The sequence below is a fragment of the Pelotomaculum propionicicum genome (genome assembly GCF_004369225.1).
Lineage (GTDB): Bacteria > Bacillota > Desulfotomaculia > Desulfotomaculales > Pelotomaculaceae > Pelotomaculum_B > Pelotomaculum_B propionicicum.
On record NZ_QFFZ01000018.1, the window covers coordinates 1 to 57,671 of the forward strand.

Annotated in this window: 52 protein-coding genes and 2 riboswitches (1 of these 54 running past the window's edge); of the genes, 14 read left to right on the forward strand and 38 right to left on the reverse strand. The window is 46.6% G+C overall.

Annotation, left to right across the window (positions count from 1 at the left end; translation table 11 throughout):
- Positions 1-207 precede the first annotated feature (207 nt).
- The 6 genes from Pmgp_RS09470 to Pmgp_RS09495 all read left to right on the forward strand — a co-directional run bounded on the left by Pmgp_RS09470 (position 208) and on the right by Pmgp_RS09495 (position 5,120).
- Complete coding sequence (locus tag Pmgp_RS09470) at positions 208-1,044, forward strand: DegV family protein (protein ID WP_134213746.1); 837 nt, start codon at positions 208-210, stop codon at positions 1,042-1,044.
- A gap of 245 nt (positions 1,045-1,289) precedes the next feature.
- On the forward strand, positions 1,290-3,317 hold the full coding sequence (locus tag Pmgp_RS09475; RefSeq protein ID WP_192902867.1) for a PAS domain S-box protein: 2,028 nt from the start codon (positions 1,290-1,292) through the stop codon (positions 3,315-3,317).
- A gap of 308 nt (positions 3,318-3,625) precedes the next feature.
- Positions 3,626-3,910: a zinc-ribbon domain containing protein gene (locus Pmgp_RS09480; protein ID WP_134213748.1), complete on the forward strand. Its 285-nt coding sequence runs from the start codon at positions 3,626-3,628 to the stop codon at positions 3,908-3,910.
- A 133-nt stretch (positions 3,911-4,043) separates the two neighbouring features.
- On the forward strand, positions 4,044-4,283 hold the full coding sequence (locus Pmgp_RS09485) for a hypothetical protein (protein ID WP_134213749.1): 240 nt from the start codon (positions 4,044-4,046) through the stop codon (positions 4,281-4,283).
- 150 nt (positions 4,284-4,433) lie between these two features.
- Positions 4,434-4,718: a hypothetical protein gene (locus tag Pmgp_RS09490; protein WP_134213750.1), complete on the forward strand. Its 285-nt coding sequence runs from the start codon at positions 4,434-4,436 to the stop codon at positions 4,716-4,718.
- Positions 4,719-4,739: 21 nt separating this feature from the next.
- Positions 4,740-5,120 (forward strand): hypothetical protein, encoded by a 381-nt coding sequence (locus Pmgp_RS09495; protein WP_134213751.1) that lies wholly within the window; start codon positions 4,740-4,742, stop codon positions 5,118-5,120.
- Positions 5,121-5,135: 15 nt separating this feature from the next.
- On the opposite strand, the gene Pmgp_RS20280 is transcribed toward Pmgp_RS09495, so the two are convergent.
- Together Pmgp_RS20280 and Pmgp_RS20575 are read right to left on the reverse strand one after the other, a co-directional pair.
- Entirely contained in the window at positions 5,136-6,053 is a 918-nt protein-coding gene (locus tag Pmgp_RS20280; RefSeq protein ID WP_243119794.1) for a peptidylprolyl isomerase, read from the reverse strand.
- Between the two features lie 179 nt (positions 6,054-6,232).
- Positions 6,233-6,358 (reverse strand): hypothetical protein, encoded by a 126-nt coding sequence (locus tag Pmgp_RS20575; RefSeq protein WP_282432895.1) that lies wholly within the window; start codon positions 6,356-6,358, stop codon positions 6,233-6,235.
- A gap of 125 nt (positions 6,359-6,483) precedes the next feature.
- On the opposite strand from Pmgp_RS20575, the gene Pmgp_RS09505 reads away from it, so the two are divergent.
- Positions 6,484-6,693 carry a DUF5652 family protein gene (locus Pmgp_RS09505; protein WP_134213752.1) on the forward strand — a complete coding sequence of 70 codons (210 nt, stop codon included), beginning with the start codon at positions 6,484-6,486 and terminating at the stop codon, positions 6,691-6,693.
- 311 nt (positions 6,694-7,004) lie between these two features.
- Here the strand turns inward: Pmgp_RS09505 and Pmgp_RS09510 are convergent, their stop codons facing one another.
- Positions 7,005-8,603 carry a thiamine pyrophosphate-binding protein gene (locus Pmgp_RS09510; protein ID WP_192902868.1) on the reverse strand — a complete coding sequence of 533 codons (1,599 nt, stop codon included), beginning with the start codon at positions 8,601-8,603 and terminating at the stop codon, positions 7,005-7,007.
- Between the two features lie 252 nt (positions 8,604-8,855).
- Between Pmgp_RS09510 and Pmgp_RS09515 the strand changes: the two genes are divergently transcribed.
- Together Pmgp_RS09515 and Pmgp_RS09520 are read left to right on the forward strand one after the other, a co-directional pair.
- Positions 8,856-11,117, forward strand: coding sequence for a transglycosylase domain-containing protein (locus Pmgp_RS09515; RefSeq protein ID WP_243119795.1), 2,262 nt, complete (start codon positions 8,856-8,858; stop codon positions 11,115-11,117).
- 176 nt (positions 11,118-11,293) lie between these two features.
- Complete coding sequence (locus tag Pmgp_RS09520; RefSeq protein WP_134213755.1) at positions 11,294-11,605, forward strand: carbohydrate-binding protein; 312 nt, start codon at positions 11,294-11,296, stop codon at positions 11,603-11,605.
- Between the two features lie 32 nt (positions 11,606-11,637).
- Here the strand turns inward: Pmgp_RS09520 and Pmgp_RS09525 are convergent, their stop codons facing one another.
- From Pmgp_RS09525 to Pmgp_RS09555, 7 genes are all read right to left on the reverse strand, one after another.
- The gene (locus tag Pmgp_RS09525; RefSeq protein ID WP_134213756.1) at positions 11,638-13,995 is read right to left on the reverse strand and encodes an endonuclease MutS2; all 2,358 of its coding nucleotides are present in this window, start codon (positions 13,993-13,995) and stop codon (positions 11,638-11,640) included.
- 113 nt (positions 13,996-14,108) lie between these two features.
- Positions 14,109-14,489 (reverse strand): YkvA family protein, encoded by a 381-nt coding sequence (locus Pmgp_RS09530; protein ID WP_134213757.1) that lies wholly within the window; start codon positions 14,487-14,489, stop codon positions 14,109-14,111.
- Between the two features lie 16 nt (positions 14,490-14,505).
- The gene (locus tag Pmgp_RS09535) at positions 14,506-17,037 is read right to left on the reverse strand and encodes a U32 family peptidase (RefSeq protein WP_134213758.1); all 2,532 of its coding nucleotides are present in this window, start codon (positions 17,035-17,037) and stop codon (positions 14,506-14,508) included.
- 8 nt (positions 17,038-17,045) lie between these two features.
- Positions 17,046-18,002, reverse strand: coding sequence for an NGG1p interacting factor NIF3 (locus tag Pmgp_RS09540; protein WP_134213759.1), 957 nt, complete (start codon positions 18,000-18,002; stop codon positions 17,046-17,048).
- Positions 18,003-18,213: 211 nt separating this feature from the next.
- Complete coding sequence (locus tag Pmgp_RS09545; protein ID WP_243119796.1) at positions 18,214-18,828, reverse strand: DNA-3-methyladenine glycosylase; 615 nt, start codon at positions 18,826-18,828, stop codon at positions 18,214-18,216.
- A 17-nt stretch (positions 18,829-18,845) separates the two neighbouring features.
- Positions 18,846-20,549, reverse strand: a complete 1,704-nt coding sequence (gene polX / locus Pmgp_RS09550) for a DNA polymerase/3'-5' exonuclease PolX (protein WP_134213760.1) — start codon at positions 20,547-20,549, stop codon at positions 18,846-18,848.
- A gap of 111 nt (positions 20,550-20,660) precedes the next feature.
- Positions 20,661-20,936 carry a cell division protein ZapA gene (locus Pmgp_RS09555; RefSeq protein ID WP_134213761.1) on the reverse strand — a complete coding sequence of 92 codons (276 nt, stop codon included), beginning with the start codon at positions 20,934-20,936 and terminating at the stop codon, positions 20,661-20,663.
- Positions 20,937-21,108: 172 nt separating this feature from the next.
- Between Pmgp_RS09555 and Pmgp_RS09560 the strand changes: the two genes are divergently transcribed.
- Together Pmgp_RS09560 and Pmgp_RS09565 are read left to right on the forward strand one after the other, a co-directional pair.
- Positions 21,109-21,885 (forward strand): slipin family protein, encoded by a 777-nt coding sequence (locus Pmgp_RS09560; RefSeq protein WP_134213762.1) that lies wholly within the window; start codon positions 21,109-21,111, stop codon positions 21,883-21,885.
- Between the two features lie 239 nt (positions 21,886-22,124).
- On the forward strand, positions 22,125-23,369 hold the full coding sequence (locus Pmgp_RS09565; RefSeq protein ID WP_134213763.1) for an IS4 family transposase: 1,245 nt from the start codon (positions 22,125-22,127) through the stop codon (positions 23,367-23,369).
- Positions 23,370-23,692: 323 nt separating this feature from the next.
- Here Pmgp_RS09565 and Pmgp_RS09570 read toward each other — a convergent pair whose 3' ends face one another.
- The 3 genes from Pmgp_RS09570 to Pmgp_RS09580 form a co-directional block, all read right to left on the reverse strand.
- Entirely contained in the window at positions 23,693-23,929 is a 237-nt protein-coding gene (locus Pmgp_RS09570) for a P-loop NTPase family protein (protein ID WP_134213764.1), read from the reverse strand.
- Positions 23,922-24,248 carry a Mu transposase domain-containing protein gene (locus Pmgp_RS09575; RefSeq protein ID WP_134213765.1) on the reverse strand — a complete coding sequence of 109 codons (327 nt, stop codon included), beginning with the start codon at positions 24,246-24,248 and terminating at the stop codon, positions 23,922-23,924. The genes Pmgp_RS09570 and Pmgp_RS09575 overlap by 8 nt, the downstream gene beginning before the upstream one ends.
- A 195-nt stretch (positions 24,249-24,443) precedes the next feature.
- The gene (locus Pmgp_RS09580) at positions 24,444-25,298 is read right to left on the reverse strand and encodes a DUF1616 domain-containing protein (protein WP_134213766.1); all 855 of its coding nucleotides are present in this window, start codon (positions 25,296-25,298) and stop codon (positions 24,444-24,446) included.
- Positions 25,299-25,519: 221 nt separating this feature from the next.
- Positions 25,520-25,605: riboswitch (cyclic di-GMP riboswitch) on the forward strand.
- A gap of 96 nt (positions 25,606-25,701) precedes the next feature.
- A riboswitch (cyclic di-GMP riboswitch) is annotated at positions 25,702-25,788 on the forward strand.
- A gap of 98 nt (positions 25,789-25,886) precedes the next feature.
- On the opposite strand from Pmgp_RS09580, the gene Pmgp_RS09585 reads away from it, so the two are divergent.
- Both Pmgp_RS09585 and Pmgp_RS09590 read left to right on the forward strand, forming a co-directional pair.
- Positions 25,887-28,010, forward strand: coding sequence for an Ig-like domain-containing protein (locus Pmgp_RS09585; protein ID WP_134213767.1), 2,124 nt, complete (start codon positions 25,887-25,889; stop codon positions 28,008-28,010).
- 164 nt (positions 28,011-28,174) lie between these two features.
- Entirely contained in the window at positions 28,175-29,380 is a 1,206-nt protein-coding gene (locus Pmgp_RS09590; RefSeq protein WP_134213768.1) for a glycosyl hydrolase family 28-related protein, read from the forward strand.
- Positions 29,381-29,396: 16 nt separating this feature from the next.
- Here Pmgp_RS09590 and Pmgp_RS09595 read toward each other — a convergent pair whose 3' ends face one another.
- The 17 genes from Pmgp_RS09595 to Pmgp_RS09675 all read right to left on the reverse strand — a co-directional run bounded on the left by Pmgp_RS09595 (position 29,397) and on the right by Pmgp_RS09675 (position 48,995).
- Entirely contained in the window at positions 29,397-31,529 is a 2,133-nt protein-coding gene (locus Pmgp_RS09595; protein WP_134213769.1) for a stalk domain-containing protein, read from the reverse strand.
- A gap of 37 nt (positions 31,530-31,566) precedes the next feature.
- On the reverse strand, positions 31,567-33,351 hold the full coding sequence (locus Pmgp_RS09600) for a polysaccharide deacetylase family protein (RefSeq protein ID WP_134213770.1): 1,785 nt from the start codon (positions 33,349-33,351) through the stop codon (positions 31,567-31,569).
- 36 nt (positions 33,352-33,387) lie between these two features.
- Positions 33,388-35,154: a hypothetical protein gene (locus Pmgp_RS09605; protein ID WP_134213771.1), complete on the reverse strand. Its 1,767-nt coding sequence runs from the start codon at positions 35,152-35,154 to the stop codon at positions 33,388-33,390.
- Positions 35,155-35,163: 9 nt separating this feature from the next.
- The gene (locus Pmgp_RS09610) at positions 35,164-36,192 is read right to left on the reverse strand and encodes an NAD-dependent epimerase/dehydratase family protein (RefSeq protein ID WP_134213772.1); all 1,029 of its coding nucleotides are present in this window, start codon (positions 36,190-36,192) and stop codon (positions 35,164-35,166) included.
- Positions 36,193-36,248: 56 nt separating this feature from the next.
- Complete coding sequence (locus Pmgp_RS09615; protein ID WP_192902870.1) at positions 36,249-37,598, reverse strand: lipopolysaccharide biosynthesis protein; 1,350 nt, start codon at positions 37,596-37,598, stop codon at positions 36,249-36,251.
- 44 nt (positions 37,599-37,642) lie between these two features.
- On the reverse strand, positions 37,643-38,920 hold the full coding sequence (locus tag Pmgp_RS09620; RefSeq protein ID WP_134213774.1) for a polysaccharide deacetylase family protein: 1,278 nt from the start codon (positions 38,918-38,920) through the stop codon (positions 37,643-37,645).
- Positions 38,904-39,575: a hypothetical protein gene (locus tag Pmgp_RS09625; protein WP_134213775.1), complete on the reverse strand. Its 672-nt coding sequence runs from the start codon at positions 39,573-39,575 to the stop codon at positions 38,904-38,906. Before Pmgp_RS09625 ends, Pmgp_RS09620 begins: the two co-directional genes overlap by 17 nt.
- A gap of 39 nt (positions 39,576-39,614) precedes the next feature.
- Positions 39,615-40,268, reverse strand: a complete 654-nt coding sequence (locus tag Pmgp_RS09630) for a hypothetical protein (RefSeq protein WP_134213776.1) — start codon at positions 40,266-40,268, stop codon at positions 39,615-39,617.
- A gap of 31 nt (positions 40,269-40,299) precedes the next feature.
- Complete coding sequence (locus tag Pmgp_RS09635; protein WP_134213777.1) at positions 40,300-41,445, reverse strand: glycosyltransferase family 4 protein; 1,146 nt, start codon at positions 41,443-41,445, stop codon at positions 40,300-40,302.
- A 2-nt stretch (positions 41,446-41,447) separates the two neighbouring features.
- Positions 41,448-42,557, reverse strand: coding sequence for a DegT/DnrJ/EryC1/StrS family aminotransferase (locus Pmgp_RS09640; RefSeq protein WP_192902871.1), 1,110 nt, complete (start codon positions 42,555-42,557; stop codon positions 41,448-41,450).
- A 20-nt stretch (positions 42,558-42,577) separates the two neighbouring features.
- Complete coding sequence (locus Pmgp_RS09645; RefSeq protein WP_134213779.1) at positions 42,578-42,979, reverse strand: cupin domain-containing protein; 402 nt, start codon at positions 42,977-42,979, stop codon at positions 42,578-42,580.
- A gap of 1 nt (position 42,980) precedes the next feature.
- Complete coding sequence (gene gmd, locus Pmgp_RS09650; RefSeq protein ID WP_134213780.1) at positions 42,981-44,033, reverse strand: GDP-mannose 4,6-dehydratase; 1,053 nt, start codon at positions 44,031-44,033, stop codon at positions 42,981-42,983.
- Complete coding sequence (locus Pmgp_RS09655) at positions 44,030-45,154, reverse strand: glycosyltransferase family 4 protein (RefSeq protein WP_134213781.1); 1,125 nt, start codon at positions 45,152-45,154, stop codon at positions 44,030-44,032. The genes gmd and Pmgp_RS09655 overlap by 4 nt, the downstream gene beginning before the upstream one ends.
- Entirely contained in the window at positions 45,123-45,848 is a 726-nt protein-coding gene (locus tag Pmgp_RS09660; protein ID WP_134213782.1) for a glycosyltransferase family 2 protein, read from the reverse strand. Before Pmgp_RS09660 ends, Pmgp_RS09655 begins: the two co-directional genes overlap by 32 nt.
- Positions 45,849-46,033: 185 nt before the next feature.
- The gene (locus Pmgp_RS09665; RefSeq protein WP_134213783.1) at positions 46,034-47,419 is read right to left on the reverse strand and encodes a nucleotide sugar dehydrogenase; all 1,386 of its coding nucleotides are present in this window, start codon (positions 47,417-47,419) and stop codon (positions 46,034-46,036) included.
- A gap of 169 nt (positions 47,420-47,588) precedes the next feature.
- Positions 47,589-48,506, reverse strand: coding sequence for a DivIVA domain-containing protein (locus tag Pmgp_RS09670; RefSeq protein WP_134213784.1), 918 nt, complete (start codon positions 48,504-48,506; stop codon positions 47,589-47,591).
- Positions 48,507-48,545: 39 nt separating this feature from the next.
- Positions 48,546-48,995, reverse strand: coding sequence for a DivIVA domain-containing protein (locus Pmgp_RS09675; protein ID WP_134213785.1), 450 nt, complete (start codon positions 48,993-48,995; stop codon positions 48,546-48,548).
- 396 nt (positions 48,996-49,391) lie between these two features.
- Between Pmgp_RS09675 and Pmgp_RS20870 the strand changes: the two genes are divergently transcribed.
- A complete protein-coding gene (locus tag Pmgp_RS20870; RefSeq protein WP_427910027.1) occupies positions 49,392-49,853 on the forward strand; it encodes a leucine-rich repeat protein in 462 nt (153 codons plus the stop codon).
- A 266-nt stretch (positions 49,854-50,119) separates the two neighbouring features.
- Here the strand turns inward: Pmgp_RS20870 and pheT are convergent, their stop codons facing one another.
- From pheT to thrS, 8 genes are all read right to left on the reverse strand, one after another.
- Positions 50,120-52,540 carry a phenylalanine--tRNA ligase subunit beta gene (pheT, locus tag Pmgp_RS09685; RefSeq protein ID WP_134213787.1) on the reverse strand — a complete coding sequence of 807 codons (2,421 nt, stop codon included), beginning with the start codon at positions 52,538-52,540 and terminating at the stop codon, positions 50,120-50,122.
- Positions 52,541-52,759: 219 nt separating this feature from the next.
- The gene (gene pheS, locus Pmgp_RS09690; RefSeq protein WP_134213788.1) at positions 52,760-53,782 is read right to left on the reverse strand and encodes a phenylalanine--tRNA ligase subunit alpha; all 1,023 of its coding nucleotides are present in this window, start codon (positions 53,780-53,782) and stop codon (positions 52,760-52,762) included.
- A gap of 375 nt (positions 53,783-54,157) precedes the next feature.
- Positions 54,158-54,250: a YqzL family protein gene (locus Pmgp_RS09695; protein ID WP_134213789.1), complete on the reverse strand. Its 93-nt coding sequence runs from the start codon at positions 54,248-54,250 to the stop codon at positions 54,158-54,160.
- 133 nt (positions 54,251-54,383) lie between these two features.
- Positions 54,384-55,181: a TrmH family RNA methyltransferase gene (locus tag Pmgp_RS09700; protein ID WP_134213790.1), complete on the reverse strand. Its 798-nt coding sequence runs from the start codon at positions 55,179-55,181 to the stop codon at positions 54,384-54,386.
- Between the two features lie 68 nt (positions 55,182-55,249).
- Positions 55,250-55,603, reverse strand: a complete 354-nt coding sequence (rplT, locus tag Pmgp_RS09705; RefSeq protein ID WP_134213791.1) for a 50S ribosomal protein L20 — start codon at positions 55,601-55,603, stop codon at positions 55,250-55,252.
- 31 nt (positions 55,604-55,634) lie between these two features.
- The gene (rpmI, locus tag Pmgp_RS09710) at positions 55,635-55,826 is read right to left on the reverse strand and encodes a 50S ribosomal protein L35 (RefSeq protein WP_134213792.1); all 192 of its coding nucleotides are present in this window, start codon (positions 55,824-55,826) and stop codon (positions 55,635-55,637) included.
- 18 nt (positions 55,827-55,844) lie between these two features.
- The gene (gene infC, locus Pmgp_RS09715; RefSeq protein WP_243119797.1) at positions 55,845-56,396 is read right to left on the reverse strand and encodes a translation initiation factor IF-3; all 552 of its coding nucleotides are present in this window, start codon (positions 56,394-56,396) and stop codon (positions 55,845-55,847) included.
- A gap of 191 nt (positions 56,397-56,587) precedes the next feature.
- A protein-coding gene (gene thrS / locus Pmgp_RS09720; RefSeq protein ID WP_134213793.1) for a threonine--tRNA ligase crosses the window boundary here: on the reverse strand, positions 56,588-57,671 show its 3' portion. 839 nt of this gene lie beyond the right edge of the window; only the last 1,084 of its 1,923 coding nucleotides appear in the window; the start codon falls outside the window, past its right edge; the stop codon is at positions 56,588-56,590.

The window sequence follows — 57,671 nt, forward strand, 5'->3', positions numbered from 1 at the left end:
AAAATTTCCCACACTATTGTCTCATATTTATTTTGTGGTGTCCAGTGCTATTTTGCGAAAAACTTTTTCTCCCCAACTCTTATAAACCTTGTCAGTTATAAATCTTTAGATTCATGCGTCAGCTCTGCATGCCACTGAGATTTTTATTGCGATTTTATTGTTTGTGCTATAAAATTTCCCCGTAAGGATTTAGAAAGGGTTGGTTAGATGGACATAAAAATAGTTACTGACAGCTCGTGCGACCTGCCTGAAGAACTGGTTGAGAAATGCGGCATTGATGTTGTTTCTCTGCATGTCACCTTTGAAAACAATGAAACCTTTACAGAGAGGGTCACCATTAGCCCGGAGCAATTCTGGGAGCGCATGGCGGGCTCCAGGGAACTTCCCAAGACATCCAGACCCACCCCGGAGGCCTTTGCCGACACTTTCAGGAAAGCACTGGCCAATTACGCCTCAGTTATATACATAGGCCTGTCATCGTCTCTCAGCGGTACATTCGAAAGTGCTCAACTGGCTGCCAAGTCAGTACCCGGAGATATACACCTGATCGACTCCCTCAGCGGTTCCTTGGGCCTCGGCATTCTAGCTATCAAGGCCCATGAATTTATTCATTCCGGTATCAACGTCCAGGCTGTTGTAAATAAGGTAATTAATTACAGGGACGGCATGACCACCCTTTTCACCATGGACTCTTTGGAAAACCTGATCAAAGGCGGCCGGGTGGGCAGGCTGCCTGGTTTTATCGGCACAGTTCTCAGTATCAGGCCTATCGGCAAGGCTGGGGACAGGGGCCAGATAGACGTGCTGGAAAAGGTGCGGGGACGCGGCAAATCTCTGCAGCGGATAGTGCAGCTAGTTGGGGAAATGGGCAGCAACCTGAAGGAAAAGATCGTGGGCATCAGCCACGTGAACTGCCTGAAGGAAGCTTTAAATTTAAAGAAAAGTATTGAGGAGAATTTCCAGCCCGGCAAAGTTATTATCAGCAAGGTGGGCAGCACCATGGGGACATACGCGGGCACAGGCGGTATTATAGTATCTTTTTAGCCGGGAGCGTCTTCCCGCCGGAAAGTGGCTAAAAGGTTACTGGCAAGGCTATTGTTTCAGATAGCCTTGCTTTTTGTGTAAAGAACCGGAGAGATTATTTTTTATCTATTATAAAAATATCTTTAATAGTATAACAAAATATTTTTTACATAATTGTTATAATTCGACATTATTTCCGAAGGAGAATTTTCTATATGTGTCAAAATTACCTCATACTTGCAACTGCAGGTCATGGAGGGGTAACATTGAAATATGAAGAAGCGAAATTCGCCGGCAAACTCTCTGTAATAGGCCACAGGCCGGAAAACTATAACTTATTACAGATGAAAGACGGGTTAAACCCGTGCAGCAATTATATCGAGAGAATTATTAAAGAGTGCGCCGCCGGGCTGAAATCAGCCAACGACGAATTCCAACGGGAAATCAACAAACTGAAACAGGCCGAAACGCTGTTCCAAACCTTATCCAGTTCCTCCCCGGTAGGGGTTTACATCGTCCAGGACGGTAAGTTTCAATTTGTCAACCCGCAGTTTCAGGAATTCACAGGGTACCGGGAGGAAGAGTTGTTAGGCAGGAACACTTCAATGGTTGTCCTGCCTGAAGACAGGGGACTGGCCAGGAAAAACGCCGTCGATATGTTAAAGGGAAGACATACCTGTCCGTATGAGTTTAGAAGCCTGACCAAAAGCGGCCAGACCAAGTGGATTTTGGAGCAGGTTGCCTCTATACAGTTTCTGGGCAAAAGGGCTGTTTTGGGCAACTGCATGGACATAACCAGCCGCAAGCAGGCGGAAGATAAAATACGGACAGCCCACCAGCGGCTTCAGGATATAATTGAATTTCTCCCCGACGCCACCTTTGTGCTGGACCAGGACAGAAAGGTAATCGCCTGGAACAGGGCAATAGAGGAAATGACCGGAGTACAAAAGGAGCACATCCTTGGCAGGGGTAACTATGCTTATTCTGCTGCTTTTTACGGGAAGCCCAGGCAGATCCTGGTTGACCTTATTTTTGAGGATGGCCAGGACAGCCAGCGGTTATATAAGTTCTATGAAAAAAGAGGAACTACCATTGTTGGCGAGTCTTATCTGCCTTCTTTGCGGGGTAAAGAGGTGATCCTGTGGGGTACGGCCTCTCCTCTCTTTGATGAGGAAGGCAACCGGGTAGGCGCCATTGAGTCCATCCGCGATATTACCGACCGCAAACGGGCGGAAAAGATGCTGCTTGAGTCAGAAAAAAGATACCGCAATTTGGTGGAAAATATTAACGACATTATCTTCTCTTTGGACACCTGTTACCGCATAACCTATATCAGCAACGTATTTGAAAAAAAGCTGCTTTTCAGTATTGAAGAAGTGATGGGGCAACCTCTATCAAGCTTTGTTCACCCTGAGGACATGCCCGGCTTGTTAAACAGCCTGGAGAGCGCTAAAAACGGGCAATTGGAGCGAAGTGAATTCCGCTTAATCGGCAAGGACGGGTCAGTCTACCACTTTCGGGCCTCCAGCCGGCCGCTGCTGGAAAACGAGCAGTTAACAGGCTTAACCGGAGTAATGGTGGATATCACCAGGAGCAAGCAGTTTGAAAGAGAGATGTACCGCATGGACCAGATGAACCTTATAGGGGAAATGGCCGCCGGTATAGCTCACGAAATAAGGAACCCGATGACCACGGTAAAAGGTTTCCTGCAGTTGTTCAAGACCCGTGAGAAATACGCTCAGGAAAGGGAATACTTTGAGCTGATGGTATCTGAGCTGGACAGGGCTAATTCCATTATAACCGAGTTCCTTTCCCTGGCTAAAAACAAGGCGGTGAAACTCAGGCCGCAAAACCTGAACGAGATTGTCCGGGCCATGCACCCGTTAATAACAGCCGACGCTAACGTGGCGGATAAATTTACTGCCATTGAACTTGGTGATATCCCGGAAATACTCTTGGACGAAAGAGAAATCCGCCAGTTGATCCTTAATCTTGTGCGCAACGGGCTTGAGGCCATGTCGCCTGGTGGTAGGCTGACCATAAAAACCTATCTGAACAATGGTGACGTAGTTTTACTAATACAGGACCAGGGCAGCGGGATTGAGCCCGATGTACTGGCGAAGCTGGGGACTCCGTTCATGTCCACCAAAGACAACGGGACTGGCCTTGGGCTGGCTGTGTGCTATAGCATAGCAGCCAGGCACAACGCCAAAATAGATGTTAAGACAGGTCCCGGCGGCACAACCTTTTTTGTTAGTTTCAGCGTACAGGCGCCGGCCAGCCAAGTACTTTAATTCATATGATACCTAACTATGATAATTATTACCTCTTGTAATAATTAACAAAACAAATTATTATATATATTAAAGAATATTAGTATTTCATAGGATCGGTTTTACCTCCTTTTACCCGGCTGAGCCGGGTAGTTTTTATTTACAAAACAGTAAAATTTATTTTGACTTTATATCATTCATGTGATAAAGTTAGGACGTTCTAACGGTTAGGTTATGTATTTTCCCTCTCTCAATCTCTTAAATTGGTTAGGGAATACAAATTGTAGTTCCTAAACCAAAAGAGCAAAATAATTTGAGGGAGTGTTTTAATGTACCAAGACCGTTATTTGACCTGTCGTGACTGTGGCTGTGAGTTTGTGTTCTCCGTATCGGAACAAGAATTCTTTGCAGAAAAAGGGTTTACCAATGAGCCCGGCCGCTGCCCGGAATGCCGCGCGGCCCGTAAGAACCAAAACAGGCGCAGTGGCCAGCGCCGCCAGATGTTTCCGGCTGTATGCGCCAGCTGCGGCAAAGACACTGAGGTTCCGTTCCAGCCAAGCGGCGACAGGCCCGTATACTGCAGTGACTGTTTCCGCAAAGTGCAAAACTATTAATATTACAATCCAAGGGGCAGCGAGTCTGCCCCCTTTTATTTTTCCTGCTCATTTTTGTCTGAAAATCAGCCTGGCAGGAAGGTTTTTTGAAGCTTTATATCGAAAGACACTTCAAAAGAAAGGAAGTGTTGAAATGCTGCCGCGTCAGAAGGCGAGACTCCAGGAGCAACTGTTGTTATGGGGATACCCGCCCCATATTGTAGAAAACATGGAGGTTTGGAGCCTTTTGAGCCATTATAACTATGAGCTCAAAAAAAGAGAGCAGCAAATGCTGGCCGAGCAGGACAGTGAATACGAAACCACCACCTTGGAAACTGAAGTTGAGAAGCCCAAGCAGCAGTATAAAGGGGTTAAAGTCCCTTACCGCTGGTAATTGCCGGGTGTTAATGATTATGTCCAAAAGAAAGGCCGCGTGCCTTTTTTTATTTTTAAACCTTGCCGTCACAATACATACTACTTGTCCTGCCGCCTTTTCCGGAAGTATAATTTACAAAACAATACTTTTTGAATAAAGGAGCTGCCAATGGGACCAAAAAGAGAAACACTGGCCAAAATGCTGTCAGGCAAAAGCCACGCGCACGTCTGCATCTACATTGAAAGCGGGGCTGCGGCAGAGCCGGCCTGTCCAAGCAAAGTCGCCATAAAAATTCGGGATGACCTGTTGATGATTAACGATATGATACCGATCCCGATTGATGACAGGTACATTGCCTGCCTGGAGGATGATTTTGCGGAAATTGTTTTTATTGACCCGGACCATCAGATTGTTCATGTAAAAATCCTGACCGATTTTTCCGGGCTGGAGTGATTACCTGGGAGGAGGGATTTTTTGTCCTTAAAAGTTAGCTGGATGAAGGCAGCTTCCTGCACAGACAAGGAAACCCCCTGCAAGACCAGGCTGCGTATAACTGCTGTCAACGAAGGCAATACTCCCACCGTAATAGCGGGCATGGGTATCAGATACCCCCGGAGGTCCGGCCTGCCCAGCAGGATAATTATACCCGTGGATCAGGTGCTCGCCCCGTCTGAAGAAGCAAGCGTTTATTTTGAAATAGAACATTTTCAAGGGTTTTACCGTTATGACGCCGTATTCGCCCAGGACGGGGACGGTAAAACATACTACCCGGAGACCAGCCTTGTAAAAAGAATCGGCCGTTTTTTCTGCTGGCACTTCAGCCGCGCTCCCTATGACGAAAAAAAACCGCGCTAGGCGCGGTATTTTCGGTTATTTTATTGATACTATCTTATCCCCTTTTTCAATCTTATCCACTACCTCCAGCCCTTCCACAACCTTGCCGAATACGGAATAGTTGCCGTCAAGCCAGGATGCGTCCTTCTTGAGTATATAAAACTGTGAGCCGGCCGTGTCCGGGGCGTTGGAGCGGGCCATGGCCAGCGAGCCGCGCAGGTTCTTCAAAGTGAGTGACACCTCCAGCGGTATCGTCCAGCCGGGACCGCCACTGCCGTTACCTTTAGGGTCACCGCCCTGGATCACCCAGTCCTCCACCCGGTGGAAAGTCAGTCCGTCATAAAACTTGTCCTTGATCAGCTTCTCAAAGTTGCCAACAGTGATGGGCAGCATTTTGGGATATACTTCCACAACTACATTCCCTTTAGTTGTTTCAATAGTATACTGCACAGTATCGGGAACGGGTGTTTCCGGAGCGGCTTTCTCGTCCACGTCAACCCTGTTGTTAACGCCCCCGGCCGCAGGCGTGAAGTTCACCTGCGCACCCACAACCTCACTCATAAACCTCAGCGGCACCATAGTCCTGTTGTTGATCAGTTCCGGCGGCGCGATACTTATCAGCCTGGAGTTGCCCTGATCCTGCACCAGTGCGATTGACTCCCCTACAGACAGAAAAATAGAAATCTGGTCCTTCGTAACCACTATCAATTGTTTTTCCTGGTCCCACTTTACCTCACAGCCAAAAAACTCACTGACAAACCTGAGCGGCACATAAGTCCTGCCGGTTGCGGCGTCGATCAAAGGCAGCTGGTCGGGGAACTCAATCTGGGACCCGTTCACATACATGTCCACGTTATAGTTGGCTTTGTTCACGTCAATAGCGGCCCCAGCCGGCGCGACGATGTAAAAAGCGGCAAGCAATAATACCAAAGTTGCAAGCATTAACTTTTTCATCAACATAACCCCCTCTCCCCTTTTATTCGATAAAATTATTAACTTACCTCCCGTGGCGGTTATCAACTCCATTAAATTCAAACCCTTTTTTGGGTAAAATATCAATAAAAAAAAGTCCCCGCGCTATTGCCTGCAAGGACTATTTTTCATGGGAGCATGATAGTTTTAGTTTTTCTACTTTAGTCGTTTTTACGGTTGGCGGGCAGGTCTTCCCGGTCACCATACAGCCACTCAGACGGGTAATATGCCATTTCAAACCCGGGCAGTGGCTTAGGATGCCGTACCTGAACAGTTTTTTCTTCCATAGTAATCACCTCGGGAGTATTATCATCCGTTGGCTGCAGATTTAAACCTTAAGGTTAAAATTTACTTATGTTTAAAAATATTTGAGGTATGATAATGACAAAAATATATCTAGGAGGCCAAATAAATGAACGCGGCAGCTGAGTTTTTACAAAGCAACCCCTTGTTGTTTGCCATCGTGGTCGTGTGGAGCATTATTTGGAAAGCCATAGCGCTTTGGAACGCCGCCCGGAACAACCAGCTGGCATGGTATATAGTACTGATCATTGTCAACACAGTAGGCATACTTGAGATAATTTACCTTCTGTTCTATCGCAAAAAAAGATCGAGGTTCTAAAACGGCAGTGAGACAAGGGGACGATTCTGACTAGGCAATCGGAAGTTTTGCGCCAAATGCCACTACATGATCAGTGAGAGCAATACCTGATCAACAAGAGTAAAGTCTGTTAATTATACTAAGTGGCGCAAAATTTTTGATTGCCTGAGAAGATGGAAGTCGCAGAACTTTGTGATGGTTAAGTGAGAAGATATAAATAAAGTTTTTGTTACAGAATGTTCTACATTCAACTTGCGATTTCGTTCTTCTCTTGTCTCACTTGACTTTGGTGAGACAAGAACCGTCCCCTTGTCTCACCTTGTCTCAAACCATTATTTTACTTCCGGGAGATTCACTGCCGCGCAGATTACCTCAACCAGCGCCGGCCTACCCATTTCAAGCGCTTTCCTGACTGTCTCCTGGATCTGCGCCGGTTCCTCCACGCGAAAACCTTCAGCGCCGCACGCCCTGGCAAACCGGACAAAATCGGGTGTAGTCAGATCACAGCCCAGCGGAGTCAGACCCTGGGCGATCATTTTATTCTTTTCGATGCTGTAGACCTGGTTTCTTACCACTATCACCACAATAGGCAGCTTATAACGCACACAGGTAAGCAGTTCGCTCATGGACACCAGCATCCCGCCGTCACCCACCAGCGCGACAACAGCTTTATCCGGGCAGGCAAACTTGGCGCCGATGGCCGAAGGCAGGCTGCAGCCGATACTGCGCCACATGCTGGAAAGCAGGATCTCCTGTTTCTCCCCCAGGAAACCACGGTCGAACCAGTGCGTAAACTCTCCGATATCAAGCGCAACAACAGCGTTCTCAGGAATAACTTCGTTAAGCGCGGTCATCAGCCTTAAAGGATGGATGGGGACGGCGTTGTTTTCCTGTTCTTTAACCAAGTCCTGCTTGTTTTTTTGCGCCTCTCCTTTAACTCTGGCGAGCCAGTCCTGGTTTATACTGTAATTCTCCAGGTCATGCTCGATCACAGATAAAAGCAGCGCCAGCTCCCCGGTAGCTGAGGCAAAAGTATTAATGCTCAGTTCTTCGGGGCGTTCCGCCAGCTGCACCACTTTGGCCGTGGCCGGGAAGAACCCCTGCTCGTAGGCCGCGCTGCCCAGGAGAATGATACAGTCGGCCTCCTGGACAAGCGGCGGCAGGTAGGCTTCTCCTATACCTCCCAGGTTCATTTTGAAACGGCCTCTTACTGTGCCTTTGGCGTCCTGCGCGTTAAACACCCCCGCCCCCAGCATGTGGGCCAGGGAATGCACCTGGTACACAGCGTCTTCCGCTATTTTACCCACTACAATCAGCGGCCTTTGTGAACTTTTGATGGCGGCAACAATGTTTTCGCTGCTGCCCGAAAATACCAGCGGTTTTTTAAACTCAATAATTTCAGCCGGTACTGTCTCAGCGTCAGCTGGTTGCAGAAAAATGTCGCGGGGAATGGAGATATGTGAGACTGTAAAATCTATGTAAGAATTTCGTGCCGCGCTCACCATCAGGTCAAGTACAGCTGAAGGTTCAGTAAGCATTGAGGTGAAACTGGAGAAATTCCTGAATAATAGCTGCTGGTCAAAGTATTGTTTGGTCCTGAGGCCGTTTTTTTTGGTTTCCACCTGGCCGGTTACAGCCAGTACGGGGCTTTGGTCAAAATAGGCGCCGGCCAGGCCGTTGAGCAGGCTGACCGCGCCAGGGCCGGCGGAAGCGGCGCAGACAGCCAGCCTGCCGGTGAGTTTGGCTTCGTATGAAGCCATAAAAGCGGCGTTTGCTTCATGCGTCACGGAAATAAAGCTTATCTTATCCTGGCGGGCCACCGCGTCAAGCAAAGGCAGAATGGCGTCACCGGAGACACCGTAAATTCTTTCCACACCCCACTGGGACAGTTGGGCCAACATTAAATCTGCAACGTTACCGCTAACTTTCAAATCATTCATCCTTTCTTAAAGAGAAATCAAATAAAAGCCAATCTTGTTGACTCATATACTATTCTTTCAAGATGTATCAATATTATCCTGCGTAAGGCACTTTTTACATGCCATTATTCGACATTAAAGCCGAACCGTAAGTTCATAAAAAACAGTCTAATAAAGACAGGTCCAAACGGACAATTAGAAATCATCTGGGAAATGGCTGCTAGATATGTTATAATTCTTTTAACTTCAAGGAGGGAACACTGGTTGTCTCAAAAAAGGAGAAGAAGAAAGTTAAACTATAAACGCCTGGCCATTCTTATTGCGATACTTTTGGTGTTAATCATCGGCGGTACCGGAGTGGGACTGGTCTTTGCCAGCATCAAGGACATGCCTGCGATTAGTCAGGAAGCGCTCGAATCAGGAGCCTCAACCATGATTTATGACATGGACGGGAACCTTGTCACCCAGATCGGCATCAGAAACAGCGTCCCGGTTGACCTTAAGAAAGTGCCCCCTCAACTCAAGAACGCCTTTTTAGCCATAGAGGACCCCCGCTTTTACCAGCACCACGGTATCAGCCTGAGGGGCATTGCGCGGGCGGCCTGGACGGACCTGACTTCCGGGTCGCTCCGGGAAGGCGGCAGCACCATCACCCAGCAGCTGGTCAGGATATCATTCTTGAGTGCGGAGAAGACTTACAAAAGAAAAATCCAGGAGATTATCATGGCCTTTCAGGTTGAAAGGCGGTACACCAAAGACGAGATTCTGGAAATGTACCTCAACAATGTTTACCTCGGTGAGGGAGCTTACGGCATTCAGGCTGCCGCGCAGACCTATTTCGGGAAAAATATTTATGACCAGAACCTTACCCTGGAAGAGATAGCCCTGCTGGCGGGCCTGCCCCAGGCGCCCAGCGCCTACTCCCCCTTCCTTGACCCCAAAGCCGCTAAAGCCAGGCGCAACGACGTCCTGGACAGCATGGTGAAATATAACTATATCAGCGCCAGCGAAGCAGAAGCTGCCAAAGCAAAAGAAATTAAGCTGGAAACTAAAGAGCTTGCCTGGCGGCAGTACCCTTACCCATATTTTTTGGACTATATCACAGACCAGTTGACTGAGAAATATGGTGAGGCCGCGGTTTTCAAAGGCGGCCTCAAAGTTTACACCACACTTGATACCAAAATACAGCAGATCGCTGAAACCGCCATGGGCAGAAACGCCAATTTCCCGTCTTCCAAGGCGGACGAGAACGGCGCCTTACAGCCGGAGGGCGCAGTCGTGGTGCTCGACCCGCACACAGGCTATATTAAAGCCCTGGTAGGCGGGCGTGAGCATACACAAAAAAGGCAGTGGAACAGGGCCACCCAGACCGCCCGCCAGCCCGGCTCAGCTTTTAAGCCCATCGCCGCTTACGGGCCGGCTATTGAATATGCCGGGATGGGGCCGGCCTCGGTGGTGGATGATATCCCGACCAGCTACGAGTCTTACCAGCCGCACAACGTTGACGGAAGGTACCGCGGCCTGATTACCCTGCGCACAGCCCTGACCAACTCGGTCAACATCGTGGCGGTTAAGGTATTGATGGACTATGTCGGCCTGGCCAACTCCATTAAATTCGCATCCAACCTCGGCATTACGCTGGACCCGGCAAACCACGGCGCCAGCATGGCTCTGGGCGGCCTGCATACCGGGGTGACGCCGCTCCAAATGGCCTGCGCTTACGGCGCCTTCGACAACCAGGGCGTCTACATTGAGCCGACTGTAATAATAAAGGTTGAAAAGCAGGACGGAGTGATTCTGGAACAGCATGTGCCCAAACAGCATGTAGCGATGAAGCCTACCACCGCTTTCCTGATCACAGACATGCTGCGCTCGGTCGTGTCAAGCGGCACCGGGACCGGCGCCCAGATCAGCAGGCCCGCCGCCGGGAAAACCGGCACCACCGACGAGGGGAAAGACCTCTGGTTTGTAGGCTATACTCCTGAACTGGTGGCCGCGGTCTGGATGGGCTACGACCAGCCCACCGCGATGCCGCAAGCTTATGGAGGCACTTATCCCACCAGGGTATGGCAGGAAATAATGAGCAGGGCGCTCAGTGACACACCCGTCACCAGCTTTCCCACACCCGCGGGTATAGTCAGCGCGACAGTAGACGGCAAGTCAGGCCTGCTGCCCGGCCCGAACACACCCACTGACAGCCTGGTCACCGACTACTTTGCGTCAGGCACTGTCCCATCAGGCACGGACAACGTGCACAACTTTATCGAAGTCTGCGCGGCCAGCGGCCAGCTGCCGACCCAATACTGCCCTGACCGGGTGATTAAGCCGCTGATCAAACTGCCCTACGCGGTGCCGCCTTCGGTAGAAGACTTTGCCCTCAGGGCCCCCACCGAATCCTGCACATTGCACGCGCCCGGCGGGACCCAGCCCGGCAAGCCCGGCGCCGGCTCAACAACCACCCCGGGTAAAACGGGTACCAAGACCGACACTGGTGTTATTAAAACCGATACCGGCAAAAAGAATTAGCAAAGCTGATCCAGATAAAACAAGAGACGGCTGTGAAACCAGTAATACATGGTCCCAGCCGTCTTTTTTATTCAGGTAGCTTATGGTTATGTTCAACCATTATTAGACATTCATAGTTATTCAGTTTCTGATAAAAACTATTTGGTAAGATATTTAATTTTAAGGAGGCGCACTTTATGTATCACCATGGCTGGTCTGACCATCTACGCGGCGTAAACGTAAAATCACTAACCCCGGACGGAAGTGACGTTACAATTATTTATGACGGTCTATTGAGCAAGAGCGGTGCTTCCCAGGTCTACCTCCACTCCGGTTTCGGCAACCCCATGCAGTGGAAAATAGTTGAAGACTACCGTATGCAGCGCACGCCGGAAGGCTGGAAGAAAACACTGAATATGGAGGACGGGCACCTCACCTTCTGCTTCCATGACAGCGCCGGCAACTGGGATAACAACAACGGCAACAACTGGACCTATAAGCTGGTCTGAAAAAGCAGAAACCGGGCTCGTCCCGGTTTTTTTTACGCCAACTCAACCACGGTCACACCATATCCTCCCTCACCTTGTTCACCCAGGCGGAAGGACTTGACCCGGTGGTGGCCCTTTAAAAGCTTTTGGACAGCCGCTCTCAGTGAGCCTGTCCCTTTGCCGTGGATCAGGTAAACCCTGTGCAAACCAGCCAGATAAGCGTCATCGAGGTATTTTTCCACCAGGGCTGTGGCCTCCCCGGCATACTGCCCCCTCAGGTCAAGCTCGGAGGATATCTCACGGGCTTTGCCAAACAGCACACCCGCCACCTCACTCTGTCCGGCGGCCGGCTTTGTTTTTTCAGTCCTGCGCAAATCACGTAAAGGGACGCTGATTTTAAGAATTCCCACCTGGACCTGCACTTCGCCTCCAGGTGCGGGGGCGGCAAGGACATAGCCCTTCTGGTTGAATTTGGGCAGGAATACTTCTTCACCAGGGACAAGTTCAGAGGGGACTTCTCCCGCTGCAACCTTTTCAGGCACAGCCCGGCTGACCTTCTGGCCGAGTTTGCCCAGCTTTTCTCTGGCGTCCTGGATGGCGCTCTCCCTGGCGCGGGTCGTTTCCTCATGCAGTTTCTCCCGGAGTTCCTTGACCGCGGCCTCCGCCTCCAGCCGGGCGTTTCTGACCAGTACGCGCGCTTCCTCCGCCGCTTTCGCTAAAATGGACTCCCGCCTGGCGGCCAGGTCCGACTCTTTCTTTTGCAGCATTTCCCTAAGCAGCCTGGCCTCTTCAGTAAGCCTGGCGGCCTCAGCCCGTTCGGCCTGCGCCTCCTGCCGCTCCTTTTCCAAATCACGCATCAGTTCCTCATACTGCACCTGCTCCACAGTTAAGAACTCCCTGGCCCTGTTGACCAGTTGCGCCGGCAAACCCAGCCTGCCCGCAATTTCAAAAGCGTTGCTGCGTCCGGGCTTGCCTATCAAAAGGCGGTAAGTGGGCCGCAGTGTCACCGCGTCAAACTCCACACTGGCATTCTCCACCCGCTCGTGGGCGTAAGCAAAATTTTTCAGCTCGCTGTAATGGGTGGTGGCAATGGTTTTAACCCCGCTCGCGTGCAGTTTTTCCAGGATCGACTGGGCCAGTGCCGCTCCTTCGGTCGGGTCTGTCCCCGCCCCCAGCTCGTCCAACAGCACCAGGCTGTCCTTGCCGGCCCTGCCGACGATATCCACGATATTGGTCATATGTGAGGAAAAAGTACTGAGGGACTGCTCAATGCTCTGCTCGTCCCCGATATCGGCGAAGACCCGCCTGAACACACCCAGCTTTGAGCCTTCCCCCGCCGGTATGTGCAGGCCGGACTGGGCCATTAAAACATGCAGGCCGGCAGTCTTTAAGACTACGGTTTTGCCGCCGGTATTCGGCCCGGTGACCACCAGGGTGTCAAATTCTTCGCCTATACGAATGTTTACGGGCACAACTTCTCCCTTTAACAGGGGGTGCCTGCCCTGCCGGATATCCAACACAGCCTCCCCTTCCAGGACAGGCGCCCAGGCCTGCAGGGCGTGGCTGTACCTGGCCCTGGCCATGATAAAATCCAGTTCCCCCAGGGTAAGCAGGGAAGTGCTGATGGGATCAAGGTTTTGCGCCACGCCGGCGGAAAGTTCGGCCAGAATCCTCTGGACTTCCTGCTTTTCCGCCACGATCAGGCGACGCAGCTCGTTATTCCTTTCCACCACCGCCATCGGCTCGACAAAGAGTGTGGCGCCGCTGGAGGATTGATCGTGGACAATACCAGGCACCTGAGCCCTGTACTCTATTTTAACCGGCACCACATAACGGCCTTCCCGCATGGTGACCAGCGGGTCCTGCAGATACTTCTGGTAATTAGGCGAGCGAATCAGGTGCTCCAGGTGATCTTTAATTTGCAGCTGGGAATTGACTATTTTTCTGCGTATCTGGGACAACTCCGGGGAAGCGTTGTCCGCCACCTCACCGCCGGGCAAAATTGCTTTTTTTATCTTCTGCTCCAGCTCCGGCAGGGCCGCCAGAAAAAAAGCCAGCTCATTCAGCAGAGGGTAAACTGCCGCTCTTTCCAGCAGAAAATTTTTGATCACCCTGCCTGCCGTAAGCGTGTCAGCCACGGCAATAAGGTCCTCAGGCTCCAGCACAGCCCCGTGGCCCGCTCTTTGCAGCTGAACCCTGATATCCTTCCAGCCGCCCATTTCAGCGGTAGGCTCCAGCCTTAAAAGCTTCCGGCCTTCACTTGTCTCGTCCTGCCACCTTAAAATCGCGTTAAGGTCGTCCACAGGCTCAAGCTCCATGACCTTCTCTTTGCCCAGCGCCGAATAAGCGAAGGACGCCAAATTTTCCTGCACCTTATGAAACTCTAAACGTCTAAGCGTTTTCTTATCCATAAACTAACCTTTCAATTCAGTCGTCGGACGTCGGTATATCCTGCATTTCTTTGGGGCCTATGGCCTTACCGGATTTATCCGAACAAAGCCCTCTCGGGGAATCGCCGCCTTTGCTAGTTGGGAATTTTTTTTAGCAGTATGTCCACCGTTTTTTGAGGCAGAAAGAACAGGGCGGCCTCCACGGCGTTTTGCAGAGAATTAAAAACATCCATGCTGCCTTCCCAATACTTTTTGATAATCTCCGGGCCGGCGGAATTAAGCAGCCTCTGCAGGGCGATAGCTACTAAATAAGCATCATCGACTTGCCCCAGAAAAGGGATCACGTCCGGGATCAGGTCGACAGGAGAAAAAATGTAAACGATAGCCGCCCCGAGCACCGCCTTGTCTGTGGTTGACACAGCCGGGTCTTTGACCAGGTTGTACATCAGCTTAACAAAAGCCGGAATCAGATTTACGAAATCCAACAGCAACGATTTAGCTTTTTCTTTATCCATTGTATTTCACCTCCTATTATATAACACCTCTGTAGAAATGCCCCTTGGTAAAGCCCTGCGGGCTGTTTTTGGCTAAAACACTCTTTAATTCTGCCAGGTCTGCCTCATCTCCCGCCAGGTATTGATCCAGCGCGGTTCTGTAAACGCGTACAACATCGCGGATATATCCCGCGCGCTCACGCCTGGCCTCCACCCGCAGCACGGCGGCGCCGGCGCCTGCCAGCGCTCCGGTGTCTTCAATGAGGCACAAGTCGCGGGAGTTAAATATGTGCATGCGGCAAAACTGGTCAAATTCTACCGGGAACACCACTCCCTTGCGGTCTTTAAGGCCGCAGCTCAGCCCCCTGCAGGGACTGGAGCAGCCTGGCGGCCCGCTGCCCAGCAGGCTGCCCGCCGCACAGTACTCTGAAACCATCAGGGGCAGCGCCCCGTGCACGATTACCTCAGCCGGCACCGGCAGAAAAGGTATGAGGCGGCTGATTTGTTCCAGAGTCAGCTCGGGAGATAAGGCCACCCGGCTGATTCCGGCTCCGGCGAGAAAGGACGCCGCTGCGCGGTTAAATATATTAAGCGGGAAATCAGCCAAAACCGGCCCGCCTGTAATCTCTGTAACTTTTCTGATCAAACCCGGGCTGGTTACCATCACCCCGCCCAGGTGACATTTTGAGACCTTTTCCAGGAGACGGCAGTAGTCATCCATGTCCCGGTCCTGGATAACGCGGGGCGAGGCAAGGACGAAACTCACACCCACCCGCGCGCAAAAATCACTTCCCTTAAAAATTTCATCTATTGAAAAACGGTCCCTGGAACGGTACTGCTCCATTCCGAAGCAGACTTCACCCGCACCGGCCGTAACCGCTGCTTTAAGGCATTCAAAGTCTGTCACAGTCACACTCAGCGACGGCTGCCCGGCTGCCTTCGGTTTTGCCGCTGTTTCAACTGCAAGAGACTCGGACAGGCGCCTGCTGAAAATATGTTCCGGCACCGGCTCCTGCCTGACAGCAGCAGTCCTTTTATTGGCCAGTGCGGCCAGGGCTTTCCTGCGGGCCTCATTTATTTCACTGACAGGAACCATTAACTGGCCATCCAGGCGGCATTTAAGCCCCAGCATCTCGAATGGGGTATTTCCCAGGCGGGATAGCTGCTTTTCCAGGTAAGCGAAAGTAAGGGGCCGGTTTAAGGCCGCCCGGGCCGGGATCTCTGTTTGGGCTGCCGCGGCAAAGCCGGCGTCGTCCTCAACTTCAACCAGCAGCGGCTGCCCCTGCTTGGCGGTCACCGTGAAAACAACAGGTATTTTCTTCTGTCTCCTGGAGGAAGTGAAGCTGGCCCTGGCCCGCTCCATCAAAGCGGCGTCATGGGTCTTGAAGACCCGGTCGCCGGGGAAGACCCGGCCCGGCACGTCCAGTTGAACTACCGTCCCCGCCGGCGCCAGTTCCACCGGCTTGCCCGCTATGTACATCCTGCTTACTTCCCCGGCGGACCGCCCGCCCTCGGTAACCCAGACCTCAATTCCGTCCCCCGCCCGCAGCGGCTCCTCCAGTACTATTTCCACCAGGCCGCTCTCCCGGTTAAATCTTTTGACCCTGCCCAGAAAAACGCCCCTGTTGTTCGGGCGCTTGTAACTCATCAGATCCCGGCCGGGCCTGCCGTAAAAATAACCGGTTGTGAAACCCCGGTTAAAGATCTGGGCCAGTTCCCTGGCCTCTTCAGGCGTCACGGCATAATCGCCGCTCTCCAAAGCCCGGTCGATCAACTCCCGGTAAACCCTGACCACAGTGGCCACATATTCCGGCCTTTTCATTCTTCCTTCTATTTTAAATGATGAAATGCCGGCCCGGATCAGGCCGGGCACATGCTCGCTTAAATTCAGGTCTCGCGGGCTTAAAAGGTAGCTGCCCACCTGCCGCGGCTCGGCCAGCGGCTTGCCCTGCCGGTCAACCAGCACATACTGGAGCCGGCAGGGTTGAGCACAGCGGCCTCTGTTGCCGCTGCGCCCCCCGATCAGGCTGGACATTAAGCACTGCCCGGAGTAACAAACGCACAGGGCCCCGTGCATAAAAACCTCTATGGCCAGGCCGGAGCGCCGGATAATGTTCTCAACAGCAGTCAGTGCAAGCTCCCTGGCCAGCACAACCCTGGCTATGCCCGCTTCCTTTAAGAAAAGAACTGTGGGCAGGTTGTGGACTGTCATCTGAGTACTGGCATGCAGCGGCAGCTCGGGCACAACCTGCCTGGCCAGCTTCACCAGTCCCAGGTCCTGCACTATGGCGGCGTCAGCCCCGGCCTGCTGCAGAAAATACAGAAACCTGGCGGCTTCCGGCAGCTCTCTGTCATCCAGCAGGATGTTTACTGTGACATATACTTTGACACCCCGGATATGGGCGTACTCCACCGCCCGGGCTAATTCCACATTGTCAAAATTCCCGGCTGACTGCCTGGCGTTAAAACTTTTTCCACCCAGGTAGACAGCGTCAGCCCCGTTCTCAACAGCCGCCACCAGCGACTCCCAACTGCCGGCCGGGGCAAGCAATTCCGGCTTTCGGGCCATTATCGCAGCTACTCCTTCCGCTCGTGCCTCAACAGTCCCGCGCAGGGGATAATCTCCACGCCGCGCCGCGCCAGTTCGTCAAGAAAAAGGTTTAAGCCCAGCGAGTCGCTGGCCATATGACCGGCGATGATCACATTGATATGGTTCTTTTCCGCTTCCTTGCGGTGCTTTTCTCCAATATGCATCACAATCAGCGTGCCCACACCGGCAGTTACCAGCCTGGCGTAGGCGTCTTCCGAGCCGCTGGTGCCGCCGGTCATGTCCACCATTACCTTGCCGGCCCTTCTTTCCTTACTCCCCAGCACGATGGTCGGCCCGGCGTTATACTGCACCGCTTCGGCGTATTCCGGGATCTCTTTTAATGTTTTTATTACATCACCCAACGTCTCAGGCTTCCTTTCGTCCATCATGCTCTGAATAAAATCATTTACCAGGTTGTCGGCGGGCGTGTGCACGCACATGATGGGAATGCCCAGGAGCCGCGCGGCGTCCACCGCCCGGTTGTGGTTTAAAGGCATCAGGGCCCACTTGACCTCACTGATCCGCGAGGCCATGATCCCTTCAGCCACGTTGATCGGAACACCAAACTTGGCCAACACGTCCTCCTGCAGACGCATGACCTGGTAGAGCGCGGACATGGCCTTGCCTTCCGGGTGGTGGGCCATGATCAGGTCGATTTTCCGGCCGCGCTGCGAAATCCTGTCCGCCAGGAGCACCTCACCGGTTTCCATGTCCACTCCGGCCAACACCCTGGCAACCTCCTGTTCAGGATCTCCAAAGAGCACCCTGGTATCACCGTAAGGGTTGAACAACCGGTCCTGGTCGTATTCCTTCTTTTCATCTTCCTTCATTTCGTTATAGGACTTATTTTCTTTTTCCAATAGTTTTTGCACCGCTTCAGGCGAGCGCGGGTCCTTGCTGATGCCCTTTTCTATAGCCAGCTGGTATATCTCCTTTATTTTCATTGCTAAGCCCCTTTCCACGTAATAAGTATGTTTTTCGGTATGTTGTGCGATTGTCTAAAAAGATGTAGGTTCGGATTTACCCGAACTCTCCAGTGGGGACATTCCTCGTCAGTAAAAGGAATACCTGAAATTGAGGAGTGTCCCCTGACCTTAGCCGACTAAAGTCGCACCTACAATTTCTCATTTCTCACTTCTCACGTCCCACTTCCCACTACTTGCGGGAGATGTAGGGGTTGCCCTGGAGGTAGAAGCGCAGCGGGAGCTGGCCGCCCTCCTTGATGCCGATGCGGGTGGTGGTGACGATCCTTTCGCGGGGGCTGCCGCCCTCGCATACATACAGAGTGCCCCCGGTTAGGTCGGCGCCGTTGTGCTGGCGGGTGATACCCATGGCCTGTACCAGTTTGGCCGGGCCGCCGCACAATTCCGCCATTCTCTCCCGCCCCCGCCTGGCGCGCATCAGCGGCAGCCCCGCCAGTGGTTCAAGCGCGCGGACCAGCACGGCTTCCCCCACTCCTTCGGCGGCGGTGACCGCGTTGAAGCAGTAATACATCCCGTAAATAAAATAAACATAAGCATGGCCCGGCGGGCCGAACATAACCCTGTTGCGGGGGGTCATGCCGCGTGAGGCGTGGCAGGCGGGATCGCCCTGCAGGTACGCCTCAGTCTCCACGATCCGGCCGGCGCAAATCCCTTCAGGCCGGTCGCTGACCAGGATGTTGCCCAGCAGTTCCCTGGCCACAGTCACAGTGTCCCTGGCATAAAAAGAGCGGGGCAGGACCTTTTTCCCGCCGTCGAGAATTTTTTGCAGCGGCAGTTCTTCCGGCAAACCCTAAAACACCTGCTTTACCTGTTCCTTAAGAATTTAACCAGTTTTTCCACCGGCATGGTATTGACCACATCATCCGGCTCGAGCCAGGCCCGCCGCGCCACTGAAACACCGTAGACCATTTCCTCCATTCTTTTCAGGTCGTGGGCGTCGGTGTTCACAGCCATCTTTATCCCCAACTCCCTGGCCCTGGCGGCGTTCTGGTCGTTTAAATCCAGGCGGTCCGGTGAAGAATTTATCTCTAATATAGTACCACAGCTGGCAGCCGCTTCCAACACCCTCTCCACGTCAACGGCGTACGCTTCCCGGTGGGCGATCAGCCTGCCGGTCAGGTGCCCGATAATATCAACATTTTTATTCTCCACAGCTGATATAATCCGGGCGGTCATGGTTTCCCGGTCCTGCTTGAAAGCGCTGTGCACGGAGGCCACCACCAGGTCCGCCTCCTTCAGAATCTCATCAGGGCAGTCCAGGCCGCCTTTGGGCAGGATATCAACCTCGATCCCGGTAAGCAATTGGATATCGTCCATTTTCTCGTTGAGCGACCTGATCTGCCGGTGCTGCTCTTTGAGCCTCTCCAGAGAGAGCCCCCTGGCTATTTTAAGCGACTGGGAGTGGTCTGTCAGGGCGATATATTCGTAACCCTTTTCCCTGGCGCGGGCAGCCACCTGCTCGATGGTGCAGACCCCGTCGCTCCAGGTGGTGTGCATGTGCAGGTCGCCTTTGATATCACCCAGCTCCACCAGGCGCGGCAGCCTGTCTGCCAGAGCAGCCTCCACCTCACCCCGGTCCTCCCTCAGCTCGGGAGGTATAAACGGCAAACCCAGCCGGGCATAAATCTCCCGCTCGTTACTGAAAAACTCACTTGACGGCAGAGCTGACGGGTCAAAATTAATCCCGGCCGCCGCCGGCAAGGACGCCAGCCGCTGGAGGTGCGCACGGCTGCCGGTGTTTAAGAATAAGGCCAGGGCAAACTGGTTTTCCGGCACCACCTGCAGGTCCACCTCTATACCCCAATGGACCTGCAGGCGGACCCTGTTCTCGTTAACTTCAAGCACTTCTGATACCAGAGGGCAGCCCGCTGCCGCCTCAATCACCCGGCGAGGGTCCGCTGCCGCCACCACCAGGTCGACGTCGCCGGCTGACTCCCGCCAGCGGCGCACGCTCCCCCCGGCGTCGACCCCGGCCACACCCGGCAGCTTCTTTATAAATGAAGTGAATTCTCCGGCCAAATCCCTGGCTGTAACCAGCAACACGCGTTCGCGCCTGTCTTCCCGCATCTCAATATATTTGATTATGTCCTTTTCAACTTTGCCGCCCATGCCGGGCAGCCCCCTCACCCGGCCCTGTTTCGCCGCACCCAACAGTTCGTCAAGGCTGGAAATCCCCAGGCTTGACAGGAGCAGGCCGGCCCTTTTGGGGCCAATGCCGGGCAGGGACATGATCTCCAGGATACCAGGGGGGATCTCTTTTAAAAGCTCCTCCATTTTTTTCAGGCGGCCGGTGGCAAGAAGCTCCTCGATTTTGGCGGCGATGTTCTTGCCGATGCCGGGTATTTTGGCCAGCCCCCCTCTCCGCCGGATCTCTTCCAGCGGCTCGTCCAGGCCGGCCAGGATCTTGCAGGCGTTCCTGTAAGCGCGGATCTTAAAAAAATCCTCCCCTTTGAACTCCAGTAAATCTGCCAGCTCATGAAAAACCCAGGCCACTTCCTCGTTTTTCATCCCAGTTAACAGCCCCTTAAACTAATATTCCCCGAAATACTGGGGAGTAGTTAATCTCTGAATAGAACATAACCATAAACCATACACACTAAAGAACTCATGAACTTTCATTCATGAGTTCTTTTTGCTATCCTTTTTTTCGGGCTCCAGCATTCTGATCAGGTTTTCATGTTCTTCCTGCAGCTTTTTCAACTCGTCCGCAATGTTCAAGGCGGCCAGTACCGCTGTCTGGGACTTTGACAACCGGGTGTTGCGGTCAGCCAGCTGTTTCATTTTACGGTTGACGAACTGGGCCAGCGCTATCAACTCTTCCCTGGTGCCATCCCCTTTCAGGGTGTAGTATTCACCAAAGATCTCAACCTCCACCCGTACTAACTGCTCATCCATAAAAACCCTCCAGGTTTAAAGAGTGTAATTACATTTCGTCATTTTTCTTATTTTTCCTGCGCTGGAACCAAAAATTTCTTTAGTCACGGTAAAATACCAGCGCCGTGTGCAGGATTTCCCGACCCCTTCAAAGAATCTGAGCAACAAAATATTAAAAAGAGAGGTGCTTAGCATGCTGGATTTTCTTAGCTCTTCAAGCTTGTTCTTGTTTCTGCTGCTTGTACTTATTATCATTGCCCTGCCTACATCTCTCAGAGTCATCAACCAGTACCAGCGGGCTGTCTTGCTGCGCTTCGGGCGTTTTATCAAAGTTTTGGAACCAGGCCTCAGGTTTATCCTCCCCTTCGGCATCGACCGCACCCTTTATGTCGATTTGCGGGTAGCTACCATTGACGTTTCGGGACAGGATATCATCACCAAAGACAACGTGCCTGTTTCCATCAACGCTGTTGTTTACTTTCAGGTCTCCAACCCGGAAATGGCGGTCTTGAACGTGGAAAACTTCCGCCAGGCGACCACGCTTTTGGCGCAGACCCTGCTGCGCTCCGTCCTAGGCTCTCACGAACTGGACGACATGCTGTCTGAAAGAGAAAAACTCAGCAAAGTGTTAAAAGAGGAGTTGGACAAATCAACCGAGTCCTGGGGAGTCCGGGTGGTTACCGTTGAAATTAAATCGGTCGACCTGCCGGAGGGTATGAAGCGGGCTATGGCCAAACAGGCTGAAGCGGAGCGGGAGCGCCGGGCCAAGGTGATATCCGCCGAAGGCGAATACCAGGCCTCCCAGAGGATTTTTGAAGCGGCCTCGGTGATCAGCCAGAACTCTTCCGGCCTGATGCTGCGTATGCTGCAGACACTCACCGAAATCTCGGTGGAAAAGAACAGCACCATCATCTTCCCGCTGCCTATGGAGATCATGGAGTTTTTTAAAGGCAGAGCGGAGCATAAATAAAGTCTTAAAGAAATCTCTGCAAAAATAAGTCTACTCCACTATCACATAAACAAATCAGGATCACTAGCGTTGCATTTAAAAACCACTCAAAAGTCAAAGCTTAAATATGCTCAAAATCGTTAATATTTATTTAAATTAAGTTAATTACCATAAATATCATGGCTTTTCATTAAAAAACTCCTTATAATAGAGTTATAGCAGGTAGTCCTGTCCATAGTCTCTAAAATAAGGAGCAAACCATGGATAAGGATACCACTAAATCCACATTTAATGAAGTACTAAATCAATTTCCTTATGAAAAATTTTGTTCAATGATTAAAGAATTCGGTGCAGACAGGTACATCAAGAAATTATTTACAATCAAAATGCTTTATCTCATGTTCATTGCTCAGATCAGCCAAACTGAATCAATAAGAGAGTTGGCTGGCAATGTAAAAAATAATATTGACCTGCAAGATGCTCTAAAGCTTGACTCAATCAGTGCTTCCCAGTTATCCAGGCGCCTTAAAGAAACCAGCAGTTCATTCTGGGGATCCGTGTTTACCGACGTAGCAAAAGTTGTAATACAAAAAACTACCAACCATTTAAGCTCTACCCCTAATGTAGACCGTGTCCATATAATTGATGCCAGTACCGTCACCCTTTGCCTTAACAGTTATTTATGGGCCGATTATCGCAAAACAAAAGCAGGTGTGAAACTTCATCAATGCCTGGTGTATCAAAACGGTTACTCTTATCCGGAAAAAGCCATTCTTACCACTGCCAAAAAATCGGATAAATCACAGTTGGATGAATTGCTTACAACAGACCCCAACGCACTTTACGTATTTGACCGTGGCTATGTGGACTATAAAAAATGGGATGATTATTGCGATGCCGGCATACGTTTTGTCACCCGGATAAAGGACAATTTTATTACTAATGTCATTGATAATAAACCGGTGGACGGCACTAATATGACGGAAAGCACAGTAATACTCGGTGACCCTAAAACAACAATCATGCGGCATCAATTAAGACTTATCCACACTGTGGATACCACGGGCACGCCGGTGGTTATTCTGACCAATGACTTTAAGATGAGCGCCCTTGAGATTTCTGAGATCTATCGCAGCAGGTGGAAAATCGAACTGTTTTTTAAATGGATAAAGCAACATTTAAAAGTAAAGAAATTCTATGGCCGAAGTGCCAACGCTGTATACAGCCAGATCTGGCTGGCGCTAATCACCTACTGCTTATTGCTGTTGACTAAGGTTAATTTAAAGACAAAAAAATCTTTGCTGGATATCAAGAGGCTGTTAAAAGATAACTTATTCAAACCCTTTAACGTTTTTCTTGATCTTTTAAAAAGGAATACCACCAAGACATCCCGTGACAGGAAAAAGAAAGATTACAACCGGGAATTTGAACAGTTATTAAAGCAAATTGAGTCCGGAACCAGCAATTTTCTAGATACCTTTGATGTACAGCTGAACTATTTGTAGAAATACGCTAAAAGACATATACGCTAAAATGTGGATACAGGATTACCTTTATAGTGTCGCTGCTGTTTTGAACTATTTAGAAATTAACCTTGGTCAGAATATTCTGTTAAGTATCATATTGGAACATATGTTTCCCCGGTTTTGGGTCTTGACTTTTTAAATCTAGTTTTATGCAACACTACTGCGCGGCACTCCTATTTTGAGTTTTTTTACTCGAGTTTTCCGGCTCGAAAGATGAAAAATGAGCTGGAAATTTCAAGCTTAAAGGACTTTACTGGGTTTTTCCTTCCAGACAACATATCATCCAACTCGTAGTGAAGATCTTAATTAGGAAATCCTCGAAGAGGAAGTCCGATGTGACGAAAAGTATGTCCTCCGAAATTGCCAGCTTGATACCAACGAGGTTGCCCTGTGGTACGGGGCAGCTTGTCCAGAAAATCGGAGTATGACACCTCGTTCTTGCTCGCTTCCTGGAGCAGCATTTCGAGTTGCTGGCCGGTACGGTTCAGTTTTAACAGCTTGAGGTTTTCCTGAATTCTGAGGAGCTGCGGGTTATCCAACGAGAGCACCTCCTTTGGTCAGCAAGGCGTAGACATCCAGACTTCTGACCTCGACCTCGGGCAGAGAAACTGTCTTCTTTGTGACATCATTTTTATTTGACAAGCCCCGGTAGTGCTCCATGTTCATAACCACTTGGTGCTTCCTTTCTGCCTTGCGGTGGGTGGCAATAAGCACGCCTTGATGGTAGATAGATATCAGGTCACCACGCTCCTGCAGCTCCACAGTCTGATGCACATACCTCCAGGGCACCGAGTAACGGTTGGATGCATAGGAAACTAGGCAGTCGGTGGCCACCCTGCGCATCTGCCATACTTGCAAAACATATGGCGACCTGCTGGTATGGGGCCGGAGATTTTCCCGCTGGAAGCGCGCCGCCGGCTGCTCGTGGGTAGTGCCGTGGAGCCGCTGGAGATTATGGAGTTTTTTTAGGCTAAAACTACAGAAATCATACGGATCTACACTACAGGACAGGAAAGAATAAAGTCTGATTATACAATAGACAACAAGAAAAGTTTATTTATGGACAGTTATCCAGAGATGTAAAGAACGATAGGGTTCAAGATCACCTTCCCGGAAAAGCAAAAACTCAACTTTCAAATTTTCATACGGCTGTTGGGCAGAGAATTTTACATTATCTTCCCACTTTTGATCATTTTCCAGGGTAATAGGCCCAATATTTGATTTTATGTAATCGCCCATTTTTACCTGGATGTAATAATCTACTGTACGGTGTTCATGATTTATAATACCCGTTAGGACATACTCTTCTTCCATAACAGCAAGTGATTGTGGATAGTTTTCAGCTTTTCCATTTTTCCCTAACATATAAAAGTCTGTATAATCTTCACCTGTATTAGGATTAGAAAAAACATAAAAAGTGAAACCGACGGTAAAGAGTAAGGCAAGTATCAAGAATCCTGAGAGCACTCTTTCAACTAAAGAAATCTTGCTTAATACATGCAAATTTAGAACAGGAATGTATCTTTCTGTTTGGGGCAGCATATGTCTCCTGTATATTGCCAGGCATGATGCCAACAATATAAAAACAACCAGGGTAAAAAAAGTCGAATTGACACTTATACCCCAACGAGTGTAATTAAGTCCAAATCCTAGTAATGTAACAACAACTATACTCAATCCACTACCAATAACTAATCGTACAAATAATCCCAAATCCTCTTTTTGCGGAAAAAGTATTATTGTTAATGTATAACCAGGAAAGAAAAGTATAAAAGGTAATCCCAGCAATATTCTGAGATTGCGTACCCACCCATACTCCCCTAAGTAAATAAAAAAAGCAAAAATAATTGATACTATAATAACAAGTTGCAATTCATATTTAAAAATCAAAATTTTGTTAAGCGACATTTGTGGTAATAATATCCTCCCTTAAAGAAATCCTTTAACTAGATTTCGCCGCAATCATATGGTTACCTTCACTATATATTCTCATCCATGAAATAGTTTTAGAATTTAGCAATAAATAAATAATTTATATTTCATAAATCAGGACTAAAGTCACAGAAAAAACGGGACTTTAGTCTCATTTTCAAAATAAAAATATTAGTTAAAATAATATCAAATAAGCTCGTGAATAAAGGCAAACTCACCGAAAGGTGGGGACGCAAAGCCTACAGGCCTAAAGCTGTAAAGCAACGGTGGCTGGGTTGCCGGAGTAAATACTTTTAAAGTAACTCTATAGTTGCTTTAAACTATCTTACAAGCAACCTGCCTCAAAGGCAGGTTTATTATTTTACAAATGCATATCGATTCTTGTCAAGGGCAAACTCACCGAAAGGTGGGGACGCAAAGCCTACAGGCCTAAAGCTGTAAAAGCTATGGCGGCTGGGTTGCCTGGAGTTGTTTGTCTTGTTTCTGTTGGGACAAAAGGCAACCTGCTCAAAAGGCGGGTTTTTTTAATCCGCTAAAAAATGCATTTTTTAGGAGGTTTGCCTTATGTTCAACAACCAACGTTTAAAAAGCAGATTGTGCTGGCTGGTCCTCAACCTAACGCTTATTTCATCGTTTTTAGCCTGGATGCCTGTAAAAAATTCTGCTGCAGCGGCTGACAGAACGCCGCCGTACGTTTTAAGCACATCCCCGGCTTCCGGCGCGTATAACGTCCCAATCGGCAACAATATTACTATAAAATTTAGTGAAAAAATACTGCCGGGCCCCCTGGCTACTTATAATAGTATCAGTGTAACGGATGCCGGCGGCAATCCAGTAGCCTTCGTGAAGAATATAAGCAGTAGCTCACTTATAATAGACCCGGTTAATTTTCTCGGCTCTAGCTCTTACTATAGCATAACAATACCGGCCGGCGCGCTTAAAGATAGCAACGGCAACAGAATGCGGGCGAAATATAGTTTTGGATTTACTACAGCCGCACCTGTAACGGATGTTACGCCTATGACAAGTATTACATCAGTGACAAACACTACACCTGCGACAGATACTACACCGCCTGTGACAAACACTACACCTGTGACTGATACCACAACTCCTGCAACAAGCGCTACGCCTACGACAGGTACCACAACTCCTGCAACAAATACTACACCTGCGACAGACACCACAACCCCCGCACCTGTAGCGCTTACTGTCAGCGGCAGTGACCCATCAAATGGCTCCACAGACATAAGCCTGGATAAAACAATAAGTATAAATTTCAGTGAGACAATTAGCAAGGGGACAAATTATAGCAACATCCGGATTCAGGATGCCGGCGGCAATCTGGTAACTACTACAAACAGCATTAACGGAGCCGTACTTACCTTGGACCCGCTGAACAACTTAAATAGCAGCGCAACCTACCGGGTAACCATTCCGGCTGGAGCAGTTAATAATCAAAACGGCAGCAGTCTGGTTACTGATTATACTTTCAGCTTTACCACCATCAATACAACAAACTTGGCTTCTGACCCGTCAGCAGTGGATGTAAAATCTTTTGGGGCTAAAGGAGACGGCGCAACCGATGATTCACAAGCTATCCAAAATGCCATTAACAGCCTACCCACTGGAGGTACAATACTTTTCCCGGATGGAACATATTTAATCCCCGCATCTGAAATAAAAATTAAAATACCCAACATCACGTTAACTGGCAGCGGCAATTCCATTATTAAAATACCAAACGGCAATTTCTATATTGTTAATAATAATGTTACAATAAATAATTTAAAATTTATTGATTGCAACAGACAAGTATTGCATTTTGAAAGCGCCAGCAATATTACGGTAAGCAACTGTTATTTCGAAAATATCGGCTCTGATTTCCTTATAGGTAAAATATCCAACTATCACTCTCCACCTGTTCACCTGTCCCAATGCACAGGTGCAAAAATAAATAAAAACAAATTTTATAACATTAAGTCTGACAACGTTATCAGAGTTGATGGTCCTGGCAATGAGTTCACCATCAGTGAAAATGAAATAGATACCACCAGTTATAAGGGTATTATGATTGGTTATGAATCTAATAATTATAGTGGCTCTATAGATAAAAACACATTAAGAAACATTGGCCTTACCACTCCTGGAGACGGTGTAGGCACAGTCGCGATTTACATCGGCTCACCAAGTTATAGTCTCAGCGTAACGAACAATTATATAGATACTACCGTTGAGAACGGCATTGAGGGCGTAGCGGGGCTTATAGCAAATAACACCATAAAGAACGTTGGCGCCATATATCGTTCCGGAATCACGACAACATCCAATTACGGGATATCTCCTTACGCTACACAACTTGTCACCAATAATACTATCGAGAACAGCAGAAGGTCCGGAATCAAATGCTGGACACAGAGCCTAGATGTATCAAATACAGTTTGGACGGGAAATAAGATTTCAGATTGCGGCCGGGATGAGAGCAATGTAGGTATCTACCTTAGCGTAAACGGTGTGCCTGTTAGCAACGTTGAGATTAAAAACAACACAGTGACAACCACGCAAAATTCTAACACGGGTATATACCTGAGAGTATCAAACGGGAATAATATCCAGGTTAATAACAATATTTCTCCTGTACTGGTAGATTCCATTTGCACAGGTGTAATTGCCACAAATAACGTCTAAGATTTGGACTGGCTAGTAACTCTTCTGGTTAACTTCAACCTGCCTCACAAAGGCAGGTTTATTTATTGTTCAAACTGGTAAGATATGTAACATAATTCAATATGGGAGAATATTTTACATAAGGAATCCTGGTTTAAATCTTGCATTTTAGGTGGAGTAACAAAATGAGCAAAAATATTATAGCCAAAAAACCGTCAACAATCAATGTTAAATCCTTTGGCGCCAAAGGGAATGGGGTGACTGATGACTCACAATCTATCCAAAAAGCAATTAACAGTCTAATCAAAGGCGGAACTATTCTATTCCCGGATGGAACCTATTTAATCCTAACGGCTGAAATAAGAATAAAAACTCCGAATGTCTCTTTAATCGGAAGCAATAACTCAATTATAAAACTACCCAACGGTAACTTTTATATAACCAATAATAATATATCTGTAAGCAATATTAAATTTATTGACTGTAACAGACAGGTTTTACATTTTGAAAACTCCAGCAACGTGCTCGTAAACAACTGCTATTTCGAAAACATCGGCTCCGATTTCCTAATAGGCAAAATATCCAACTATCATTCCCCACCTGTCCATCTGTCTCAATGTACAGGAGTGGTCATTAGCAAAAATAAATTTTTCAATATAAAATCTGATAATGTAATTAGAATTGATGGTCCAGGCAATGAATTCGTCATAAGTCAAAATGATATAGATACTACTAGTTTCAAAGGAATAACCGTCGGCACTGAAACAAGCATAAGAAAAGGATCTATTGAGAAAAACACTTTGAAAAATATCGGCCTTACCACCCCTGGCAACGGTACCGGGACAGTCGCTATATATATTGGTTCACCAAGCTACGATCTCAGCGTATCCAATAATTATATAGATACTACTGTGGAAAACGGTATTGAGGGAGTCGCTGGTATTATATCCAACAATACAATTAAAAACGTCGGCGCCATATACCATGCAGGGATTACCACAGTTTCAAATTATGGTATATCACCATACGCGACAAAACTTGTTTCTAATAATACTATAGAAAATAGTAAAGGGCCTGGCATCAAATGCTGGACGCAGACCCTTGATGTTTCAAATACTGTTTGGTCGGGAAATAGTGTTCTGAATTGCGGCCGGAATGAGTTGAATATTGGGATTTACTATAGCGTAAACGGTGTGCCGGTTAGTAATGTGGATATTCAAAACAATATTGTAAAAACCACGCAATCCTCCAATAACGGCATCTATCTCAGAGTAGCGGACGGAAGTAATATAAAGGTTAGCGGCAATTTATCTCCGATATATGTTGATCCCATATGTAAAGGAGTAATTATAGCCGCGGACAATGAATATATTATAGGTTACCCGACTTAATAAAAGAAGAGGTCTTTTATTCTCCTTGCAAATATTTTTTCTCCGCCGCTCTCCAGTCAGGTTCAGGGTACATATTTTCAGGGAACATCTCGGAATATGTCACGACTGGTATACCCATATCATGGAGAAAATCACAGACCTCTCGTAGCCTGACTTCGCTGCAGTCAACACCATCTAGAGTATGCGCATATAGAGCCACATTCTCATGGTTGTTAACAGCCCAGGCGATTTGGGCTTTTATTTTTTCCATTGAATTATCTAAAGTGATTGCAACCGTCGAGAACAGCGGCTTGATTTCCCCTTGTGTTGTTATATTTTTGGCAGTCGCCCTGCAGCCTGAGTAAACCTCATGCGCGGCCGCTACCATATCACCAAGCCAAAGAGAAGATCCGCCGGGATATGCGAAAAAGCGAATGTCTCCCAGGCCATCTCTCTGTAATATTTCTTTTGACTTAATTAATTCAGAGAAAAGGCTTTGCCTGTCAACACTGTGGCTGTGGCTGTGGCTGCCTATTTCATGTCCGGCCAGCGCCAGTTTCTTATACACCGGCAACAAATCAGAATATGTTTTATGCTCACCATTGTTATACCCGCCAGTTACTATGTTAAAGCATCCTTTGTAACCATATTCGGTCAAAATGTCCCCGATTTTGCCCCAGGTTGAATAACCATCATCAAAGGAAAAGCATACTTTCCCGCCGTCTTTTATCGGAATCAGGCTCAAATCATCAAAATCAACCGTAAGAGGACCGGGCAGCTCACCTGTCTGCGCCGCATCTACTCTTAAACTAATATACTTCACGCGGCTCATAGTCCTTGCCAGCATGCTTTCATTATTGGCGGAGGGGACACCGATAAGGCGTACCCATACTGTGCTATTGCGGCTGTACATTGCGGTTAACATAAAATCCTGAGCAGGATAGCCTTTTTCTCCGTGAAAACCCAGTTTAACCGCATCCAATACAGTAGAAAGATCTTTATCTGAGGTCAGTCCCTCAATCCTCATCCAGAAACTGAACATCTTATAGCGCAGGTCAAGACTCTGTTCCGTATCACTCAGCTTGTCAAACTCAACTCCGCCTTGTTGACCTTTATTAACCGCAATCTTAATATAGCTTGCATCATGACAGGGGTTGGCTGTTTCTATCGACCAGGTGGTATTGGCCTGATTAATTGTTGTGAAACCGCTGGAATCAGCGCTTAAAAACTCAATTAGAACATATTCATCTTTTGGCATGTTATAGAAGCGTAGATTGCGGACAACAGCGTCGCTTTCCCGCAGCCTTGCCTCAAGTGTGCGGAAATTGTCGATATAACATTCTACCAAACCGCCTTTTACCTTAACAAAATCAACCGCATACTGGTTTCCTGCCGTACTTTTCTGTCTGTTTCCATTGAGGACTCCTTCCCCGTGGATCTTAATATTGGTGTTTCCATTTACCTGGTCGGTATTCTTAAAAATCGAGCAGTCAGCATCCAGTTTATTCTGGTTTATGATTGCACCTCTTGATATTTCAATCTCTGTATTCGATTGAACTGCTACTCCGGCAGATGAGTCCTTATTGTATGTTCCCGGCAGTATAAGGCACTTACCCCCTGCCGCAGCTGCCACTGCCGCCTGAATTTGAACTTGGTCATTGGCTCCGCTGCAAATATGGGTGGCTGATTTTTTCAAATCTTCAGGAGTATCACTGGCGGCCAAAACAATATCTGCCGCTGTTGTAATATTTACAGTGTTTTTTTCAGCTTCCCATTTTACACTATAACCCAAACATTCGCTTACAAAACGCACAGGGACCATAGTTCTGCCATCTGTAATAAACGGGGGAACATCAAGGGCAATTTCCTGGTTATTCTTAAAAGCAACCTTTGAACCAATGGTTAAGGATACTGAAATGTCCCCCTTCTTTGCAAGTATAGTTTGGTTTTCACTATTCCAACTGACATCGGCACCCAGGGCTTCAAAAATGCATCTCATAGGAACAAGCACCCTTCCCTGCTCAATGAGAGGAGGGACATCAGAGCTAATTTTTTCATTGTTAACTAATATACTGATTGGTTCCAATGCAAAAGAAGTGTTAATAAAACAAAAAGATAGTGTTACAGCTAAAATCAGGACGGTAAAAAACCTAATTGTACATTTTTTCATTTTATCACTCCTCGTATAATCTGTATTGTTTTTAACATTATACAAGATGTTTTTTCTTTGCTGATCTCCAGTCCGGTTCAGGGTAATCACCCTCCGGAAACATTTCGGAATATGTCACAACTGGTATACCTAAATCATAGAGAAAGTCACAGACTTCTCTCAGCCTGGCTTCACTGCAGTCTACTCCATCAAGGGTATGGGCGTAGAGAGCCACATTTTCATGGTTGTTGATTGCCCATGCTATCTGTGTATTTATTTTTTCTGTTGAATTATCTAACGTTATCGCGATTGTCGAAAAAAGAGGCTTAATGTCTCCCTGGGTAGTGATGTTTTTAGCGGTTGACCTGCAACCTGAGTAAACTTCGTGCGCAGCCGCTGTCATATCGCCAAGCCAGAGGGAAGGGCCGCCGGGATAAGAGAAAAACCGGATATCGCCAAGACCATCCCTTTGCAGTATTTCCTTCGAAGTAATCAATTCGTAGTAAAGATTCTTCCTGTTTACCCTGTGACTGTGGCCGTGACTGCCGATTTCATGACCCTCTATCGCCAATTTTTTATACATTGGCAATAAATCAGAATAAGTTTTACCTTCATCATTGACTAGGCCGGTTGAAACATTAAAGCAACCTCTATACCCATATTCTGATAGAATGTCCCCGACAGTAGCCCAGGTTGAATATCCATCATCAAAGGAAAAGCAGACTTTTCCGCCATCTTTTATAGGAATCAGGCTCAAATCGTCAAAATCAACTGTAAGGGGTCCGGGGATATTACCGATATGTGTGGTGTCTAATCTTAAGCTTAGATATTTGATACGACTCATAGTCCTGGCCATCAGGCTTTCACTGTTGACAGACGGCACACCGATAAGGCGTACCCAGACGGCACTATTGCGGCTGTACATTGCAGTCAAAATAAAATCGGGAGCAGGATAGCCTTTTTCACCATGAAAACCAAGTTTCACCGCATCCAGGACAGCAGACAGATCATTATCCAAGGTCAGTCCCTCAATCCTCATCCAGAAACTGAACATCTTATAGCGCAGGTCCAGATTAATGCCTTCATTGCTCCATTTATTTGATTGGACCCCGCCAATTTGACCTTTATTAAGAGAAACCTTTAAGTAACTCGGGCTACGGCACGGGTTGGCTGTCTCAATAGACCATCTAGTATGGGACGGATTAAATAGTTCTAAACTACCGGACTCAGCATCAGTAAACCGCAGAAGAGATTCCTCATCTTTAGGCATGTTAGTAAATCTGAGATTCCTGACTACAGCGTAGCTTTCTCTGAGCCTGGCCTCAAGTGTACGGAAATTGTCAATATAACATTCCACCAAACCGTCTTTCACCTTAACAAAATCAACCGCATAATGCTTCCCTGCCGTGCTCTTATGCCTGTTTCCGTTGAGGACTCCTTCCCCGTGGATCTTAATGTTGGTGTTTCCATTTATCTGGTCGGAATTAATAAAAATCGAGCAGTCATCATCCAGTTTGTTCTGGTTTATAATTGCTCCACTGGCAATTTCAATTTCCGTGTTGGAGCGTACCGCTATGCCAGTGGACGAGTCCTTATTATAAGTTCCCGGCAGTATCAGGCACTTCCCACCCGCAGCCGCTGACACTGCTGCTTGAATTTTAACTTCGTCCCTCACTCCTCTGCAAATATGGGTTGCTTCCCGTAACAGGTCCTTTGGAGTATCATTGGCTGCCACAACACTATACTTTTTTAACCGTGCTGAAATCTCTCTGGGCAGGCAACCCGTTAATCCAAGAGAGGCTAGACCCGCAACAGTTAGCGTAATAAACTGACGTCTATTCATATATTGTCTCCTGCAGTTAAGAATCACTTTTAGAGTTTAAGATTTGCTTACCTCAATAATTCTATTGTCGAATATTTTATTTACATTAGGGTCATTGTTAAATCTATCATAATCTTCCGCCGTGAATCTCATTAAAACATCCTGGTTTTTTGAAAATCTATATACGTCAGTATATATCCTTTTAATCTGATAAAGTGTAATAACATATTGTCCCTTATATTTATAATGCTCATTCTCATCGTCATTATAGCCGAAATGGTCAGGCACTATGTAGTGGTACCGGTTTATGTCTTTCCTCTGATTCTTCTCTGACCAGCCGTAAAAAAGATCACAAAACCTGGAAGCTATTTGCGGGTCAAGAACCGACAAAACCGGATCATTCCCTTTTTCATCAAACAACCACTGCATAGCTGTAACCTCTTCATACGGCACACCAAAATTGGTCTCATGGGTTCGCGGAGAGGGAAGCGCCCCGGTTAAGCTTATGCCCTGGATTATTGCCAGTACGACAGCAGTTGCAAGAATTCTTGCACCAGACAGTTTTCTTAAGAATATTGTGTACAGTGAAAGTGCCAGGAGGGGTATCATTATATAAGTAAAATAATTAAGTGTGGTTACTCTTTGAATAGTATGGGTAAATACGGGATTAAATATAAAAAAACCATCTATGATACCCAAGGCTACAAAAAATATTACCAGAAATTTATATTCTCTATTAAATGGTATTTTTTTCTTTCTGTCAAGCAGAATTATAATCAATGCTATAGCTATAACAATGAAGGGAAATAAATAACGTCCGTATAAAAGTACAATTGTTCTACATAATTCTGCAGGTGTTACTACTTGATTGGCTTTGGCTATGTATGAAACTCCCTTCAAAGCTACAGGTTGGATAATACGCTCAACAAAAGCATTAAAGCTCTTCCCAAAAAAATGAAGCAAAAAATAACAGTTAGTGAGCCAGGTTAAAGTGGTAACTAATAAAATAGCTAGAAAACTGCCGGTCGAGTTAAGCTTTAATCTCAAAAAACGCTTTATTAGTATGGGGATGAATAGAATACAAGCTGCAAATATCGTTATAAATGGATGTCCCAGTGGAATGCTAAGAATGAAAGGTAATATAGTTAAATTCCAGCTCGGAACATTTTTCTCTTCCAATGAGTATTTATATAAGAGAAATAAAAATAAAGGCATTAACGTATAATAACTGTAATGTGGGGCTATTGAAAAGTGCATATACCGCAAATAGTATATCAAGCAAACAGGCAATAATAGATAGATAACTACTTTTTCTTTAATAAAAAGTTTTGAGAATATGGCCGTTCCGCCTATAAAAGTAAATGAAAAAAAGGCTGGCATGGTAAAAGAAAGTATATTAGGCATAATATCCAACAAACATGATACCTGGGCATAGAAAATATGCGTAGCAGGATAAAAATCATCTGGATTAAAGTGACCTGTTCGTTTTATGTCATATACTTCACCTAAATAAGTTAAGTCATCAGCATAATTAAAAGAGAAATACCCCAGTTCATAAGGAATCATCAAAAAAATAAAATAATTCAATAATAGTATAAAAGCCCCAATTATCCTAAAGGTGGGGTAATTATTGCATAAAACGAGTATGGCACCAAGAAAAAACGTTATTACCAGGATAACCCAGAATGTTTGAGGCAGTTGATTGTATATGTTTACAAGATAACCTGCCGTAACACAATATTTTAATGTAAACAGGTTATATATCAAACAGAAAAGGCCTAAGATTGAAATTAAATACAATATTAAGGGTGCTTTTCTTCCCAATTAATCTCCTCATTTCAGATTATTGACATACCATAGCGCTGCTTCTATCAGACCGTCTTTTACTGAATGTGTTGGAACATATCCTAAAAGAACGCCTGCCTTACTTATATCCGCCAGAGAGTGCCGCACGTCACCCGGTCGGAAATCCCTGTAATAAGGCCTGGCTGCGGTCAGGTTTGGTTTTAGTTCGAGGATCCTGGCATGGATCAAATCATACAACTCATTTAAGGTTGTCCGTTCCCCAAAAGCAATATTATAAACCTGTCCAACCGCTTCTTCGGCGGTGACACACCCTGCCAAAAGGTTGGCCTGCACCACATTGTCAATATAACAAAAATCCCTGCTGGTCTCTCCGTCACCATTGATGTAAACAGGCTCTCCCCGCAAAATGCTGGCAAACCATTTGGGAATAACAGCCGCATATGCCCCCTCCGGGTCTTGCCTGCGGCCAAAAACATTAAAATAACGCAAACCGATACACTGCAATCCATAACATCTTGAAAATACGGCAGCGTACAATTCACATACATATTTGGTCAAAGCATAAGGAGATAAAGGTTTGCCGATGATATCTTCTTTCTTCGGCAAGTCAATTTGATCACCATATACTGAACTTGAAGATGCGTAAACGAACCTGTCTACCCCAGCGTCTCTTGCCGCAACCAGCATGTTCAGAAAACCATCAACATTACTTTGGTTAGTGGCAACCGGGTTCGCCAGAGAACGCGGCACCGATCCCAATGCAGCCTGATGCAGTATAATGTCAACATCTTTACAACAAAAACTGCATGTGGGTAAATCACGTATATCACCTTTTACAAAATCAAATCGCTTGGCCTGTTCCGTGCTGACAGAGTTTAAAACAGAATCAATATTACAATGATAACCTGTTGAAAAATTATCCAGCCCCACGACTCTTTGGTTCAGCCTAAGCAATTGCTCCAGCAAGCCGGAGCCAATAAAACCCGCGACTCCGGTGACCAGCCATACTCTAGGGTTAGCTAATAAATCTTGTTTAATTTTTTCAAAAGAATTCAATTTCTATACACCTCACTAAGCAGCAAGATCCTTCTCGCATTATTTATTAATTGACCTCAATGCGAACTCTCCGCCTCAACTTCAGCCTTGTGGCCAAGCTCTTTCCAAAGCGGCGCTATCACTGCGACAGCTACGATCAGGTTAGCTGTTGTGTAAGCCACCCCTAATCCAGTTAAGCCAATTTCTTTCATCAGCCAGTAACCTAGACCTATGGCAATAAAAAACAACGTGCCAGTTTGGATTAAGATCAAGTCCAGGCGGTGTTTTATCTGATTTGTGGTTAAATAGAATGCTGTGACACATCTGGGAATTACAGCCAAAGCAAGGAAACGAATTATACCGGTACCGTTTTGCGCATATTCGGAACCAAAGAATTTCAATAACCAACCACCGAGTAATATCATTAAAACTGAAGCGGGGATGGATAGAAATAAAGCGAAAAACAGAGCATTTCTGCCGTCCCGCTTAATCTTCCCGGGGTTGTGGGAACCTTCGGCGAAAAGCGATTGAGCTAAACCAGCCGGTATTATGGTTAACACTGTAGTCATCATCCAGGCTATATACAGATAAGCATTACTCTCAGAACCAAGAAAATTGAGAGCCATCAACTGGTAGATAAAACCGGTTGAGTTATTGAATAACGTAACCAGATTATTCACGAAACTAAATGGAAGTATTTTTTTTATGATTTCAAAAGACCAGGCCGGTCTGGGCACGTATCCTTCATAAACAGTGGGTATAAACCAGAACCACGCCAATAACATCCCAATGATTAAAGCAATTCCAGTGCCGGCAAAAATCCCGTAGCCCTTCAAATAATAAAAAACAAATATTGGCAAAGGTATTTTGATTATAGATGTTACAGCGTTTTTCATAAAAACATAGCGGGCTAAACGCCCGGCTACTAAAGTTTGGTCAGCCAATATGGTGATTACAGAGACCCCGGTAAAGATGATAAACGCAGACGACATCAACAAATTATCCCGCACAAAAGCTAGTACCGGAGCCCAATAAGGCAAACCAGCCAAATAAACCATTGAACCTAACATGGCTATTACTCCAGCCAGGGTAAAAGAGACATTTATAATACTCATAGCTTTTTTCCCGGCAGTTGGCAAGAAACGTATCAAACCAACTCCAAGGCCCATATTAGCTACTGAAGCCAACAAACCGGACGCTGCCAACAACGCGGATCCTATACCTATTTCAGCAGGTTGAAAGGTCCTGGTCATAATATTCCAGAAGACAAAACCCAAAAGAGATGTGCTTATATTGTTAAGCATAATATAAAAAGCGTTGTTATAAAGAGAAGATGTCATTAATTTAACTATTTTAGCAAGTAAAAAACGGGGAGCTATAACAATTGATTTTTCACTTTTTTCAATGCTTAGTTTAAGTAAACTCATTTTTTCTGCCACCATTTTCGGGTTACTTTCTATAAACTAATGATCTACTCTTTTGCCAGCGCTTCAGTGCAATTAGCGGCCCGCAGCTTTTCATACACCTGGGAAAAAGTAAGGACCTCAACCCCAGACTCGGCTACCGCGTCCACAAAAGCTTGAAAAGCTGAAGGGTCTGTGATTTCATGAAAATAATATACTTTCCATTCCTGGTTCTCATGTATTTTCTTGAGAGCTTCCTTCATAACGTCCTTGGCAGGGATATCTGTAGCGCCAATTTCAGCAAATGATGCCGGAGGGAAAGCTTCACTGCCTATCCCGCCGTCTATACCTAATGTGTGTTCTAAACACCTATTCATACCCACACCTGTCATATCATAATACTTTAAGATCATTTGATACGCGTCTTTACTAAGGTCGGAATTTGGCGCTGCGAAATATTTCGCGCTTTTGGTCCACCCTTTTTCGATGAGATATTTCTGGCTGCCCGCAAGCTCATCAGTTAACTGATCTGTAGGTATTTCAGACAGTTTATTATGCGACTTGGTGTGTGAGCCTATATCCCACCCAGACTCATACATTTCCTGTATCTGCTTCTCGTTTAATTTACCTTTGTTACCTACAGAACTGGTTATTATGAAACTGGACCCTCTAAAACCATATTTGTCCATGTACTTTTTTGCCACGGTATAATCGGTTTCTCTGCCATCATCAAATCTGAAAGTAATAATTCCGCTGTTAGACAAAGTGTCTGAGATTTGAATTTTATCAAGGTAGGCAATCTTTGACTGGTCATCCCAGGTTTTAAAACTTATAGCTATTTTTGTTATATTGGCATAATCCTTATCAGTAAACCCATTAATATACTTGGCGTCTGACTTGTTAAAAATCTTATGCCACCATATTTCACCAAATTTTTTACTGACAGATATCCGGTTCATCGAAACCTTTTCACCGGAATATAACGTGAGTTGAATCTCCTGAGGTATTTGGACCGGATCAGTACGAAACCATACTGAAATCGACTTGTTGGTTAAATCTAATGAAACGTCTTTAGCTATCTCCGCAGCTTTATACTTTAATGGTGGTGTTATCATCTTCAAAGATCCACTGCCAGATTTGAATATTTGATTATTTATTTCGGTTGTTCCAGAAACATTTCGCCATTCGTTTTCATTTTCACACTCCGAAATTAATTTCTCATCAGCATTCACTTTTCCCTGTGACTGTGGTTGCTTATTATTGCCGCAACCAGAGTATAATAAAGCTGTGAATAAAAGAATAAATAGAAATGTTACGTAGTTTCTTTTGTTATACAGAAGGCTCATATAGATTAACCTCTCTTTCTTTGGTGGAACTCCACCAGAGAATTTTTTTATATTCTAACACAGCTATAATTGTGGGATTAAAACACTCCATCGGCTTTCTTGAGCTAATATTGTTTATATCAATAGTAAACAAGACCCTTACAATCCCCCTGTTCCTCAGATACGGATATAATATGGTACGTGTATACCTGTGTAATCCTTTACTCCGATGCATCGGACTGGTAAAGGCCGCTCCTGTGCAAACTTCATTATTCTTAAAATTAACATTGTATGGAATAAAATCTATAGCTTTTTTACCCTCTTCATTAAAGGCCACCCAGCTGACATGAGCGAGTTCTTTGTTATTAAATAAACAAAACGCTATGGTACCCTTCTTTAACCTTTCTTTAAAAATCATGCCATCAAAAATATATTTATTTTCTACTAAAGATTCATATTTAGTTAATTCTTTAATTATAAGTAATTCATATTCATTTATTTTAGCCTTGACTTTAACTTTATAAGTTTCATCTTCCAGTTTTTTTTCATATAAATAGTATAATTTATGCACATAAAAAAAATTGCCTAAATACTTAATAAACTGTCTAAAAAAAGAAATTGGACCTTCTTTTATTAGAACAAAAAAACCTCTTTTGATATAATCAAATATTAACACATTAAATTCCCCACAATGATGCCATTTAAAAACTTTCCCTTATAAGCAAAACTCATTATATTTAACTTTAGTCCAGTAAAGCAGGTTAGTATATTTCAATACAGCGATTACAGTCGGCTTAAAAAATCCTATTGATTTATTGGAACTCATGTTGCCAACTTCAGTTGTGAGTAAAACTTTTTTAATCCCTTTACTTCTTAGAAATGAAAACAACATAATCTGTACATATTTTGCCAAACCTTTACCACGGTCAAGTGGGTTAGTATAAGCAGCTCCCGAACAAACTTCCCCTTCACTAAAATTCACATTATAAGGCAAATAATCTATATCCTTTTTAGCCTCTTTATCGAAGGCAACCCAGGTTACATGGGAAATCTCTTTGTTGCTATTGAACAGGCAAAATGCCATAGCGCCTTTCTTCAATCTATATTCAAATATCATATCACAAAAATTATAGCTATTTGCAATTAAAGATCTAAATTCTTTTACATTCTGGATTATCTGAATTTCATAATCTTTAATAATAATATTGTTTTCTCCTGTTATTTGGTCTAAATCTATTTGGTACAAATAATACAATTTATGCCTATAGAATAAAGATATCATATAAGCAATAAACTGGTTGATAAAATCTTTTATGCCATCATTTCTTAAAATATAAAACCCTCTTTTTATATAAGCGAATAAAAGCATATATGGCTCACTCCAAAAGTATCCTGTTGAATTATGATGAGATAGATAACATTAAACTATGAAATCTATCTACGGCTGCCTCAAAAGTAAAATCACTTTTTATCAATGCATGTCCATTTGCAGATACTACTGATAAACTTTCCTGGTTTTCAAATATTTCTTTTATGCCGCTTACTATAGATTGAGCTGAATTAGAGTTAAGAATAAAACCATTTTTTTTATCCACTATAAAATCCGGTACAGAACCGACTGGTGTAACTAAAACAGGTGTGCCGCAAGCCATAGCTTCGATCATGATATTGGGCAGCCCCTCTGTGGTAGAAGGTATTACCAGAAGCTTTATTCTATTAAGAATATTAGGTATGTCTTCATATTTAACCTTCCCACAATATTCCAACATGCCAGGGTATTGGGCAGCAACCCTTTCCACAAGGTTACAATATTGCCCATATCCTCCTATTATTACTTTAATATTATGTTCCAGTAAAAACAATTTTTCAACCGCTTCAGTGAAAGTATCTATCCCCTTTTCTTTGCTAAATCTCCCAATAAATCCTACAGTGAATTCTCTATCATTGTAATCACGCAAAATCTTAAAATTATCAAAATCAATATAGTGCCTGTGCCCAATGAAAATTTTATCAACAAACCTGTTTAGACCAAAATCTTTTACTATTTGTGGCGCATAAACAACTATCTTATCTGCAATTATGGATGTTAAATTTTCAATCATGCACAATATTCTGTATATAATCAAACCCCAAACACCGCTGATCTGTTCTTTACAAACACGAGCCGCTGAATGAGATACCACTTTAATAACTCTGCGACCTGTAAGTTTAAGTACTATCGATGGCAGTAACAGCGCACCGCCGTCCAAAAAAATATAAAACAGGCGTATCTTTTTGGGGCATTTGATGATTTCCAGGATCACTTTCAATTGATAGAAAATATAACCTGTTAACTTGAGTATTAAAGACCCATTTCTGTAATTGTTGCTGATATTGATGATACGTTTAGAAGCAGAACTGTAAAATTCGTCCTCAGGGTAGTTTCCTGTTATTACCAGCAGTTCATTTGAGAGCGGTTCGATGACATTAAGAAATTTTTTCAGCAGTATATTTCCACCCTTTACCTTATTCAGAGGAGGTGTAATGAAACCTATATCAAACTTCATGTCTATAGACTACCCTTAACGATTTTATAAATTGAATCACAAACATATTCAATTTCCTCAGAGGTAAGGTCAGAACTTGAAGGCAAGTAAAAACCTCTTTGGGCCCCGTCTTCGGCGACAGGATATTGTTCGTCACCGACCCATTCTTTGAAGGCCGGCTGCAGGTGCATAGGTATAAAAAAGCTTCTTGTCTCAATGCCAGCCTGCGCGAGCTTTTGCATCATTTCATCCTTTGTCAGCGGCAAATCTTTGCTCAACCTAATCCCATACATCCAATATACGTTTTTAACCTCCGCCTTTTCCGTCGGCAGCTCTATCCCGTCAATATCCTTCAGGATGCTATTATATTTATTAGCGTTATTTATTCTGGTAGAAATAAACCTATCGGCTTTTTGCAGCTGGGCCAGTCCAATAGCAGCCTCAATATTAGTCATTCTATAGTTGTATCCCAACCCGACGTGATAAAATCTTTTCTCCGGTGAGAATCCCAGGTTTTTAAGGATACGCGCCTTGCAGGCAATTTCCTCATTGTTTGTGACGATCATGCCGCCTTCACCAGTGGTAATAATTTTATTTGCATAAAAGCTGAAACAGCCAATATCACCAAAAGAACCGGCTTTTTTGTTCTTGTATTCAGCGCCGTGAGCTTCCGCCGCATCTTCAACAAGATAAAGCCGGTATTTCCTGGCGATTCCAGCCAGTATATCCATATCACAAGGGTGACCATATATATGTACGGGCAACAGGGCTTTAGTCCTTTGATTTATTTTACTTTCAATAAGTCCGGTGTCAATGTTTAAGGTACTGTATTCAGAATCTATTAACACTGGTTTGGCGCCTGTGTAAATTACCGCATAAAGTGTCGCGGCCATGGTAAACGTCGGCAATATAACCTCATCACCGGGGCCGATACCAAGGCTTGCCAACGCTAAATGCAGCGCGGTTGTGCCACTGGTTGTCGACACCGCGTATTTTGTTCCGCAAAACTTAGCGAATTCATTTTCAAATTCTTCTATATAGGTACCCATAGAACCTATCCAACTGCTTTTTACACAATCCGTAACATATTTTAGTTCTTCAGTGCCTATACTTGGTTTGCAGACCGGTATCATATTATTCACCTCTCTACATTTTAAGAAAAATATACCTTGTCCATTTCGTTGCCCTGATAAGGGCCCTGTTTAATTTCAATAATTTTGGCATCTTTGACAATTCGAAAACCATGTCCGCCGGACAGTAAAATTATTGTATCGCCTTCATAGAGCATTTCTTTGGCCACGATTAAACCGTCATTCTCATAGAAACATACCTCAACACAGCCATACTCAATATGTAAAACTTCTTGAATAACATTAATGATTTTTAGACTTTCCTTATGTGTGTGAGGTTTTATTTCATAGCCAGATGGATGCAAAAAAACACCCACCTGCAAAGGATTATCTGCAGGTGTTAAGAAGCTTACTCCCTTTGGAGTGTATCCCGGGTGTATTATTCGGGCATAAATTTTTGTCCCAACTACGATATCTTTTATCATCTTATCTCTCCAAATAGGCTACTGGCGACAGGATCCGGTTTTCATTGGGATAATTTTGAGCATCCCATGGGAACCGTTCGCCTCTACTCCATTTTCTCCAGCGGTTAATCTCTTCTTCCACCATGATTTTAACCAGGTCATGGAATTTGGTTTTTGGCGTCCAACCCAGCACCTTTTCTGCTTTTCTAAAGTCTCCTTGTAAGTAATTTACGTCCAAAGGCCGGAGGAAACGTTCGTCAACCCGCACGTAATCTCTCCAGTCCAGATCCGCCAATTCAAAACTGTACTGAACTAATTCCCGCACTGTATGGGTTTCGTTTGTTGCTATAACGTAATCGTCAGGTTGCTTGTGCTGCAGCATGAGCCACATGCTTTCCACATACTCCGGCGCGAAGCCCCAATCTCTTTTTGCTTCCAAGTTGCCAAGCACTAACTCTTTCTCAAAACCTAAAGCTATCTTGCCGACCGCATTTGTTATTTTTCTTGTCACAAACTCCAGCCCCCTTAAAGGAGACTCATGGTTAAATAGGATACCGTTACACGCAAAAATACCATATGCTTCTCTATAGATTTTAGTCAGCCAGAATCCATAAAGCTTAGCACTGGCGTAAGGGCTGGTGGGATTAAATTTAGTCTCCTCATTTTGAGGCTCAGTACTTCCATTTCCGTATAATTCACTTGTGGAAGCCTGATAAAATCGGATATTTTTATCCAAAACCCTTATTGCTTCCAAGATGCGGGCAACTCCCAATCCTGTTATCTCTCCGGTGCCCACCGCTTGTTCAAACGATGCGCCAACAAAGCTTTGTGCCGCCAGGTGATATATTTCATCTGGCTTGGCAACTCTGATTGCTTCAAAAATTGAAGAAGAGTCAAGCAAATCAGCGGTAATTAAGTCCACTTTATCGAAAACATCAAGGTACTGCAATCTCCAGAAGTTGGGACTTGACAGCCTGCGGTAAATACCAAAAACTTTATATCCTTTTTCCAGTAAAAATTTAGCTAAATATGCGCCATCCTGACCAGTAATCCCGGTAATTAAAGCACGCTTCACTCTGATGTACGCTCCTTTGTATATTTACTTAATAATTGCATCCATCTTTTTGACTCCAGGTCCCAATTATAATATTTCTCTATAGTCCTACCAGCACAAATTGAAATTTCGTTAAGTTTTTTGTAGTTATTTAGAGACCACAAAACTCTATCAGTAAATTGCTCCAAATTCTCTGCGACAATCAAATTAACCATGTCTTTAGCTTCCGGCATAGCCCTTATTAGTGAAGAATCTGCTATAACAGGCCGGCTAAAAGCCATGTATTCCAACAATTTTGTTGAGACTCCATTATCAAGATGCACTGGTATTAAGCAGATATCAGCCGCACAAATATATTCTTGTATATTTGGAACAAAACCAACGAATCTAACAATTCTATGTATTTTGTCGGGCAAATCTCCCGATCCTGTTATAATTATTTCAACATCATTATGCTCTTTTTCTATAATAGGAGCTAAAACATTATTGATCCAGAAGGCGGCATCCCTGTTTGGCAAATAAACCCTTTTCCCGCCAAAGAGCAGTATTTTCTTATTTCCTTCTATTCCTAATTTTTCCCTTAATTCAGCACGATCACTTATTTTAGGTATTTTTTTCAGATCAATACACAAAGGAATTACACTTACTTTTTCCTCTTTAAAACCTTGTTCCACATATAGTTTTTTATCTAAAAGAGTTGGTACCACCAGCATATCCGGGAAAGAACCCAGGCATTTTTCAAAAAACCAGATCATAGCTGTATATAACTTAGAGTTATTAAGTTCTTTACAAGCGGAAAGTAGATTTCCATGGCTGTCCCAAATTAAAGGTTTCCTATAAAACATCTTGATTACTGAACCAGGTAACAGAGAATAAAGATGTTCACAGAAAATAATATCGCACTTATTACCGTGCTTAAGCCCATAAATTATTGTTTTTAATAAATATAACGCAAGATTAAAAAAACCTAATATTTTTTTTGTTGTAAAAAAATCATTGCTAGATTCGAAACCTATTTCGTGAATAAAATGCAGACCTAATAGATCTACATTTTGCATTTTCAAAAAAGAAATTATCGGCACCAACCTTACATCTGAGTTAGGATGATCCTCATACTCCAACGGAATCATTAATATTTTCATCAAACCGTACTTCTTTCTTGAATTTCCTTTTCAGCGACATTTTAATAACAGAAATCAGAACTGACACTCCATGTACAACAGGACTCCTTTTAACTTCACTGCTATAATCGACTTTGATAGGAACTTCCCGTACAATTAGTTTATTTTCCTTTGCGCGAAATTGCATTTCTGATTCCACAGAAAAGCCGCTCATATTAAAAGACAGAACTTTTATAGCCCGTTTTGAGAAGGCCCGAAAACCATTCTGCGAGTCAGTTAAATAAATGCCTGAGCCTAAATTAGAACAGTATGTAAGTATATTCTGACCTATCATTCGATAAAAAGGAATTGATTTTTGGTTATTTCCCAAATAGCGGGAACCAACCACCATATCCGCACCATCAGATATGACTTTAACCAACCTGGGGATATCATGGGGGTCGTGTTGCCCGTCACCATCAATAAGTACAAGAATTGAAACAGATGAACTTCTTGCATATTTAAATGCTGTATTTATTGCGATGCCTTTCCCTTTATTTACATTGTGTTTAAGCACATTGGCGCCACAACTCTCCGCCACGGCCGCTGTTCTATCGGTAGAACCATCATCTATTACTAAAACTCTGCCGTATCGTAAAGACGATAAGACTACTTTTTCAATATTTAATTCTTCATTGTAGGCAGGTATAGCGATAAGCACATTATCATTATTCAATTTGAACTTCCCTCACCTATTTCTTCTATTTGAAGTAGAAACTGTTAGTGCTTTGGCAGATTATTTCCCATACTTATGTACACAAAAGAGATGATGATTGAACATAGCAATATATCCGAGTTCTTATCTTGAGGGTAAAAAGTTGCTGCAGATAGAATCCAATGAGAAATGTTCTGATTCCACACTCAGATTCTAATGATCTTTTCCCGGTTAAACGCCACATCCTTCGTGGCATTCCTCGTGTCAAGCACCAGCTTCGCCTGCTCTACCACCCACTCATAGTCTACGCCTGAGTGATCGGTCAAAATCAGTACACAATCAGCTTCTTTTAAGCGCTCGGCAACAAGGGGGCTTCCCAGGATCGCCCAGTTGTATGGGGAATGTGGTTTTAGAAATTGCACATAGGGGTCATAGTATGAAATATTGGCGCCGTCTTTAAGCAGCAATGAAATAACTTTTAAAGCGGGAGATTCTCTTATGTCCCTTATATCTTTTTTGTAAGTTACTCCCAGGATAAATATATTTGCCCCCCGCAAAGACTTGCCGTATCTATTCAAAGCCTGCGTCAGCTTACGTACCACATAATATGACGCTTCAATATTGATTTCACCAGCCAGTTCTATAAAGCGGGTATGGAAATCATACTGGCGCGCCTTCCAGGTGAGGTAGAAGGGATCGATCGGGATGCAATGCCCTCCCACACCCGGACCCGGGTGGAAAATCTGAATACCAAAGGGTTTTGTGGCGGCGGCATCAATAACCTCCCAGACATCTATATCCATCCGGTCGCACAAAAACATTAATTCGTTGACCAGGGCGATATTCACCGCACGGTAGGTGTTTTCGAACAGCTTGGATAATTCCGCCACCTCAGGGCTGGAAACAGGGGTCACAGGGGGATAGAGTTTATCCTCACGCCGCCGGCGGGGCCCGTCAAACACAATGGCTTGGTTATAAAAAAGCTGGGCAATTTCCAGACAAGTCGGGGTTATACCGCCCACAACCCTGGAGGTGTTTTTCACGTTATGGAAGCCATTGCCTGGGTCAACTCTCTCAGGAGCGTAGGCGAGGAAAAAGTCATGTCCGACTTCCAAGCCGCACTTTTCCAAAGGGGGAAGCAAAACTTCCCTGGTTGTACCCGGGTAGGTTGTGCTTTCCAGGGTTATTAACTGCCCGGGCCTGAGCCTTTTAGCAATTTCCTGGGTTACATTTTGTATGTATGATATATCAGGCTCACGGTTTAAAGTAAGCGGGGTGGGAACGCAGATAATAATTACATCAGCCTCTGGCAAACAATCGTAACTAATACTGCAGCTAAGTTTCCCTTCGGATACCAGGCTTTTCAGTTCCGCTTCGTTTACATCATTGATATAATTTTCGCCGCGGTTAATTTTTTCAGTACGGCTGGAGTTTTGCTCAATACCCATGACTTTAAAACCTATCTTAGCCTTTTCTATAGCCATAGGCAGACCCACATAGCCCAGTCCAATAACTGATACTACGGCCGTTTTGTTCAAAATTTTTTGCTTTAGTTTTTTGGCGCTGGCACCTACAACTCCTAATTTTAGCATGTTCAGTCTCCTAGTCGTTATTTTTGTCAATATTATCCTTATATATATTTCGGACAATCTAAAACAGTTCTTAATACATTATTTATGCATTTGTACAATTTAAACAGAATGATAAATTCAAATATTTTAAATATATTAGTAAAGACTAAACAAGACATTCACCATTCGTTTAATGGAGTACCCCTATTATTCTGTATAATACTGCTATTACAAATATTATCAGCAGGGGCAGGATCGCCAGGTACAAAACACGGTCCACCGTACTAAACATTACGATTTTCGAGGAGTTTTTAGAGGTGCTTACTGCTCCCGCAGCCAGTTCCTTGCAGACAAACAACACAATCAATACCAAAGGAGCTAAAATACCCAGACCTTCCACCAAATTACCAACCAGCAAGGCGGTAATCATAGCCAGAAAAGCCAGCACCGCCACCTGCGCCCCTGTCATTTGATCGTAAAGCGCAAGCGCTCCCGCTTTCTGAAGATCTATACAGTCATCAAAACTATCCGCGCCTCTGGCTGCTGAATCAGCTGCAGCACTTTCAGCTGCCAGTTCACTCGACGCATCTTCAGTTTCGGCGGCAGCCGCCGCGATCTGCTCTTCCACCAGCCTGGCCACTTTGTCTTCAGTCAGGCCTGCTATTTCCTCCTTGAAAGCCGTGGCTTCAGGCTGGTCATGCCAGGCGCCCAGGTGGTCCCGCAGGGTCTCGAGCAGGTTGAACAGCTCTTTTTTCAGAATTATTTTACGTCCCTCGATAACCAGCGCCTGTGAACGATGAACATCCGCCCTTTTATATCCCTCCTCGATAATCTGAGCAATCCTGCCGCGGGCTTCTTCAAGCAGCATCTCCCCCGCCGCCTCGGCCTGCTGCCTGGCCTTTCCCAAAATTTCGTAATCCACCCGGGTCCCGGTTGACGCGAAAGAAGACGCCTGGTCACGCAGGGCCTCATTTTCAGCTTTGGCCCTCCTTAAGTCCGCATCCAGGCGGTCAATTATTTTAAGGCTGTCCCACTTATAAGAATTAATCCACTCATCTACTTCTTTTTGGTTATAACCAAGAAGGCCGGTACTAAAATGTTCAACCACAGCTAACGCCTGCCTGTATTTAAAAATTGTTAAATAAAGTTAATCTAAATGCTGCATTTCTTCATCAGGCTGCAAATTCTGAAGGTCTACTATGATGTTTTTGTACTTATTGAGGACGTCCTCAAATTCTTTTCTGGCCTTGACAATATGGGCCTGCAGTTCTTCAACTTCCTTCTTCTTCTCTTCAACTTCAAGAAGCGCTGCTTTCTCTATTTCGGCAGCTTTCTTGTGCGCTTCTTCTTCTATGAATGTCGCTCTTAACTGAGCTTGAATGAACACTTCCGCAACAGCTTTTTCCGAGTCTTGATACTTTTTCAGGTCAGTTTGCATACCGGAAAGTTCCATCTTAATCTTTTCATTTTCCATGACTACTTTCTCAATATCATCCTGAAGTGACTGTATTTTCTTTTCGTAATCCCTCATTAGCTCTTCGACATACCTATCTACCTGTTCTCGACGGTAACCCATAAGCTTCGTTGAAAATTGCATATGCAACTCCCCTAACCCGGTTTTTTAGATAATAATATTATAAGGCTTTCACAAAAAAAGGAAATAGTTTTTTTTAAAATCACTTAACACTTAAATAAATTAATTAAATTATTTTATATTTCTTTCCGCAACCTCTTTGATATTTGCCTTATTTTGTTAATACAGCCATTCATAGCATAGTGATGGTACAAATGAACTTAACAAATTCCTTTCCTCTTAATTCGAACAAAATAATATGATACTTTACTATTTAAGAGCAGGTATTTCAGTTTTTTCTAATTTACCCTTAAGGAAAAACATTATCAAAAAAAGAGGAATACAAGCCTTTATATGGAATTAATAAATGGGAAACTCAACCAATTCTAACAAGAGGATACTTTAAATGCAAATATTTTCCTGACAAATCTCAATAGATTAAATATTAACGGCAACAAGCTCTCAAACGTTTTTTTCCTTTCGAATATGAGAGACCTTCAGGTGCTTTACTTAAATAATAATTTCATTAACGACTTGACACCTTTTGAAAATCTGAGCCAACTCCAGACGCTTGTTCTATATGATAACCAGATAGAGTCCGTTTTTGCTCTCAGGCACTTGAGCAACCTTAAAACTTTAAATCTTGGCAAAAATAATATCGTTGATATTTCCCCGCTCAAAGAACTGGTTAATCTACAGGACCTTAACCTTAGCTATAATAAGATCACCCAGATAGGAGAATTGTCCGGCCTTGTAAAATTAAAACAATTAAACCTCACCGGCAACAGTGTGACGGATAAGTCCAGCCTGTCGGGTCTGCCTATATTAAAAAAGATCATAATATGTTTTCGGATTTCCGAGAGTCTACCTTTACTTATATAGGGGGAGAAAATCAATTGCAGCTATTTGCGCATATGGGAATAACCCTTGGTGCAGCCAGAGGTTTGGAAAAATTAGTTTTGTCGCGGGGTGGAAATTTATATACCGGAGCTAATCGGGGCGGTGATTCTGGTTTATTTTGTCTCTGATTTAATATCCCGTAAAAAGCTGCGGGAATTTATCACTACTGGAAGCCTGAATTATCCTATAAGAAAAAATTCCGGATGTAATTCATCCGGATAAAAAATAATGAATTTATAAATTTATTCTTAACTCCTCAGCTCCGCTCCAAACTTCGCGGCCAGGGAGCCGGCAATTTCCCCGGTGATTTCCCCCGCCTCAGCGTCGGTCAGGGTGCGGTCCTCCGCCTGGAACTTCAGGGCAAAGGCCATGCTGCGCATACCCTCGGGCACCTGTTCTCCCTGGTACACATCAAACAGTGAGACCTCGCGGAGCAGTTTGCCGCCGGCCGCCTGGATCACCCTCAAAATATCGGCGGCAGGGATGTCTTTCCTGGCCAGTATGGCGATATCCCTGTCGATGCCCGGGAACTTGGGCAGCTGGCTGTATACAACCGGGCGGCCTGAAATCTCCGCCAGCCGGTCGAAGTCAAGCTCGAAGGCCACCACCCTGGCGGGCAGGTCGTAATTTTCGAGCACATCAGGGTGCAGTTCACCAATCACGCCGATTTTGGTCCCGCCGGCCTCCATATACGCGGTTTTACCTGGATGGTAGCTGGGGTCGCCGGTTTCCGGCAGGAAATTCACTGCCCCGGCGCCGGTGCGGCTGAATAGGTTTTCCAGCACGCCTTTCAGATAAAAGTAGTCATAGTCCTGTGCGGGCTGGTTCCAGCTTGCGGGGGAACGGCCCATGGCGGCGCCTGCCAGTATGGTGCGCTCCTCGGGCTGCTGGTTCTCACCCCTGGGTATGAACACCCGCCCCAGCTCAAATACAGCTCCGTTCTGCACTCTGCGGTTGTAGTTCCTGGCCAGAATCTCCAGCAGGCAGGGCAGCAGCATGGTGCGCATGACTGAGCGCTCTTCACTGAGGGGGTTCTTGATCTTTAAAGCGTTTCTCATCGCACTGTCCGGCGCCAGATTCATCTGGTCAAAGGTCTTCGGGTTGATGAAGCTGTAGGTCATTACTTCGTGCAGCCCCGAGCCGGCCAGCAGGTCGCGGGCCTGGGCGGTGAGAGACTGCTCTTTGGTTTTGATGCCCCTGGTGGACCGGCCGTAGGTGAGCGTGTCGGGGATCTGGTTGTAGCCGTGGATCCTGGCCACCTCTTCAATCAGGTCCACTTCCTGGCTTACGTCCATCCGGTGCGAGGGCACGGTTACCAGCAGGTTCTCACCGGCGTCCTGCACTGTGAAGCGCAGGCTGGTCAGGATGCCGGTCACCTTGCTTTTGGGGATGTCCGCTCCCAGCACGTAGCCGGCGCGGGAGGGCCTGAACTGGATGACCCTGTCCGCCAGCTTGGCCGGGATATTGTCGACCATACCTGCAACAACTTCCCCGGCGCCCATCTCAGCTATCAGCTGGGCCGCGCGGTTAGCCGCCCTGGCGCAGCCGCCGATGTCGATGCCTTTCTCAAAACGCTGGGAAGCCTCGGAGCGCAGCCCGAGGGCCTTCGACGTCCTGCGGATGCTGATCGGGTTGAAGAAGGCGGATTCAAGCAGTATTGAAACGGTTTTATTGGTTACCTCAGTGGCCAGGCCGCCCATCACGCCGGCTATGCCCACGGGCCCGGAGGGGTCGGTGATGCAGAGCATTTCAGTGGTGAGGTCGCGCTGGACGCCGTCCAGGGAAACCAATTTTTCCCCTTCCCTGGCCCGGCGCACGATAATATGGCCATCGGTAAGCAGGTTGTAGTCAAAAGCGTGCATGGGCTGGCCTAGCTCGAGCATAACGTAGTTGGTCACATCGACAATGTTGCTGATCGGCCTGATGCCTGCCGAACGCAGGCGCTGCTGCATCCACAGGGGCGAATTGCCCACCCGCGCGTTCTTGATCAGCCTGCCCGCGAAGCGCCGGCATAGGTCTGTATCCTCTATATCCACCCGCACTTGCCCTTCTATTGACTCATCCAGCTCGGGAAAAGACGGGGCGGGCAGGCGCAGCGGCCGGCCCAGCAGCACGGCGGCTTCCCGCGCCACGCCGATGATGGAAAGGCAGTCGCCCCGGTTCGGGGTAAGGTCAAGCTCTAAGATGGTGTCATCAAGCCCGAGCACTTCCTTGGCGTCCCTGCCCAGCTGGGTGCCGGGCGGCAGGATCATGATGCCCACGGCCTGGTCGGCCGGCATGGTTTTGGGGTCAATGCCCAGTTCCTGTCCGGAACACATCATGCCGCGCGATTCCACGCCTCTGAGTTTGGCCCGCTTGATTACCAGACCGCTGGCCAGCTTGGCCCCTTCGACTGCTACCGGGATTACGTCTCCCTCCCGCACATTGGTGGCGGCGGTAATGATCTGCAGCTTTTCCGTACCCACGTTTACAGATGTCACGACCAGCTTATCGGCGTTGGGGTGGGGGTCGATCTTTTCAATCCGCCCGGTGAAGACTTTCTCCATACCCACACCCAGTTTGGTGACTCCCTCCACCGCGACGCCGGCCAGCGTCAGCCGGTCAGCCAAATCCTCCGGTGATATGTCTATGTCAACAAATTCCTGCAGCCACTTGTAAGAAACCTTCACGAAATGAAACCCTCCTGACTAAAAAGTATTTAAAACAAATTGACAGGATTAACCGGATTTATTTTGATTTACAGGATTTAATTTTAATTAAAAACCTTGATAAACCTGCGTTATTCATTATACTTTTTTCCCAGAGGAAAACTATAAGAAATTAAAAACCTAATCCTGTTAATCCGTTTTAATCCTGTAAATCCTGTCCATTTGTTTAAGTCCATTTGTTTAAAATTGTTGCAAAAAGCGCAGGTCGTTTTCGAACAGCAGGCGCATGTCGTCAATGCCGTACTTCAGCATGGCGATCCGCTCGACGCCCATACCGAAGGCGAAGCCGGTGACTTCCTCGGAGTTGTAGCCCGACACTTCCAGCACCCGGGGGTGGACCATGCCGGAGCCAAGGATTTCCAGCCAGCCGGTGTGGGAGCAGACCCGGCAGCCTTTGCCGCCGCACATGACGCAGGAGATGTCCACCTCCGCGCTGGGCTCGGTGAAAGGAAAGTAGCTCGGGCGGAAGCGGGTCCTGGTGTTGGGCCCGAACATCTCCCTGGTAAACAGCCCCAGGGTGCCCTTCAGGTCACTGAAGGTGATCCGCCTGTCAACCGCCAGCCCTTCCACCTGGTTGAACATCGGGGAGTGGGTGGCGTCGTCGTCGCGCCGGTAGACCTTGCCGGGCACTATTATTTTCACCGGCAGTTCCGGCGCGGTTTTTTCCATGGTCCTGACCTGCACCGGCGAGGTCTGCGTCCTGAGCACAATCTCGCTGCTGATAAAGAAGGAGTCCTGCATGTCCCGCGCCGGGTGATCCTTGGGCAGGTTTAAAGCTTCAAAGTTATAATAGTCTGTTTCAACTTCCGGCCCGTCGGCAATGCTGTAGCCCAGGCCTAAAAAGATATTCTGGATTTCTTCCAGCACCAGGGTCAGCGGGTGTTTGCCGCCCCGCGGCACCGGAGTGCCGGGCAGGGTGACGTCGATGCCTTCCCCTTTCAGCTTTTGCTGCTTCACCTGTTCTTTCAGCACGGTGTTTTTCAGCGCCAGTTCTTCTTCAATGGCGGCCCTGACCTCATTGGCCACCTGGCCGATGAGCGGTCTTTCCTCCGCGCTGAGGCTGCCCATGCCGCGCAGGATCTGGGTTAGTTCACCTTTCTTGCCCAAAAACCTGACCCTGATCCCGTTTAAATCTTCCAGGCTCTCAGCCTGGGACAGCGCTCTGCGCGCTTCTTCTCCCAATTCTTTCAGCTTTGCTCTCATCACAAACCTCCCGGACTAATTTATCAAAGCGGGCAGCAGCAATAAAAAAACGCCCCTCTACAGGGACGGATTGTTTGTTCCGCGGTACCACCCTCTAGTTTACACTTTTAAAAGCATAAACCATACTTGCTGCTGGGTCCATCATTTAAAATAAGACACTGTCTTCCGGTAACGGTGGAAGATCCGGCGACACCTACTGGTTATACGTTCAGCTGCAGTTCCGGGGTGAACTTCGAGGGCCTTGTTCCCGGAGGGCTTCCAGTCAATGACCCTCCTTCCCTGTGCAACGCCGGCCGTCTACTCTTCCCCATCATCACCGTTATAATGTTAATTTGAAAAAAATAAAACACTGCGGGTATGCAATTAAAGATAATTCTAGTGTAAGGCTAACCTCCTGTAAAGTATGTAAGCCTTGACGGATCCCGTCGCCTCAAACAGCCTCCAAAAAAATTCGGCGGTTAATAACATTTAACCACGGCCTTTCCTCAGTTTTTTGGGGACCTTTTCGGATTGATTATATCACAATGAAAATTTGATGACAAGAAAGTTCACAGAAAAATCGGTTGCAAACCTTTGGCAGAAGGCAGCGATAGGCCTGTTTTTAACAAATGTCCCGCTGTCTCAAAGCTTCATAAAGCATAATCGAAACCGCGACAGCGACGTTGAGGGACTCGGCCCGGCCGGGCATGGGTATGCGCACCTTATCGTCGACCATGTCCAACAGGGCGGCGTTAATGCCCCCGCTCTCGCTGCCCACGATCAAAGCACAGGGCCGGGTCAGGTCCGCGGCGGCTACAGGCTTTGCTCCGCGCGGGTCACCGGCTATGGTTGCGATAGAGCGGCCGGCCAGGAAAGGGAGAACTTCAGCGGCAGTCAGCCCCTGCAGCACAGGCAGGTGGAAGATCGAGCCCATGGTGGCCCGGCAGGCTTTGGGGTTGTAAATGTCTGTCGTACCTTTTAAAAGGATCACTCCCCCGGCGCCGGCCGCGTCAGCCGAGCGCACTATCGTGCCGAGGTTGCCGGGGTCCTGCACGCCGTCCACCACCACCAGCAGGGCTGGGGCGGGCGCTGCCGCCAAATCCTCCAGGACGGCCGCGCCCTGCCTGACTACGGCCAGCACTCCCTGGGGGGTTTCGGTGCCGGCCAGTTCATCAAACAGGGTCTCGTCCACCTCTATGACAGCTATGTTCATTGAGTCCGCCTTTTTGAGCAGCTCTTCCCCGCGCCGGCTTTCACCGATTTTGCCGCAATAGACCAGCGCCTCCACCGGCCAGGAAGAGGCCAGGGCTTCCTCCACAAAGCGGACACCCTCAGCGACAAATCTCTTTTCCCGGTCTCTGAAGCGGCGGATGGCCAGCCGCCGGATGTATTTTATGCGCGGGTTGTACCTGCTCAGCAAACTGTTTAACCTCCCTGAATCTCAACAGGCCCCTAACTTATTAAGTTAAGGGCCCGAAAGGCGGCGCTCTAAAGCTTTTCCTTGGCAACTTCCACCAGGCGTCCAAAAGCCTGGCTGTCATTTAACGCTATGTCGGCCAGCAGCTTGCGGTTAATCTCCACACCGGCCAGCTTGAGGCCGTTCATCAGCCGGCTGTATGAGATGCCGTTCATTCTGGCGGCCGCGTTGATCCTGGTGATCCACAGCTTCCGGAAGTCGCGCTTTCTCACCTTGCGGTCGCGGTAGGCGTAAACCAGGGATTTCATGACCTGCTGGTTGGCCACCCGGAATAATTTACTCTTGGAACCTCTATATCCTTTTGCCAGTTTCAGTATTTTCCTGTGTCTGTTCCTCGAAACGACACTGCTTTTCGCCCGTGGCATGGTTTATTCCTCCTTTATATGACACGATGTTTTAGGGTAGCAGCCTCTTCAGGCGATCAGCATCAGCGGCGCTAATAATCGTACCTTTGCGAAGATTACGCTTCCTCTTGGCGCTCTTTTTCCCAAGAATGTGGCTGTGAAAAGCATGCTCAACTTTAAATTTGCCGTTGGCGGTTTTCTTAAACCTCTTAGCAGCCCCACGGTGGGTCTTTATCTTTGGCAACTAAAATGCATCTCCTTCCTAGCTGTCTTGCTTCGGTGACAGAATCATGATCATGTTTTTTCCTTCTAATTTAGGCTGCCTTTCCACTTGGGAGAAGTCTTTGACACTCTCCGCCAGCCGTTTAAGCAGTTTCTGGCCCAGCTGAGTGTGCACGATTTCTCTCCCGCGAAAAATAATGGTCGCTTTTACTTTATCGCCATCTTTTAAAAACCTGGCCGTGTTCTTGGCCTTGACTTCAAAATCGTGGTCCTCTATGTTGGGCCGGAGCTTGACTTCCTTGATACTGATGATTTTCTGTTTCTTCTTGGCCTCCTTTTCACGCTTGCTCTGCTCGTACTTGTACTTGCCAAAATCCATGATTTTGCAAACAGGAGGCTTGGCGGCCGGTGATATCTCCACCAGGTCTAGCTGTTTTTCCTCCGCAAGGCGCAGAGCATCCCTCGAAGAGAAGATGCCGAGTTGGGAACCGTCACCGTCAATTACCCTCACTTCTCTGGCCCTAATCTCCTCATTGATGCGAAAATCTCTCGTGATAGCGGGTTCACCTCCCTGATAAAATAAGAAAAGCAAAAAAGCAGGCAATCCACCCGCTTAAAAAAGTCCATACTTCAACTTTATTAAAGAAACCGTGACTGACAGCGGCTTTAATGCGCGTCGTCCGGTGAGAAGCGGATGGCTTCTACTTGACAGTATCTGTTATTTGCCACAAAAATTTTAGCACGGAAGTAAATTTAAGTCAAGAAAATCTGCGAATTAAACTTTTAGTACGACTTGGTGCTGATTTCCTCAAGCAGCATCGCTTCAAAATCAGCCAGCGGCATGGCCCCCAGGTCCCCTTTGGCCCGCTGGCGTACAGCCACGGTCTTGTTTTCCGCTTCTTTATCGCCGACCACCAGCATGTAAGGTATTTTCTGGGCCTGGGCCTCGCGGATCTTGTAGTTGATTTTCTCATTGCGGGTATCTATCTCAACCCTGATGCCCTTGCCGCTCAGACTGTCGGTCACTTCCTGGGCGTAAGCGGCGTGGCGGCCGGTAATCGGGATCACGCGGGCTTGCACCGGCGCCAGCCAGGCCGGGAAAGCCCCGGCGAAGTGCTCGGTGAGAATGCCGATGAATCGCTCCAGGCTGCCGAAAATAGTGCGGTGGATCATCACCGGGCGGTGCTTCTGGCCGTCCTCGCCCACATAGTTCAGGTCGAAAATTTCCGGCATGACGAAGTCAAGCTGGATGGTGCCGCACTGCCAGGTGCGTCCCAGAGTGTCCCGCAAATGAAAGTCGATTTTCGGGCCGTAGAAGGCGCCGTCCCCCTCGTTTACCTTGTAGTCGATACCCCTGGTCTCCAGGGCGTCACGCAGCGCATTGGTGGCCATCTCCCAGATCTCATCGGAGCCCATGGCTTTTTCCGGCTTGGTGGAAAGCTCCACGTGATAGGGGAAGCCGAATACCTTATAAATATCCTCATCCAGGTTAATCACTCCGATGATCTCATCCTTTACCTGGGAGGGCAGCATGTAGATATGAGCGTCGTCCTGGGTGAAACAGCGCACCCGCATCATCCCGTGCAGGGCGCCGGAAAGCTCGTGCCGGTGCACCAGCCCCAGTTCCGCCATGCGGATGGGCAGTTCCCGGTAGCTGTGCAGTTTGCTCTTATAGACGATGATGCCGCCGGGGCAGTTCATCGGCTTGACCGCGTAGTCGCCCTCGTCGATTTTGGTGAAATACATGTTCTCCCGGTAATGGTCCCAGTGGCCGGACCGCTCCCACAGGGAGCGGGACAGAATAATCGGTGTGCGTATTTCCGAGTAACCTCTTTTAGCGTGCTCCTCCCGCCAGAATTTCTCCAGC

Bases quoted from the DNA above. Each gene is read 5' to 3' on its own strand.
- Pmgp_RS20280 (WP_243119794.1), bottom strand. From the start codon at position 6,053: ATGAAAAAGTTAATGCTTGCAACTTTGGTATTATTGCTTGCCGCTTTT.
- pheS (WP_134213788.1), bottom strand. From the start codon at position 53,782: ATGAGAGCAAAGCTGAAAGAATTGGGAGAAGAAGCGCGCAGAGCGCTG.
- Pmgp_RS09640 (WP_192902871.1), bottom strand. From the start codon at position 42,557: ATGATACCGGTCTGCAAACCAAGTATAGGCACTGAAGAACTAAAATAT.
- Pmgp_RS09695 (WP_134213789.1), bottom strand. From the start codon at position 54,250: ATGTTATTAACCGCCGAATTTTTTTGGAGGCTGTTTGAGGCGACGGGA.
- Pmgp_RS09530 (WP_134213757.1), bottom strand. From the start codon at position 14,489: ATGGATAAAGAAAAAGCTAAATCGTTGCTGTTGGATTTCGTAAATCTG.
- Pmgp_RS09565 (WP_134213763.1), top strand. From the start codon at position 22,125: ATGGATAAGGATACCACTAAATCCACATTTAATGAAGTACTAAATCAA.
- Pmgp_RS09595 (WP_134213769.1), bottom strand. From the start codon at position 31,529: ATGAAAAAATGTACAATTAGGTTTTTTACCGTCCTGATTTTAGCTGTA.
- Pmgp_RS09540 (WP_134213759.1), bottom strand. From the start codon at position 18,002: ATGAAAATAAAGGAGATATACCAGCTGGCTATAGAAAAGGGCATCAGC.
- polX (WP_134213760.1), bottom strand. From the start codon at position 20,549: ATGAAAAACGAGGAAGTGGCCTGGGTTTTTCATGAGCTGGCAGATTTA.
- Pmgp_RS09535 (WP_134213758.1), bottom strand. From the start codon at position 17,037: ATGGCCCGAAAGCCGGAATTGCTTGCCCCGGCCGGCAGTTGGGAGTCG.
- Pmgp_RS09560 (WP_134213762.1), top strand. From the start codon at position 21,109: ATGCTGGATTTTCTTAGCTCTTCAAGCTTGTTCTTGTTTCTGCTGCTT.
- Pmgp_RS09665 (WP_134213783.1), bottom strand. From the start codon at position 47,419: ATGCTAAAATTAGGAGTTGTAGGTGCCAGCGCCAAAAAACTAAAGCAA.
- Pmgp_RS09675 (WP_134213785.1), bottom strand. From the start codon at position 48,995: ATGCAATTTTCAACGAAGCTTATGGGTTACCGTCGAGAACAGGTAGAT.
- Pmgp_RS09485 (WP_134213749.1), top strand. From the start codon at position 4,044: ATGCTGCCGCGTCAGAAGGCGAGACTCCAGGAGCAACTGTTGTTATGG.
- Pmgp_RS09635 (WP_134213777.1), bottom strand. From the start codon at position 41,445: ATGAAGTTTGATATAGGTTTCATTACACCTCCTCTGAATAAGGTAAAG.
- Pmgp_RS09505 (WP_134213752.1), top strand. From the start codon at position 6,484: ATGAACGCGGCAGCTGAGTTTTTACAAAGCAACCCCTTGTTGTTTGCC.
- Pmgp_RS09630 (WP_134213776.1), bottom strand. From the start codon at position 40,268: ATGCTTTTATTCGCTTATATAAAAAGAGGGTTTTATATTTTAAGAAAT.
- Pmgp_RS09520 (WP_134213755.1), top strand. From the start codon at position 11,294: ATGTATCACCATGGCTGGTCTGACCATCTACGCGGCGTAAACGTAAAA.
- Pmgp_RS09600 (WP_134213770.1), bottom strand. From the start codon at position 33,351: ATGAATAGACGTCAGTTTATTACGCTAACTGTTGCGGGTCTAGCCTCT.
- Pmgp_RS09470 (WP_134213746.1), top strand. From the start codon at position 208: ATGGACATAAAAATAGTTACTGACAGCTCGTGCGACCTGCCTGAAGAA.
- Pmgp_RS09480 (WP_134213748.1), top strand. From the start codon at position 3,626: ATGTACCAAGACCGTTATTTGACCTGTCGTGACTGTGGCTGTGAGTTT.
- Pmgp_RS09580 (WP_134213766.1), bottom strand. From the start codon at position 25,298: ATGTCGCTTAACAAAATTTTGATTTTTAAATATGAATTGCAACTTGTT.
- Pmgp_RS09655 (WP_134213781.1), bottom strand. From the start codon at position 45,154: ATGAAAATATTAATGATTCCGTTGGAGTATGAGGATCATCCTAACTCA.
- Pmgp_RS09555 (WP_134213761.1), bottom strand. From the start codon at position 20,936: ATGGATGAGCAGTTAGTACGGGTGGAGGTTGAGATCTTTGGTGAATAC.
- Pmgp_RS09490 (WP_134213750.1), top strand. From the start codon at position 4,434: ATGGGACCAAAAAGAGAAACACTGGCCAAAATGCTGTCAGGCAAAAGC.
- Pmgp_RS09590 (WP_134213768.1), top strand. From the start codon at position 28,175: ATGAGCAAAAATATTATAGCCAAAAAACCGTCAACAATCAATGTTAAA.
- Pmgp_RS09615 (WP_192902870.1), bottom strand. From the start codon at position 37,598: ATGAGTTTACTTAAACTAAGCATTGAAAAAAGTGAAAAATCAATTGTT.
- Pmgp_RS09620 (WP_134213774.1), bottom strand. From the start codon at position 38,920: ATGAGCCTTCTGTATAACAAAAGAAACTACGTAACATTTCTATTTATT.
- Pmgp_RS09645 (WP_134213779.1), bottom strand. From the start codon at position 42,979: ATGATAAAAGATATCGTAGTTGGGACAAAAATTTATGCCCGAATAATA.
- Pmgp_RS20575 (WP_282432895.1), bottom strand. From the start codon at position 6,358: ATGGAAGAAAAAACTGTTCAGGTACGGCATCCTAAGCCACTGCCCGGG.
- Pmgp_RS09585 (WP_134213767.1), top strand. From the start codon at position 25,887: ATGTTCAACAACCAACGTTTAAAAAGCAGATTGTGCTGGCTGGTCCTC.
- rplT (WP_134213791.1), bottom strand. From the start codon at position 55,603: ATGCCACGGGCGAAAAGCAGTGTCGTTTCGAGGAACAGACACAGGAAA.
- Pmgp_RS09525 (WP_134213756.1), bottom strand. From the start codon at position 13,995: ATGGATAAGAAAACGCTTAGACGTTTAGAGTTTCATAAGGTGCAGGAA.